Source organism: Streptomyces sp. NPDC044033 (assembly GCF_056434425.1).
Map to the genome: position 1 here is coordinate 56,636 of NZ_JBWKFF010000020.1, position 49,938 is coordinate 106,573.

General features: G+C 71.5%; 49 protein-coding genes and 1 pseudogene (1 of these 50 running past the window's edge). 14 read left to right on the forward strand and 36 right to left on the reverse strand.

Annotated elements, in window-relative coordinates:
• The 12 genes from AC07AB_RS30050 to AC07AB_RS30105 all read right to left on the reverse strand — a co-directional run.
• Positions 1-85, reverse strand: partial view of a histone-like nucleoid-structuring protein Lsr2 gene (locus AC07AB_RS30050; protein ID WP_478573311.1) — the beginning only. It extends 251 nt beyond the left edge of the window; the window shows 85 of its 336 coding nt (coding positions 1-85); its start codon is at positions 83-85; its stop codon lies beyond the left edge, outside the window.
• A 209-nt stretch (positions 86-294) separates the two neighbouring features.
• The gene (locus AC07AB_RS30055; RefSeq protein ID WP_478573313.1) at positions 295-879 is read right to left on the reverse strand and encodes an amino-acid N-acetyltransferase; all 585 of its coding nucleotides are present in this window, start codon (positions 877-879) and stop codon (positions 295-297) included.
• Positions 880-888: 9 nt separating this feature from the next.
• Positions 889-1,281, reverse strand: coding sequence for a BlaI/MecI/CopY family transcriptional regulator (locus tag AC07AB_RS30060; protein ID WP_478573315.1), 393 nt, complete (start codon positions 1,279-1,281; stop codon positions 889-891).
• Between the two features lie 216 nt (positions 1,282-1,497).
• The gene (locus AC07AB_RS30065; protein ID WP_478573317.1) at positions 1,498-1,677 is read right to left on the reverse strand and encodes a hypothetical protein; all 180 of its coding nucleotides are present in this window, start codon (positions 1,675-1,677) and stop codon (positions 1,498-1,500) included.
• A 141-nt stretch (positions 1,678-1,818) separates the two neighbouring features.
• On the reverse strand, positions 1,819-2,544 hold the full coding sequence (locus tag AC07AB_RS30070; RefSeq protein WP_478573583.1) for a hypothetical protein: 726 nt from the start codon (positions 2,542-2,544) through the stop codon (positions 1,819-1,821).
• A 569-nt stretch (positions 2,545-3,113) separates the two neighbouring features.
• Entirely contained in the window at positions 3,114-3,806 is a 693-nt protein-coding gene (locus AC07AB_RS30075) for a hypothetical protein (RefSeq protein ID WP_478573318.1), read from the reverse strand.
• 122 nt (positions 3,807-3,928) lie between these two features.
• Entirely contained in the window at positions 3,929-4,726 is a 798-nt protein-coding gene (locus AC07AB_RS30080; RefSeq protein ID WP_478573321.1) for a type III pantothenate kinase, read from the reverse strand.
• Entirely contained in the window at positions 4,726-5,781 is a 1,056-nt protein-coding gene (gene nadC / locus AC07AB_RS30085) for a carboxylating nicotinate-nucleotide diphosphorylase (protein WP_478573322.1), read from the reverse strand. Before nadC ends, AC07AB_RS30080 begins: the two co-directional genes overlap by 1 nt.
• A complete protein-coding gene (locus AC07AB_RS30090; RefSeq protein ID WP_478573325.1) occupies positions 5,778-7,559 on the reverse strand; it encodes an L-aspartate oxidase in 1,782 nt (593 codons plus the stop codon). The genes nadC and AC07AB_RS30090 overlap by 4 nt, the downstream gene beginning before the upstream one ends.
• A complete protein-coding gene (gene panC / locus AC07AB_RS30095; RefSeq protein ID WP_478573327.1) occupies positions 7,556-8,632 on the reverse strand; it encodes a pantoate--beta-alanine ligase in 1,077 nt (358 codons plus the stop codon). The genes AC07AB_RS30090 and panC overlap by 4 nt, the downstream gene beginning before the upstream one ends.
• Positions 8,629-9,588: a Rossmann-like and DUF2520 domain-containing protein gene (locus AC07AB_RS30100; RefSeq protein WP_478573330.1), complete on the reverse strand. Its 960-nt coding sequence runs from the start codon at positions 9,586-9,588 to the stop codon at positions 8,629-8,631. Before AC07AB_RS30100 ends, panC begins: the two co-directional genes overlap by 4 nt.
• 218 nt (positions 9,589-9,806) lie before the next feature.
• Positions 9,807-10,112, reverse strand: coding sequence for a hypothetical protein (locus tag AC07AB_RS30105; protein WP_478573332.1), 306 nt, complete (start codon positions 10,110-10,112; stop codon positions 9,807-9,809).
• A 145-nt stretch (positions 10,113-10,257) separates the two neighbouring features.
• On the opposite strand from AC07AB_RS30105, the gene AC07AB_RS30110 reads away from it, so the two are divergent.
• Positions 10,258-11,340, forward strand: a complete 1,083-nt coding sequence (locus tag AC07AB_RS30110; protein ID WP_478573335.1) for a DUF5937 family protein — start codon at positions 10,258-10,260, stop codon at positions 11,338-11,340.
• A gap of 329 nt (positions 11,341-11,669) precedes the next feature.
• On the opposite strand, the gene AC07AB_RS30115 is transcribed toward AC07AB_RS30110, so the two are convergent.
• Together AC07AB_RS30115 and AC07AB_RS30120 are read right to left on the reverse strand one after the other, a co-directional pair.
• On the reverse strand, positions 11,670-12,344 hold the full coding sequence (locus AC07AB_RS30115; RefSeq protein ID WP_478573339.1) for a response regulator transcription factor: 675 nt from the start codon (positions 12,342-12,344) through the stop codon (positions 11,670-11,672).
• Between the two features lie 76 nt (positions 12,345-12,420).
• Complete coding sequence (locus AC07AB_RS30120) at positions 12,421-13,617, reverse strand: sensor histidine kinase (protein ID WP_478573342.1); 1,197 nt, start codon at positions 13,615-13,617, stop codon at positions 12,421-12,423.
• Positions 13,618-13,990: 373 nt separating this feature from the next.
• Here AC07AB_RS30120 and AC07AB_RS30125 point away from each other — a divergent pair, with 373 nt between their 5' ends.
• Positions 13,991-15,031 carry an SAM-dependent methyltransferase gene (locus AC07AB_RS30125; RefSeq protein WP_478573345.1) on the forward strand — a complete coding sequence of 347 codons (1,041 nt, stop codon included), beginning with the start codon at positions 13,991-13,993 and terminating at the stop codon, positions 15,029-15,031.
• Between the two features lie 105 nt (positions 15,032-15,136).
• Positions 15,137-16,279 (forward strand): NADH-quinone oxidoreductase subunit D, encoded by a 1,143-nt coding sequence (locus AC07AB_RS30130; RefSeq protein WP_478573347.1) that lies wholly within the window; start codon positions 15,137-15,139, stop codon positions 16,277-16,279.
• A 77-nt stretch (positions 16,280-16,356) separates the two neighbouring features.
• On the opposite strand, the gene AC07AB_RS30135 is transcribed toward AC07AB_RS30130, so the two are convergent.
• From AC07AB_RS30135 to AC07AB_RS30150, 4 genes are all read right to left on the reverse strand, one after another.
• Positions 16,357-17,502, reverse strand: coding sequence for a coiled-coil domain-containing protein (locus AC07AB_RS30135; RefSeq protein WP_478573350.1), 1,146 nt, complete (start codon positions 17,500-17,502; stop codon positions 16,357-16,359).
• 74 nt (positions 17,503-17,576) lie between these two features.
• On the reverse strand, positions 17,577-18,539 hold the full coding sequence (locus AC07AB_RS30140) for an ABC transporter substrate-binding protein (RefSeq protein WP_478573585.1): 963 nt from the start codon (positions 18,537-18,539) through the stop codon (positions 17,577-17,579).
• Between the two features lie 107 nt (positions 18,540-18,646).
• Positions 18,647-19,390 carry an ABC transporter permease gene (locus AC07AB_RS30145; RefSeq protein WP_478573352.1) on the reverse strand — a complete coding sequence of 248 codons (744 nt, stop codon included), beginning with the start codon at positions 19,388-19,390 and terminating at the stop codon, positions 18,647-18,649.
• The gene (locus AC07AB_RS30150) at positions 19,390-20,073 is read right to left on the reverse strand and encodes an ABC transporter permease (protein ID WP_478573355.1); all 684 of its coding nucleotides are present in this window, start codon (positions 20,071-20,073) and stop codon (positions 19,390-19,392) included. The genes AC07AB_RS30145 and AC07AB_RS30150 overlap by 1 nt, the downstream gene beginning before the upstream one ends.
• Positions 20,074-20,203: 130 nt before the next feature.
• Here AC07AB_RS30150 and AC07AB_RS30155 point away from each other — a divergent pair, with 130 nt between their 5' ends.
• A complete protein-coding gene (locus tag AC07AB_RS30155; RefSeq protein ID WP_478573357.1) occupies positions 20,204-21,373 on the forward strand; it encodes a betaine/proline/choline family ABC transporter ATP-binding protein in 1,170 nt (389 codons plus the stop codon).
• A 219-nt stretch (positions 21,374-21,592) separates the two neighbouring features.
• On the opposite strand, the gene AC07AB_RS30160 is transcribed toward AC07AB_RS30155, so the two are convergent.
• The 6 genes from AC07AB_RS30160 to AC07AB_RS30185 all read right to left on the reverse strand — a co-directional run bounded on the left by AC07AB_RS30160 (position 21,593) and on the right by AC07AB_RS30185 (position 26,723).
• On the reverse strand, positions 21,593-22,081 hold the full coding sequence (locus tag AC07AB_RS30160) for a DUF3180 domain-containing protein (protein WP_478573360.1): 489 nt from the start codon (positions 22,079-22,081) through the stop codon (positions 21,593-21,595).
• 108 nt (positions 22,082-22,189) lie between these two features.
• Positions 22,190-22,783 (reverse strand): 2-amino-4-hydroxy-6-hydroxymethyldihydropteridine diphosphokinase, encoded by a 594-nt coding sequence (gene folK, locus AC07AB_RS30165; RefSeq protein ID WP_478573363.1) that lies wholly within the window; start codon positions 22,781-22,783, stop codon positions 22,190-22,192.
• Positions 22,780-23,139, reverse strand: a complete 360-nt coding sequence (folB, locus tag AC07AB_RS30170; protein WP_478573365.1) for a dihydroneopterin aldolase — start codon at positions 23,137-23,139, stop codon at positions 22,780-22,782. The genes folK and folB overlap by 4 nt, the downstream gene beginning before the upstream one ends.
• Positions 23,140-23,439: 300 nt before the next feature.
• Complete coding sequence (locus tag AC07AB_RS30175; protein ID WP_478573367.1) at positions 23,440-23,937, reverse strand: nuclear transport factor 2 family protein; 498 nt, start codon at positions 23,935-23,937, stop codon at positions 23,440-23,442.
• Positions 23,934-24,821 (reverse strand): dihydropteroate synthase, encoded by an 888-nt coding sequence (gene folP, locus AC07AB_RS30180; protein ID WP_478573369.1) that lies wholly within the window; start codon positions 24,819-24,821, stop codon positions 23,934-23,936. Before folP ends, AC07AB_RS30175 begins: the two co-directional genes overlap by 4 nt.
• 30 nt (positions 24,822-24,851) lie before the next feature.
• Complete coding sequence (locus AC07AB_RS30185; protein WP_478573371.1) at positions 24,852-26,723, reverse strand: phosphatidylglycerol lysyltransferase domain-containing protein; 1,872 nt, start codon at positions 26,721-26,723, stop codon at positions 24,852-24,854.
• 174 nt (positions 26,724-26,897) lie between these two features.
• Between AC07AB_RS30185 and AC07AB_RS30190 the strand changes: the two genes are divergently transcribed.
• A complete protein-coding gene (locus AC07AB_RS30190) occupies positions 26,898-28,013 on the forward strand; it encodes an alpha/beta hydrolase (RefSeq protein WP_478573374.1) in 1,116 nt (371 codons plus the stop codon).
• Between the two features lie 145 nt (positions 28,014-28,158).
• On the opposite strand, the gene folE is transcribed toward AC07AB_RS30190, so the two are convergent.
• From folE to dacB, 6 genes are all read right to left on the reverse strand, one after another.
• Complete coding sequence (gene folE, locus AC07AB_RS30195; RefSeq protein WP_478573376.1) at positions 28,159-28,764, reverse strand: GTP cyclohydrolase I FolE; 606 nt, start codon at positions 28,762-28,764, stop codon at positions 28,159-28,161.
• 113 nt (positions 28,765-28,877) lie between these two features.
• Positions 28,878-30,875, reverse strand: coding sequence for an ATP-dependent zinc metalloprotease FtsH (gene ftsH / locus AC07AB_RS30200; protein WP_478573588.1), 1,998 nt, complete (start codon positions 30,873-30,875; stop codon positions 28,878-28,880).
• A 254-nt stretch (positions 30,876-31,129) separates the two neighbouring features.
• Positions 31,130-31,669: a hypoxanthine phosphoribosyltransferase gene (gene hpt / locus AC07AB_RS30205; RefSeq protein ID WP_478573590.1), complete on the reverse strand. Its 540-nt coding sequence runs from the start codon at positions 31,667-31,669 to the stop codon at positions 31,130-31,132.
• A gap of 79 nt (positions 31,670-31,748) precedes the next feature.
• Positions 31,749-32,840, reverse strand: a complete 1,092-nt coding sequence (tilS, locus tag AC07AB_RS30210; RefSeq protein WP_478573379.1) for a tRNA lysidine(34) synthetase TilS — start codon at positions 32,838-32,840, stop codon at positions 31,749-31,751.
• Between the two features lie 184 nt (positions 32,841-33,024).
• Positions 33,025-34,155 carry a zinc-dependent metalloprotease gene (locus tag AC07AB_RS30215; RefSeq protein ID WP_478573382.1) on the reverse strand — a complete coding sequence of 377 codons (1,131 nt, stop codon included), beginning with the start codon at positions 34,153-34,155 and terminating at the stop codon, positions 33,025-33,027.
• Positions 34,156-34,245: 90 nt separating this feature from the next.
• Complete coding sequence (dacB, locus tag AC07AB_RS30220) at positions 34,246-35,715, reverse strand: D-alanyl-D-alanine carboxypeptidase/D-alanyl-D-alanine endopeptidase (protein ID WP_478573384.1); 1,470 nt, start codon at positions 35,713-35,715, stop codon at positions 34,246-34,248.
• An 86-nt stretch (positions 35,716-35,801) separates the two neighbouring features.
• Between dacB and AC07AB_RS30225 the strand changes: the two genes are divergently transcribed.
• Complete coding sequence (locus AC07AB_RS30225; protein WP_478573593.1) at positions 35,802-36,299, forward strand: inorganic diphosphatase; 498 nt, start codon at positions 35,802-35,804, stop codon at positions 36,297-36,299.
• A gap of 244 nt (positions 36,300-36,543) precedes the next feature.
• Here the strand turns inward: AC07AB_RS30225 and AC07AB_RS30230 are convergent, their stop codons facing one another.
• Positions 36,544-38,241, reverse strand: coding sequence for a threonine/serine exporter family protein (locus AC07AB_RS30230; RefSeq protein WP_478573387.1), 1,698 nt, complete (start codon positions 38,239-38,241; stop codon positions 36,544-36,546).
• Positions 38,242-38,410: 169 nt separating this feature from the next.
• On the reverse strand, positions 38,411-39,148 hold the full coding sequence (locus tag AC07AB_RS30235) for a DedA family protein (RefSeq protein ID WP_478573389.1): 738 nt from the start codon (positions 39,146-39,148) through the stop codon (positions 38,411-38,413).
• Positions 39,149-39,370: 222 nt separating this feature from the next.
• Here AC07AB_RS30235 and AC07AB_RS30240 point away from each other — a divergent pair, with 222 nt between their 5' ends.
• Together AC07AB_RS30240 and AC07AB_RS30245 are read left to right on the forward strand one after the other, a co-directional pair.
• Complete coding sequence (locus tag AC07AB_RS30240; RefSeq protein ID WP_478573390.1) at positions 39,371-39,739, forward strand: YbjQ family protein; 369 nt, start codon at positions 39,371-39,373, stop codon at positions 39,737-39,739.
• Positions 39,740-40,027: 288 nt separating this feature from the next.
• Positions 40,028-41,074 (forward strand): NAD(P)/FAD-dependent oxidoreductase, encoded by a 1,047-nt coding sequence (locus AC07AB_RS30245; protein ID WP_478573393.1) that lies wholly within the window; start codon positions 40,028-40,030, stop codon positions 41,072-41,074.
• Positions 41,075-41,356: 282 nt separating this feature from the next.
• On the opposite strand, the gene AC07AB_RS30250 is transcribed toward AC07AB_RS30245, so the two are convergent.
• The gene (locus tag AC07AB_RS30250; RefSeq protein ID WP_478573395.1) at positions 41,357-42,823 is read right to left on the reverse strand and encodes a M1 family metallopeptidase; all 1,467 of its coding nucleotides are present in this window, start codon (positions 42,821-42,823) and stop codon (positions 41,357-41,359) included.
• Positions 42,824-43,029: 206 nt separating this feature from the next.
• Here AC07AB_RS30250 and wrbA point away from each other — a divergent pair, with 206 nt between their 5' ends.
• Entirely contained in the window at positions 43,030-43,668 is a 639-nt protein-coding gene (gene wrbA, locus AC07AB_RS30255; protein ID WP_478573398.1) for an NAD(P)H:quinone oxidoreductase, read from the forward strand.
• Positions 43,669-43,684: 16 nt separating this feature from the next.
• Positions 43,685-45,106 carry a glutamate decarboxylase gene (gad, locus tag AC07AB_RS30260; RefSeq protein WP_478573401.1) on the forward strand — a complete coding sequence of 474 codons (1,422 nt, stop codon included), beginning with the start codon at positions 43,685-43,687 and terminating at the stop codon, positions 45,104-45,106.
• A 27-nt stretch (positions 45,107-45,133) separates the two neighbouring features.
• Here gad and AC07AB_RS30265 read toward each other — a convergent pair whose 3' ends face one another.
• The 3 genes and pseudogenes from AC07AB_RS30265 to AC07AB_RS30275 form a co-directional block, all read right to left on the reverse strand.
• Positions 45,134-45,607 carry a hypothetical protein gene (locus AC07AB_RS30265; RefSeq protein WP_478573404.1) on the reverse strand — a complete coding sequence of 158 codons (474 nt, stop codon included), beginning with the start codon at positions 45,605-45,607 and terminating at the stop codon, positions 45,134-45,136.
• A gap of 11 nt (positions 45,608-45,618) precedes the next feature.
• A complete protein-coding gene (locus AC07AB_RS30270; RefSeq protein ID WP_478573596.1) occupies positions 45,619-46,218 on the reverse strand; it encodes a DNA-binding protein in 600 nt (199 codons plus the stop codon).
• A 480-nt stretch (positions 46,219-46,698) separates the two neighbouring features.
• Positions 46,699-46,791: pseudogene (locus AC07AB_RS30275) on the reverse strand (helix-turn-helix domain-containing protein); the annotation flags it as partial.
• A gap of 220 nt (positions 46,792-47,011) precedes the next feature.
• On the opposite strand from AC07AB_RS30275, the gene AC07AB_RS30280 reads away from it, so the two are divergent.
• The 4 genes from AC07AB_RS30280 to AC07AB_RS30295 all read left to right on the forward strand — a co-directional run bounded on the left by AC07AB_RS30280 (position 47,012) and on the right by AC07AB_RS30295 (position 49,823).
• Positions 47,012-47,524, forward strand: a complete 513-nt coding sequence (locus AC07AB_RS30280; protein ID WP_478573406.1) for an ATP-binding protein — start codon at positions 47,012-47,014, stop codon at positions 47,522-47,524.
• Positions 47,524-47,979, forward strand: a complete 456-nt coding sequence (locus AC07AB_RS30285) for a DUF7848 domain-containing protein (RefSeq protein WP_478573409.1) — start codon at positions 47,524-47,526, stop codon at positions 47,977-47,979. Before AC07AB_RS30280 ends, AC07AB_RS30285 begins: the two co-directional genes overlap by 1 nt.
• Before the next feature lie 493 nt (positions 47,980-48,472).
• Positions 48,473-48,907, forward strand: a complete 435-nt coding sequence (locus AC07AB_RS30290) for a glycine-rich domain-containing protein (protein ID WP_478573412.1) — start codon at positions 48,473-48,475, stop codon at positions 48,905-48,907.
• A gap of 82 nt (positions 48,908-48,989) precedes the next feature.
• Entirely contained in the window at positions 48,990-49,823 is an 834-nt protein-coding gene (locus AC07AB_RS30295) for a protein kinase domain-containing protein (RefSeq protein ID WP_478573414.1), read from the forward strand.
• Positions 49,824-49,938: the final 115 nt, after the last annotated feature.

Consider the following 49,938-nt stretch of genomic DNA (forward strand, 5'->3'; position numbering starts at 1 on the left):
TGCCGTCCAGTGCGAACGTGACGGTCTCGTCGGCCTCGCCACCGTCGAGGTCATCGACAAGAAGGACCTGAACCTTCTGTGCCACGGGGGATTCCTTTCACAGAAAAGGGGATCTGGGGACCACGGCGATAGCAGCGCATGTCGCTGCCCCAGTAATTACACTACGAGGGAATAGCAAACCGCCTTTCCCGGAAAAACACAAACCCCCGGGGATGGATCGCCTCGGCTTCCGCGTGGGAACCACGCGTTCCAGAGCCATGTGATAGGGGCGCGATTCGGACATAGAGCCCGCGATCACAGATGCAGAAGCATCCGGCTGTTGCCAAGGGTGTTCGGCTTCACCCGTTCGAGACCCAGGAACTCGGCAACGCCCTCGTCATAGGAACGCAGCAGCTCACTGTAGACATCACCATCGACGGGTGTCTCGCCGATCTCCACGAAGCGGTGCTTGGCGAAGAAGTCCACTTCGAAGGTGAGGCAGAAAATACGGCGCACACCCAGCCACCGAGCCGTCTCCAACAGCTTGTCCAGAACCAGATGACCGACTCCGAGGCCCTTGACGCTCTTGTCGACCGCGAGAGTACGCACCTCGGCCAGGTCTTCCCACATCACATGCAGCGCGCCGCAGCCGATGACCTCGGCGTCCGCCATGTCTTCGGCGGCTTCGGCGGCTTCGGCGGCTTCAGCGACTTCAGCGGCTTCGACGGCTTCCCCGGCTCGCTCGGCGACCCAGAACTCCTGGATGTCCTCGTAAAGAGTCACCATGGCTTTGTCGAGGAGGATGCCGTCCGGTACGTACGAGTCGATGAGCCTGCGGAGCGCTGGTACATCGCTGGTCCTGGCCCGGCGGACGGTGACGACTTTTGATAGTGCGGCCATGGCCGGACGCTATCGCCCCGCCTCGCCGGAGCTGTCGCCGGGCCCGAGTTGCACCACCCGCATCGCATCCCGCAGGGCATCCCGCTCTTCGGCGGACATCATCCCGAAGAACGCGACCAGAGCGGCCGCCGGGTTGTCGCTGACGGACCAGGCATCGTTCATCAGTGCGGCCGAGTAGGCGGCCCGCGTCGAGACCGCGGCATATCTATAGGCGCGGCCTTCCACTTCCCGGCGTACCCAACCCTTCTGATACAGGTTGTCCATCACCGTTATGACCGTGGTGTAGGCGATGGAGCGTTCCCGCTGAAGGTCTTCCAGGACTTCTCGAACAGTGACGGGACGGTTCCACTCCCACACGCGCGTCATGACGGCGTCTTCCAGATCACCCAGTCGTCGAGGCACACGCGAATAATAGTGGGAGATGTCTCCAATGCCGGTTTATTTGCGCGACATAAAGGGGCGTGCGGGCCGCGATTTGTGATCGCGGTCCACACGCCCCTTCGTTACGGGCGGTGGCGGCATGCCGTTGCGGCGGCCGCCGACGGGGCCGGGCAGAACCCCGCGCAGAACGCGGGGGCGGAACCCTGGGGAGAACCCGGGGCGGAACGCTGGGTGAAATCAGGCCCCGGAGCCGTTGGGCGCCTGCTGGGCGGATTCGGCGCGCTTGAGTGCGGCGTCGACCGCCTCGTCTTCCTTACCCTTGTTCGCGCCACCCTGGCTCTTGACGATTACGACGATCAGCGCGGTGAAGGCCACCGCCATAATCAGGGGCGGGGTCAGCGCGGAGACGTAGTCCATGGCCGTCGGCCTCCTTCTGCGGCTGCCGCCGCGATTGCTGCGCGAGACATCCAGGTTAGCGACCCGCACCCGGCGCGCTCGGCCCGGGTGGCGGAACGGCACGACCGCCCGGCATGTCGCGCCGCACCCCGGCCGCGCGCGTCAGGCCGTACGGGCCTTCTCACCCGGCGCCGCGGCCGGTGCCGGTGCCGCGTCCGGGGCCGTGTCCGGGGCCGTGTCCGGGGCCGCCGCCGGGTCGGGGCGGCGGCGCGGCGGGAAGACCTCGGCCGGGGTGGGCGCGGGCCGTTTGGGCTGCGGCGTCCCGGGCTTCGCGGGGGCGGCGGGCCGGGGCGCCGGGTTGGGTGCGGGGCGGGGCGCGCCCTCGTCGGCGGCCTGCGCGCCGCGTCCCCCGGGCAGCGCGAGGAGCCGCGCGCGCCGCGACATCGGGAGGGCGGGCGGCGCCGGCTCGGCGGTACGTCCCGCGAGGCGGGCCCGTACGGACCGCTCGGCGATCCGCTCGCAGCGGTGCAGCAGGGCACGGCGGCGGTCGGCCTCGGCGTCGCCGGACGGATCGGAGCAGAGCGAGCGGAGGGCGGCGAGGTCGTCCGGGCGGGGCAGATAGCCGGCCGACAGAGCGTCCTCAAGCTGCTCCAGGTAGCCGGGGGCGGAGCCGGGGAGGGCGGCGCGGTAGCGGGCAAGGTCGGCGAGGAGGAAGGCTCGTAGCCGGCCTCCCTCACGGACCGCCTCGTCCACGGCCTCGGCGAGTCGGAGGCAGTCCTGGACCTCCTCGGCCCGTGCGGGGCCGATCGGGGCGGGGACGGGGTGGGGCTGAAGGGCGATGGCGAGGGCGCGTCGGAGCACACGCAGCTCGTCCGCGCTGAACGCCATTCCGCCGCGGGGTCCATAGGGCGTGGGCATGGAGCGACTTTAAGTGCTTAGCGGACAAAAATGGTTTAGGAGGTATTAGTCGGGCGTGGCCGGGTGCTTTCGGTAGGTTTGGGGGCCTTGGGGGGAGGTGGGGGCGCCGGGCCGTTCTTCGTGTGTGTCCTCAAGCGCCGGACGGGCTGAGTGGGTGGGCAGGTGCGGCCCGGGTTGGCCAAGCGTCCTCAATCGCCGGACGGGCTGAATTGGCGGCCGTACGGAGACTGAGCGGAGGCCGCCCTACCGGGCCCGGGTGTCCTCAATCGCCGGACGGGCTGGATTGGCCGGGCCTCGGGAGTTCTCACGCGGGTGGCTCGTGGAGGCGGGCGGGCTGCATTGGCCGGGTCCCGGGGATTCTCGCGCGGGTGCGTGGAGGCGGCCCGACTGGGCCTCGGGGTCCTGGCGGGCGGGCTGGACGGCCGGGCCCCGGGGATTCTCACGCGGGTCGGTGAAGGCGACCCGACTGGGCTTCGGTGTCCTGAAACTCCGGGCGGGCTGGATGGGCCGAACCCAGGGTTCTCGCGCGGCGGGTGGGGTTATTGGTGGTGGCGGCGTGGGGGTGTTGTTGTGGCTGTTATGCCTAGGGCCAGGGCTCCCGTCGCTATCGTCAGCAGGAGAGGCGCGTCGTGGGGGCCCGTGTCGGCCAGGGCCAAGGCCGCCGCCGGAGGTGACGGCATGGTGGTGACCGTCAGGGCCTCCGCGGCCCTCCCGTCCTCGATGTCCGTCAGGATCGGGGCCGTGTCGTTCTCCGGGTAGGGGTCGTGGGGCGCGTCCGCGCGGTCGAGCACGCGGATCTCCCCCTCCGCCCCCTCCACCTTCTTGTCGATACGGACGTCGAAGCGGAGCGTGTCCGTATCGCCGGGGCGCAGGGGCGCCCCGATCGCGCAGACGTACGTCCGCGAGCCCGTCGCCCCGCAGGAACCGGCACCCGAGGTGATGGTGGTGCCCTCCGGCGGTGTGACCGCGTACGTGCCCGCGCCCTGCCCCGTCCGGCCGTTGAGGTGCGCCACACCCGGGCCGCCGTTCCTGACGCCCAGTTCGATGGGGACGGTCTGCCCGATCCTGCCCTCCACCACGTGCCCGACGGCCTGGTAGTCGACGGTCGCGTACCTGCCGGAGCCCTGGGCCGGCGGCGCGGTGTCGGCGGCGTCGGCCTGCCCCGCCGCCAGGACCGCGCCGGCCGCCAGTGCGGCCACGGCCACCGCCGCACGGCATAACTTCCGCTTCACGCCCATACGCCCCATACCCCTCGCCCGCTCCCGCAACTCCGCCCGCCCACAGGACCGTTCGTGCGTCGGGTTGGTTGCCTCGGCCGGGCCCCGGAGGCCCGACCAAGATCGTCAGGGAGATGTTAAGCGCGCGAGACGTTGCGTTCGTAGACGAGGCGCAGCCCGATGAGCGTGAGCCACGGCTCGTGCTCGTCGATGACCGACGACTCGCCGAGGACCAGCGGCGAGAGGCCGCCCGTCGCGATGACGGTGACGTCCTCGGGGTCGTCGGCGAGTTCGGCGGCCATGCGGGTGACGACGCCGTCGACCTGGCCGGCGAAGCCGTAGAGGATGCCGGACTGCATGGCCTCGACGGTGTTCTTGCCGATGACGCTGCGCGGCCGGGCCAGCTCGATCTTGCGGAGCTGGGCGCCCTTGACGCCGAGCGCCTCGACGGAGATCTCGATGCCGGGGGCGATGACGCCGCCCGCGTACTCGCCGCGCGCGCTGACCGCGTCGAAGGTGGTGGCCGTGCCGAAGTCCACGACGACGCACGGCCCGCCGTACAGCTCGACGGCCGCGACCGCGTTGACGATGCGGTCGGCGCCGACCTCCTTCGGGTTGTCCATCAGGATCGGCACGCCCGTCTTGACGCCGGGCTCGACGAGAATCGCGGGCACGTCGCCGTAGTAGCGGCGGGTCACCTCGCGCAGTTCCTGGAGGACGGAGGGGACGGTGGAGCAGATGGCGATGCCCTCGATGCCGTCGCTCAGCTCTTCGCCGAGCAGCGGGTGCATGCCCATCAGCCCCTGGAGGAGGACGGCCAGTTCGTCGGCGGTGCGGCGGGCGTCCGTGGAGATCCGCCAGTGCTCGACGATGTCCTCGCCGTCGAAGAGGCCGAGGACGGTGTGGGTGTTTCCGACGTCGATGGTGAGCAGCATCAGACGCGCTCCTCCGTGGTGTCGGTGGCGCCCTGGTCGCTCTCCCGCAGATCCAGGCCGATGTCCAGGATCGGGGAGGAGTGCGTGAGGGCGCCGACGGCGAGGTAGTCGACGCCCGCGTCCGCGTAGGCGCGGGCGTTGTCGAGGGTGAGCCGGCCGGAGGATTCGAGCACGGCGCGGCCCGCGACGAGCTCGACGGCCTCGCGGGTCTGCTCGGGGGTGAAGTTGTCGAGCAGGATGAGGTCCGCGCCCTCGCCGAGGATCGGCGGGAGCTGTTCGAGGGTGTCCACCTCGACCTCGATGGGCACGTCCGGGAACTCGGCCCGTACCGCCTTGAACGCCTGGGCCACCCCGCCCGCCGCGATGACGTGGTTGTCCTTGATGAGCGCGGCGTCCGACAGCGACATGCGGTGGTTGACGCCGCCGCCGCAGCGGACCGCGTACTTCTCCAGGGCGCGCAGCCCGGGCGTGGTCTTGCGGGTGTCGCGGACCTCGGCCTTCGTGCCGTCCAGGACGTCGGCCCAGGCGCGGGTCGCGGTCGCGATGCCGGAGAGGCGGCACAGGAGGTTGAGCGCGCTGCGCTCGCCGGTGAGCAGGTCGCGGGTACGGGCCCGTACGGACAGCAGCTTCTGACCGGCCGTCACACGGTCGCCGTCCTCCGCGTGCCGCTCGACCTCGAACTCGTCCATGCAGACGACGGACAGGACCGCCTCGGCGATGCGGAGCCCGGCGACGGTGCCGCTCTCGCGCGCCGTGAAGTCGCCGGTGGCGACGGCGTCCTCGGGAACGGTCGCGATGGTCGTGACGTCCACGCCCTGGTCCAGGTCCTCCTCGATGGCCACCTGCGCGATGTCCTCGACCTGGACCGGGTCGAGGCCCGCGTCGGCGAGCAGCTGCGCGAGGCCGGGGTCGAGGCCGCATTCGAGCGGGTCGGCGTCGTACGGCTCACCGCCACCGCAGCCGCACGCGTCACCGCAGCCACCGCCGGCCCCCTCGTCGGCGGGGCTCTGGCCGAGGCGGCCGATCTGGAGCAGGGGAAGGTCGGGGGTGCTCACTGATACGACTCCGTCTCGGGGAGGGGGGCGATGGTCGCGGGGAAGGCGGGGGTCTGCGTCGTACGGACGGCGAGGGTGCGGTCCGGGCGCAGCGCCACGAGGAGGTGGCGGTGCCAGGCGGCGTCGTCGCGCTCCGGGTGGTCCTCGCGCCAGTGGCAGCCGCGGGTCTCCTCGCGGCGCCGGGCGGCGGCGACGAGGACGCGGGCGACGAGGAGGAGGTTGGTGGTCTCCCACGTCTCGACGGAGGGCTCGGCGGTCTTCCCCTCCCGGGCCAGCGCGTCGACGGCCCCGGTGTGCAGCCGCGTCAGTTGCTCCGCCGCCGCCGCGAGGCCGGCCGCGGAACGCAGGACTCCGGCTCCGGTGGTCATGATGCGCTGGATGGCGTAGCGCGCCTCGGGAGCGACGAGGGCCACTTCGGCGCCGGGGGCGGAGGCTGCGGGGGCAGCGGAGGCAGCGGAGGCTGCTGCTTCGGGGGCAGGGACGGTTTCGACGGCCGGGGCCGTTTCGGTAGGAGTACACGCCCCCGGCACCGCCGGAGCCGTCACATCCGCCGCGATGCGCTCCGCGAAGACCAGGCCCTCCAGGAGCGAGTTCGACGCCAGTCGGTTGGCTCCGTGGACGCCGGTGCAGGCGACCTCGCCGCACGCGTAGAGGCCGGGGACCGTGGTGCGGCCGCGCAGATCGGTGCGGACGCCGCCCGAGGCGTAGTGGGCGGCGGGGGCCACCGGTATCGGCTCGGTGACCGGGTCGATGCCGTGGGCGCGGCAGGCGGCGAGGATGGTGGGGAAGCGCGTCTCCCACATCCGGGCGCCGAAGTGCCGGGCGTCGAGGTACATGTGCTCGGCGTCCCGCTCACGCATCCGCCGCATGATCGCCTTGGCGACGATGTCGCGCGGCGCCAGCTCGGCGAGTTCGTGCTGCCCGAGCATGAAGCGGACGCCGTCCGCGTCGACGAGGTGGGCGCCCTCGCCCCGTACCGCCTCGGACACCAGCGGCTGCTGCCCCTCCACGTCCGGCCCCAGCCACAGCACCGTGGGGTGGAACTGGACGAATTCGAGGTCGGAGACCTCCGCCCCGGCGCGCAGCGCCAGCGCGACGCCATCGCCCGTGGAGACCGCCGGGTTGGTGGTGGCGGAGAAGACCTGGCCCATGCCGCCGGTGGCCAGCACGACGGCCGGGGCGTGCACGGCGCCGACGCCGTCGCGCCGGCCCTCCCCCATGACGTGCAGGGTGACGCCCGCGGCGCGCCCGTCGGCGTCCTTGATCAGGTCGAGGACGAGGGCGTTCTCGACGGTCTCGATGCGCGCCGCCCGTACCGCTTCGACGAGCGCGCGGGAGATCTCGGCGCCGGTCGCGTCGCCGCCCGCGTGGGCGATGCGGCGGCGGTGGTGGCCGCCCTCGCGGGTCAGCAGGATCTCGCCGGTCTCGGCCGAGGTGTCGAACTGCGCGCCGGTCGCGATGAGCCGCCGCACCGCGGCGGGGCCCTCGGTGACCAGGGGGCGTACGGCCGCCTCGTCGCAGAGCCCCGCGCCCGCGACGAGGGTGTCGTCGAGGTGCTGTCCCGGCGTGTCGCCGTCGCCGAGGGCGGCGGCTATGCCGCCCTGCGCCCAGCGGGTGGAGCCGTCGTCGAGACGCGCCTTGGTGACGACGGTGACCTTGGCCCCGGCGGCGGCGCAGCGCAGCGCGGCGGTGAGTCCCGCGACGCCGGAGCCGATGACGATGACATCGGCTTCGAGGGCCCAGCCGGGCGCGGGGGCGTGGAGGCGTATGCCGGTCATCGTTCCGCTCCGAACTCCAGGGGGATGTTGTCGATCAGGCGCGTGGTCCCGACCTTCGCGGCGACGGCGAGCACGGCGTCGCCGGTGTGGTCGTCGGGGACCTCGGTGAAGTCGGCGGGGTCGACGAGGGCGAGGTAGTCGAGGAACAGGACCGGTGGCCCGGCCTCCCCGTGCACCCCGTGCACCGCGTGCACCGCGCCGTCGTGAACGCCGCGATCACCGGCAGTACCGCCGCCGTCGTGAACATCGTGACCGCCGAGAACGCCGCGGGCGGCCTTCCGGGCGGCGGCCGGGCCGAGGGGCGCCGCGGCACGGGCGGCGGTCAGGGCCCTGGAGAGTCCGAGCGCGGCGGCGCGATCGGCGGCGGAGAGATAGCGGTTGCGGCTGGAGAGGGCGAGGCCGTCGGCCTCCCGGACGGTGTCCACACCGACGATCTCCACCGGGAAGTCGAGGTCCCGGACCATGCGGCGGATCAGCGCCAGTTGCTGGGCGTCCTTCTGCCCGTAGAGGGCGAGGTCCGGGGCGGTGAGGTGGAGGAGCTTGGCGACGACGGTGAGCATGCCGTCGAAGTGGCCGGGCCGGTGGGCGCCTTCGAGGCGCTCGCCCATGGGTCCCGCGGAGATGCGGACCTGCGGTTCACCGCCGGGGTAGACCTCGTCCGCGGCGGGGGCGAACACGGCGTCCGCGCCCGCCTCCCGGGCGATCCTCAGGTCCGCTTCGAGGGTGCGCGGGTAGCGGTCGAGGTCCTCGCCCGCGCCGAACTGGAGCGGATTGACGAAGACGGTGACGATGACCTGTCCGTACGGGCCGACGCGGCGGCGGGCGGCGCGGATCAGCGTCGCGTGCCCTTCGTGGAGCGCGCCCATGGTCATCACGACGGCGCGCCGCTCGTCCGGCGCCCGGGACAGGGCGCGCAGCTCGGCCGCCGTGCGGAGCGGCGCTTCGGCCGCACTGCGGAGCGGGGCCGCGGGAGCGTCGGCCGCAGGGACCTCGGCCGCGGGAGCGTCGGCCGCGGGGACCTCGGCCGCCGTGCGGAGCCGGGCTTCGGGGGCGGCGCCGGGCCGCCCGTTCATCGGTCCGCCTCCCCGTCCGGACGGGCTCCGCCCTCCGCGAGGACGCCGAGCAGGTCCTGCGCCAGCTCCGGTTTGAGCAGTCCGTGGGCGAGGGCGCGGTCGGCCGTCGTACGGGCCATCGCCAGGTATCCGGCGAGGGACTGGGGCGCGTGCGCGCGCAACTCGGCGACGTGGGCGGCGACGGTACCGGCGTCGCCGCGGGCCACCGGGCCGGTCAGCGCGTCGTCGCCGCCGCGCAGCGCGTTGTCGAGGGCCGCGCCGAGGAGCGGGCCGAGCATCCGGTCGGGGGCCTCGACCCCGGCGGCGCGGAGCAGTTCCAGGGACTGGGCGACCAGGGTGACGAGGTGGTTCGCGCCGATGGCCAGGGCCGCGTGGTAGAGCGGGCGGGCGGCCTCCTCGATCCATTCGGGCTCGCCGCCCATCTCGATGACCAGGGCCTGTGCGGCGAGCCGCAGTTCGTCGGGGGCGGTGACGCCGAAGGAGCAGCCCGCGAGGCGCTGCACGTCGACGGGCGTGCCGGTGAACGTCATCGCGGGGTGCAGGGCCAGCGGCAGGGCGCCGGCCCGGCGGGCGGGGTCCAGCACGGCCGTTCCGAACCGCCCGGAGGTGTGGACCAGGAGCTGCCCTGGCCGCACGGCGCCGGTCTCGACGATCCCCGCGACCAGGCCGGGCAGGGCGTCATCGGGGACGGTGAGGAGCACGAGGTCGGCGCGCGCCAGGACTTCGGCGGGCGACACCAGCGGTACGTCCGGGAGCAGGGCCGCGGCGCGCCGGACGGAGGCGTCGGAGACGCCGGAGACGGCTACAGGGCGGTGGCCGGCCAGGCTCAGCGCGGCGGCGAGCGCGGGGCCGACACGGCCCGCGCCGACGACGCCGACGGTGAGTCGGGCGGGGCGGTCCTGCGGGTTGGTCTGCTCTGAGGGGCCCGTGGGGTTCGGGGGGTGAGGTGCGTTCACGCGTCGACGGCCTTCCGTTCCAGTCCGCGGGGGGTACCGGACGATTTCCCCGTCATGCTACGCGAGTGTTTCCAAGCGGCGGCGGCCCCGTCCACCGCCTGTGGATAACTCCACGGGCGGGCCGCCGCCACCGCGCCGGGCCGCCCTCGACCGTACGTACCCGGGCAGCGCCCCGCCCGCACACCACCCCGCCGAAGACGCGCGGCACCCGCCCCGCTTCACTCCCCGCACCCCGCCCCCGGGCGCCCGGGGGAGAGCCGGGGGCGGGCCGCTCGCCCCGGCGCGCGGCCGACGGCCGCGGGCCGTCCGGCGCCGAGCCGCAGGAAGCGCACCAGCGCCGCGCGACGGGCACGCGCGCGGGTGCGCCGGGCAGCGGCCCGTTCGTCGACGACGGCCGCGAACTCCCGCCACCGGCGTACCTCCCGCACCGCGCGCAGGTCCCCGGCGCCGGGCGCGGGCGGAGCCGCCTCGCCGCGCCGGGCGGCCCGGTAGGTGTCGAGCATGTGCTGCTGTACGGCGTCCACGGTTCTCTCCTCATGAAGGGGGCTCCGCCGGTACGGGACCGGCTCGGAGACCACCGTGCGGCGCACCGGCCGCCCGCGGCGCGCCGATTGACGAGGACAGTCAATCGACGCGCCGACCCGCGCCGGCGACCGGCACGATGAGCCCATGAGCGTGGACATCGACATCACGGGGCTGCCCCTGGAGCGCATCGGTTTCAGCCCGTCGCCGCTGGCCGAACTGGGCGCGATGCTGCACGCCCTGTCCGAGCCGGGCCACCACCCGGGCCTGCACGGCTGGGCCACCGCGACCGCCGCCGCCCTCAAGCCGGACCTTGCCGACCGGCTGACCGAAGCGGACTTCCTGTGGCGGTCGGCGCGCTCGGACATCCTGCTGCCGTCCGTACCGGGGGCGACGCTCGCCGAGGAGCTGGACGCGCTCGACCGGATCGACGACGAGACGTTCGTGGCCGCGGCCTTCGAGATCACCTGCTCGGCCACGTACGACCGCGCGACGCCCTCCCCTCTCGTCGACGCCGCTCAGCGGGCCCGGGTCCGTGAGCTGTCGGCCGCGCGCGGCCCCAAGCAGGCGGACTTCACCGACCGGATGCTGGAAGAGCCGCGCGCGCTGCGGGCCTGGCTGCGGCGGCTGCTGGAGGACTGCGAGCAGGCGTTCTTCGCGGACACCTGGGAGCGCGTACGGATCCAGCTGGCGGCCGACGCGCGCCACAAGGCGGATCTGCTCCGGCGGAAGGGCCTGACCGAGGCGCTGGCCGCGGTCTCACCGGCGGTGACGCTCTCCGAGGACGGCTCGCGGATCGTGGTGGACAAGCTCGCCAGCTCCCGCACCAGCGCGTACGGGGGTTCCCTCACCTTCGTCCCGACCGCCTTCGGCTGGCCGCACCTCTTCGTGCTGCACCGCCCCGGCTGGGCCCCGGTCATCCAGTACCCGATCGCGTCCCCCGAGCTCCCCCAGGTCATGGCCCTCCAGGTGGTCCAGCGCCGCCTGGAGGCCCTCGCCCACCCGGTCCGCATGCGCCTGTGCCGCACGCTCGCCCGCGGCCCGCACACCACCGGCGAACTGGCGGCCGCGTACGGGCTGACGCCGCCGGAGGTCTCCCGCCACATCGCGGCCCTCAAGAAGGCCGGCCTGGTCTCCGCCCGCCGCCGCGGCCGGTACGTCCTCCACCAGCTCGACCTGACGGTCGTGGCCCGCCTCGGCAGCGACTTCCTGCAGAGCGTGCTGCGCTGAACACCGGGCAGCCGCGCCGGTCCGGGGCGGCTGTCAGCACCCGCGGCTAGCCTGAGACTCCCAGGCATGAGGAGGTTGCCGTGACAGCCGTGGACGACAGGCCGCAGGCACACGCCCAGATGCAGCCGGAGCAGTTCGAAGCCCTCGCCGCCGCGGCGGCGAGGTCACCGTCTACAGCGAACCCGCGGACGGCGCCTGCCAGGAGCGCCACTCCGCCGCCTTCGGAAAGACCGTCACACTGCCGCACCCGGTAGGCATCGCTCTCGACACCGAGCCGCTCAAGACCTGGAGCGCCACGGCCCAAGGCTCCGGCGCCTGGAACCAGCCCGCTACTGCGCGCCGCCCCCGGCCCGTACGAGGCCCGATTCGTACGCCATGACCACGACCTGCACCCGGTCCCGCAGCCCCAGCTTCGTGAGGATGCGGCCCACGTGGGTCTTCACGGTGGCCTCGGAGAGGACGAGGCGGGCGGCGATCTCGCCGTTCGACATGCCCTGGGCGACCAGCAGCATGACCTCGCGCTCGCGGCCCGTGAGGCGGTCCAGGTCGGAGTTGGAGGGGTCCTTGGACGTGCTCGGGAGCATCGGGGTGAAGCGGTCGAGCAGGCGGCGGGTGGTGCTGGGGGCCACCACGGCGTCGCCGCTGTGCACGGCGCGGATCGCGCCGAGGAGTTCACCGGGCGGTACGTCCTTGAGCATGAAGCCGCTGGCCCCGACCTTCAGCGCCGAGAAGGCGTACTCATCGAGGTCGAAGGTGGTCAGGATCAGCACCTTCGGCGGGTTCTGCTGCGCGCAGATGCGGCGCGTGGCCTCCACGCCGTCCAGCCTCGGCATGCGTACGTCCATCAGCACCACGTCCACGGCGCCGGCGCGCAGCACCTCCAGCGCCTCCACGCCGTCTCCGGCCTCGGCGACGACCTCCATGTCGGGCTGGGCCGCCAGCACCATGCGGAAGCCGGTACGGAGCAGGACCTGGTCGTCGACGAGCATGACCCGGATCGACATGCGGGGATACCTTTCCTCAGCGGTTTCGTGAGCGTACGCGCCGGATGCGTCCACCGGCCAACCCTGGGGCGGGCTTTCAGCGGCCGGCCTTCAGCGGCAGCAGCGCGCTGACCCGGAACCCGCCGCCCGGCCGCGGGCCCGCGTCCAGCGTCCCGCCGACCATGCCGACGCGTTCGCGCATCCCGATCAGGCCGTGCCCCATGCCGTCCGCGCCGCCCTCCTCGTACAGCTCGTGCTGCGCGCCCCGCCCGTCGTCCTCCACCAGCAGGCCCAGCCCGTCGTCGAAGAAGGTGAGCCGGACGCTGGCGCCGACGTCCGGGCCGCCGTGCTTGCGGGTGTTGGTGAGCGCCTCCTGCACGATGCGGTAGGCCGTCAGCTCGACGCCGCTCGGCAGCGGGCGCGGCGACCCCTCGACCCGGAAGTCGACGGGCATCCCGGCGGTACGCACCTGCTCCACGAGGTCGTTGATCTGCTCCACGTCGGGCTGCGGCACGTACTCGCCGCCCTCGCTGCCCTCCTCCGTGCGCAGCACGCCCAGCAGCCGCCGCATCTCCGCGAGCGCCTGCCGCCCGGTGCCGGAGATCGTCTCCAGCGCCTGCTTGGCCTGGTCCGGGGAGGCGTCCAGGACGTACGCGGCGCCGTCGGCCTGCACCACCATCACCGACACGTTGTGCGCGACCACGTCGTGCAGCTCGCGGGCGATCCGCGCCCGCTCGGCGGCCACGGCCATCCGCGACTGCGCCTCGCGCTCCTTCTCCAGCCGGTCGGCCCGCTCCTGGAGCTGCGCCCAGTACGCGCGGCGGGTGCGCACGGAGTCGCCCAGCACCCAGGCGAGCACGAAGGGCACCGTGACGAAGACGACCGCCACCACGCCCTGCCAGCCGCTCTGCGCACCGCCCGGCCAGCGCAGCTTGTTGATCGTCGGCGCGAGCAGGCCGCAGACCAGCGCCAGCCGGGACGCCCAGCGCTTCCCGTCCGCGGCCGCGGTGTAGATGATCACCAGCATGGCGAAGTCCGCTGGGTGGGTGTCCACGTTGCCCGCGACCTGGAGCACCCCGCACACCAGCGCCACGAGCAGCATGTACTCGGGCCACCGGCGGCGCAGCGCGACCACCGCGCAGAGCGAGAGGACGGTCACCGCGGCCACGATGAACTGGACCGTGCCGTTCGGGGCCTGCACGAGCCAGATACCGCTCACCCCGAACAGCAGGAGAGCCCAGAAGCTGTCCACACCGGTCGGGTGCCTGCGGAAGAAGTCGTAGAGGCGCTGCACGTAACCCAGCGTAGGTACCGCAAGCACGTGCCGGGGTCAGCCGGACGATCGATCCATGCACCTCCGGTCTACTCCCCAAGGTGGATACGGACTCGGTACGAAGGATCGACGGGCACCCCGAACCGGTCGCTCCGCCCGCCTTCCCGGCCCGCCCGCTCCCCGGACCGACGGCCCCTCCGACCTGCACGCGCTTCCGCTTCGGCCGCCTTCCGACCCGCCCGCGCTTCCGGTCCGGCCGCCCTTCCGCTTCAGCCGCCCTTCCGTCCCACCCGCGCTTCCGCTTCGGCCGCCCGCTCCGCCGATCCGGCCGCAGGCACCAGGGGTTATCCACAGGCCGAACCGCTCGGGCACCGCTCTCGCATACCGTTCTCGCATGACGCGCACAGCGAGCGGGACGCGGACCTGGCAGGCGGCGACCGAAGCCGCGCTGTACGGGCCGCACGGCTTCTACCGCCGGTCCGGGGGCCCCGGCCCGGCCGGGCACTTCCGTACGTCCGTACACGCCTCCCCCCGGTACGCGGCGGCCGTCGCCGAGCTGCTGCGCCGCGTCGACGAGGCCCTGGCGCACCCGCCGCGCCTGGCGTTCGTCGACGTCGGTGCGGGCCGCGGCGAGCTGGTGGCGGGCGTCCTCGCCCGGGTCCCGGCGGACATGGCCGCGCGGCTGCGCCCGTACGCCGTCGAGCGCGCCCCCCGGCCCGCCGGTCTCGACCCGCGCATCATGTGGCTCGCCGGACTCGACGAGGCCCCGGCCGGGCTGACGGGCCTGCTCTTCGCCAACGAGTGGCTCGACAACGTGCCGGTCGACGTCGCCGAGACCGACGCCGAGGGCACCGCCCGCCGGGTCCTCGTACGGGCCGACGGCGAGGAGGCGCCCGGCGGCCCCGTCGACGGCGAGGACGCCGCCTGGCTGGCCCGCTGGTGGCCGCTGGACGGCGCGCCGCCGGGCACCCGTGCCGAGATCGGGCGCCCGCGCGACCTGGCGTGGGCGCGCGCCGTCCGCGGCCTCGGCGCGGGCCTCGCCGTCGCCGTCGACTACGCCCACGAGCGCGGCGCGCGACCGCCGCTGGGCACCTTGACGGGCTTCAGGGACGGGAGGGAGGTGCGGCCGGTGCCGGACGGCTCGTGCGACATCACGGCGCATGTGGCCCTGGACGCGTGCGCCGCGGCCGGCTGCGACGACGGGCCGGCCCCGGTCCCGCGCACCCAGCGGGACGTCCTCCGGGCGCTCGGCGTCGACGGGCGACGGCCGCCGCTGTCCCTCGCTTCGAGCGATCCGGCCGGGTACGTACGGGCCCTCGGCGCGGCCGGAGAGGGCGCCGAGCTGACCGACCCGACGGGCCTGGGCGGCTTCGGCTGGCTCATACAGCCCGTCGGCCCGGCCTGCGCGGGGCTGCCCGCCGCCCTCGCCGGCTGACGGCCCCGGGCGGCCCCGGGCGGCTCCGCGCCCGTGCCACCGCTCTCACCGGCCGCCGGCCCCACGCCCGTACCGCCGCCCGCGCGAGCTGACAAACTACTCCCCATGACGGAGACGACAGTCGGCATCGGCGGCGCGGCGGAGAGCACCGACATGGTGCTCAACATCGGCCCGCAGCACCCGTCCACGCACGGGGTGCTGCGCCTGCGCCTGGTCCTGGACGGTGAGCGCATCCAGCAGGCCGAGCCCGTCATCGGCTATATGCACCGGGGCGCGGAGAAGCTGTTCGAGGCGCGCGACTACCGCCAGATCATCATGCTCGCCAACCGCCACGACTGGCTCTCCGCCTTCTCCAACGAGCTGGGCGTCGTCATGGCCGTGGAGCGGATGCTCGGGATGGAGGTCCCCGAGCGGGCCGTGTGGACGCGCACGCTCCTCGCCGAGCTGAACCGGGTCCTGAACCACCTGATGTTCCTCGGCTCGTACCCCCTGGAACTGGGCGGCATCACCCCCGTCTTCCACGCCTTCCGGGAGCGCGAGGAGCTCCAGGCCGTGATGGAGGAGGTCTCCGGCGGCCGGATGCACTACATGTTCAACCGGGTCGGCGGCCTCAAGGAAGACCTTCCGGCGGGCTGGCTCGGCCGGGCCCGGCTCGCGGTCGCCGACGTGCGGTCGCGCATGGACGTGTACGACCGGCTCGTGCTCGGCAACGAGATCTTCCGGGGCCGTACGCGCGGCGTCGGCGTGCTGTCCCCGGAGGCCGTGCACGGCTACGGCGTCTCGGGGCCGATCGCCCGCGCCTCCGGCGTCGACTTCGACCTGCGCCGCGACGAGCCGTACCTCGCCTACGGCGAGCTCCAGGACACCCTCAAGGTCGTCACCCGTACCGAGGGCGACTGCCTCGCCCGCTTCGAGTGCCTGCTGGAACAGACCAACAACGCGCTGGACCTGGCCGACGCCTGCCTCGATCGGATCGCGGACCTCGCGCCGGGGCCGATCAACCAGCGGCTGCCGAAGGTGCTCAAGGCGCCGGAGGGCGCCACCTACGCCTGGACCGAGAACCCGCTGGGCGTCAACGGCTACTACCTCGTCTCCAAGGGCGAGAAGACCCCGTACCGCCTCAAGCTCCGCTCGGCCTCGTTCAACAACATCCAGGCGCTGGCGGAGCTGCTGCCGGGGACGCTCGTCGCGGACATGGTCGCGATCCTGGGCTCGCTGTTCTTCGTCGTCGGCGACATCGACAAGTAGACCGACGGGCGGCCGACGGCCGGCCGACGAGGGGACCGGCGGGTGGGCCGACGCGCGGCGGGCCCCGCCGCCCGGTCCTAGGAGATCGCCGTACGCAGCTCCGCGACGTCGATCTGCTCGGTCTCGTCGTGCACGGTCAGGTCGATGACCTCGCCCGAGTCGCTCTTGCGGAGCTCCTGCTCGGCGACCGCCTCGTCGCCGACGACGTCCGCGAGGTCCGCCCCGGCCAGCTCGCCGTCGCCCGCTTCGCCGTCGCCCGGAGCCCCGGCCGACGGTGAAGCGGCTATGGCCTTCGGCGCGCTCGCGCCCGTACGCGCCTCCGAACCCGTGCCCGGTTCCGTATTCAGCTCCGTACCCGCCTCCGCGGCGCTGCCCGAGCCCGCGCCCGTACCGAAGAAGTCGAAGCCGCCCTGCGCGCGCGACGCGGCCCGGCGGGCGGCCGGATGCTGCGGCACGACGGCCGCGGCGGCGGGCACGGTGTGGTGCTCGCGGACCACGTCCCCGCCCCTGACAGCGGTACGGGCGTCAGTCGCCGCGTGCTTGCCCCGCTCCCCCGAACCGTCCGGGCCGTCCTGCTCCCGGCGCTCGGCGGCCTCCCGGCGGCGGGCTTCCTCGATGGTGCGCTTGATGTCCTGGCGGGCGGCGTTGCGCACGAGGTCGCGCAGGGCGGCGTCCGCCGTGCGGTACTCGGCGCGCGTGGGCGTCCGCCCGCCCGTACGGTCCTTCCGACCGGCAGCGGCGCCCGCAAAGGCCCTGGCGGCCGGGTCCGCGGACTCCAGGGCGAGCTTGCGGCGGCCCTCCAGGGCGCTGGCCCGCTCGGTCTCGGCGGTGGCGTAGCGGCGCAGCAGGTCGGCGTGTTCGGTGCGCAGCCGGGCCAGCTCGGCGCGCTTGGCGCGCAGCTTGGTGTCGAGGGCGGCGCGCATCTCGCGCGCTTCCTCGGCGTCGTTCTCCAGCTCGGCTATGCGCTCGTCGGTCTTCCACTCCTCACGGGTGAGGGCGGTGGTGAGCTCGGTGACCCGCTTCCCGGCGCCCCGGTCCCAGTGGCGCATAAGGAACGCGCCGACGACCGCGGCCGCCCCGGCCGCGGCGGCCAGCGAGCGGATCACCAGTGTTTCGCCCACCACCCAGGAACCGGCGGCGCACACGACCGATGTCGCGGCGACCGTCGTCGGAGCGAGCAGCTTGTGCAGGGGTTGCGAATGACGGTGGCGTCCACGTGGCATGGCCTGAAACTTACCGTGCGCCGAGTGCCGAGTGGGACCCCACCGCCCAAACTGTTCCGCCGCGGTTACTTCTCCTACTTCGCCAGCAAGCCCTTGTCCTTCAGGTACTGCTCCGCGACGTCCGCCGGCTTCAGGCGTTCGGCCTCCACCTTTTTGTTGAGTTCGGTCAGATCAGCGGTGGTCAGCACCCTGGTGATCTTGTCGAGCGCGTCCGTGATCTTCTTCGAGCCGGCCTTCTTCGCATTCACCACCGGCAGCACGTTGTCCGAGTTCTGGAGCTTCTTGTCGTCCTTGAGCAGCACCAGGCCGAACTGATCGAGCGTCGCGTCCGTGGTCGTGGTGAGGACCATCTGGTCCTTGCCGTCCTTGACCGCCTGCTTCGCCTGGACGCTGCCGACGTCGAGCGGGTCTATGCCCGTGATGTCGATGCCGTAGGTCTTCTCCAGACCGGGCTGGCAGAAGGGTCGGTCCGGGCATTCGTCGCCCGCCGCGAGCTTGACCTTCTGCTTCGACTTTCCAAGATCGGAAAGCGTCTTGAGGTGGTGCTTCTCGGCGAACTCCTTGGTCACCGCGAAGGCGTTCTGGTCCACCGCCTTGCCGGGGTCGAGGACCTTCAGGCCGCGCGGCTCGGCGAGCTTGCGCAGCGCCTTGACCGTGGCATCGGCGTCCGGCGAGGCCACCGGGCCCGCGTTCTTCCCGTTGGCCTTCTTGTTCAGGAATTCGGCGAGCGTCGCCGCGTACTCCGGGACGACGTCCATCTGACCCTGTTCGAGGGCGGGTTCATAAAGCTCACGGGCGTCGACCGTCTTGATCGACGTCGAATAGCCGGCGTCCCCCAGCAGCCGCGCGTACATCTCGGCGAGCACCTTGGACTCGGTGAAGGACGCGGATCCGACCACCAGCGAGCCCGCGCCCGGCTTGGCGGAGCTGTCGCCGCCCTTGGACTTCTCCAGGCTGTCGCCCCCGCAGGCGGCCAGGCTCGCCGCCAGCGCGACGGCGGCGGTCGCCGCGCCCGCCGCCCGGTAGATCCTGTTCATGGTGTCCCCATCCGTCGTCATACGTGCTTGTTCATCGCCGGCCGTCGGCCGGCTGAAAGTCCGGGAGAGGCCGTGCGCCGACGGCACACGGCCCGGGTCAGGTCGGGTCAGGTGAGTTCGAGGCTCTTCGGGGCCGTTGGCGCCTGGTCGGCCGGCGGCCGTTCGGCCGGGCCGCCGCTTCGCCCGGCGCGCCGCCGCATCGGGTCCAGGACCCTGGTCAGCAGCGCGAACCCGCCCTCCACCAGCAGCGCCAGCCCCGCCACCAGCACCGCGCCGGCCACCACCTGCGCGGTGTCGGTCAACCGGAAGCCGGCCGTGATGATCCGGCCCAGCCCGCCGCCGCCGGGCAGCGCGGCGAGCGTCGCCGTGGCCACGACCTGCACGGCGGCGGTCCGTACGCCCGTCATGATCAGCGGAAAGGCGAGCGGCAGCTCCACCCTCCCGACGAGCTGACGCCCCGACATGCCCATGCCGCGGGCCGCCTCGACCACGTCGCGGTCCACCTCGCGCATGCCCACGTACGCGTTGGTCAGCAGCGGCGGGATGGCGAACAGCACCAGCGCGATGATCGTCGGCCAGGAGCCGTGCGTGCCCAGCGGGCTGAGCAGCAGCAGGACCAGCACCGCGAAGGTGGGCACCGCGCGCCCCACGTTGGAGAGGTTCACCGCGACGGCACCGCCACGGCCCAGGTGCCCCAGCACCAGGGCGATGGGGAGCGCGATGGCGCACGAGATCACCAGGCAGGCCACGGTCAGAAAGAGATGCTCGCCGAGCCGGTGCCACACGCCGTCCACGCCGCTCCAGTGCGCCCCGGTGGCGAGCCAGGTCCACGCGTCCCCGATGACGCCCATCAGGTCTTCACCTTCCGCCGCTTACGCGTCCAGGGGGTCAGCAGCCGCTGCACTCCGAGCAGCGCGAGATCCGCGACGACCGCCAACGCCACGCACAGCACCGACGCGGTGAGCACCTGCGCCTTGAAGAAGCTGCGCATGCCCTCGTAAATGAGGTTTCCCAGACCGCCGTATCCGATGATGGCGCCGACCGTGGTCAGCGAGACGGTGGATACCGTGGTGATCCGCAGACCGGCCATCACCGCGGGCAGCGCCAGCGGCAGTTCCACCTCGAAGAGCAGCCGCAGCGGCCCGTACCCCATGCCGCGCGCGGCTTCCCGCGCCTCTTCCGGCACCGACGCCAGCCCGGCCAATATGTTCCGCACGAGAATCGTCAGGGAATACAGCACGAGGCCCGTCACCACGACCGCCACGGATACCCCGAAAACGGGCAACAGCAGCGAGAACATCGCCAACGACGGCAGCGTGTACAGAATCGTCGTCAGCCCGAGCACCGGCCCCGCCACCGCGCGCCAGCGGCGCGCCAGCAGCGCCAGCGGAAATGCCACGAGCAGCCCGATGGCCACCGATCCGAGCGTGATGCCGATGTGCTGGAGCGTGGCGTCCGTCAGCTCCGCCCCACGCGTCCGTACGTATTCACCGCAGATCCACTCATTGGCGATAAGGCAGTTCTGGTCGGCCATGCGCTCTCACCCCCCGTCTGACCCTCGGCCATCGATTCCTGGCGACCCTAACCCCGAGCACTGACAATCGCCTCCGGCCGCCACACAACGGCAACAATGTCCGCCAGGAGTACGGACACAATGGGGAGCCATGATCCGATTCGAGCACGTCACCAAGCGCTATGCCGACGGCACGACCGCCGTGGACGATCTGTCCTTCGAGGTCGCGGAGGGCGAGCTGGTCACGCTCGTCGGACCGTCCGGCTGCGGCAAGACCACCACCATGAAAATGGTCAACCGACTCATCGAGCCGACCAGCGGCCAGATCTTTCTGGACGGCAGCGACATCGCGACGGTCGACCCCGTCGAACTGCGCCGCCGCATCGGATATGTCATCCAGCAGGTCGGCCTCTTCCCCCACAAGACGGTCCTCGACAACACCGCGACCGTGCCGCACCTGCTGGGCTGGCAGCGCAAGAAGGCGCGCTCCCGCGCCGCCGAACTGCTGGACCTCGTCGGCCTCGACCCGTCCGTATTCGGCGACCGCTACCCGGACCAGCTCTCCGGCGGCCAGCGGCAGCGCGTCGGCGTGGCCCGCGCGCTCGCCGCCGACCCGCCCGTACTGCTGATGGACGAGCCCTTCGGCGCGGTCGACCCGGTCGTCCGCGAACACCTCCAGAACGAGTTCCTGCGCCTCCAGTCCCAGATGCACAAGACCGTGTTGTTCGTCACTCATGACATCGAGGAGGCGGTACGGCTCGGCGACCGCATCGCCGTGTACGGGGAGGGGCGCATCGAGCAGTTCGACCCGCCGACGACGGTGCTGGGGGCGCCCGCCACGCCGTACGTGGCCGACTTCGTCGGCGCCGACCGCGGCCTCAAGCGGCTGTCCGTCACGCCGATCGAGCCCGGCGACCTCGTCCAGCCGCCGGTCGTCCACCTCGACGATCCGCTGCCGGACGCCGCGGCCCGGCTCACGGCCACCGACCCGGGGGCCCGCTGGGCGGTGGTCCTGGACGACGCGGAGCACCTGCACGGCTGGGTCTCCGCCGACGCCCTCACCGGCGGCGGCTCGGTCCGCGACCGCTCCCGCCGCATGGCGGCATGGCTGCCGGTCGGCGCGTCCCTGAAGCAGGCGTTCAGCACGATGCTCCAGCACGACGCGGGCTGGATCGCCGTCCTCGACGGCGAGAACGCCGACCACTTCCTGGGCGTCCTCACCCCGGCCCGCCTCCATGAGGCGCTGCGCCGCTCCATCGACGCGGATGCCAAGGGGCGGGCGCGCGAGGACGTGGAGCTGGAGACGGTCTCGGAGGTGTAGGCCGCGGGGCGCGCCGACGGCCGGCTGTGCGGCGGCTCAGCGCCCCCGGCGGCCAAAGGCCGCGGCCGGGGGCCAAAGCCGCGGCCCGGGGGCCCGCCAACCGCCTGTACGGGCCTCCAGCCGCCCGTACAGGCGGGTACGGGCTCCAAAGCGCCGGGCGGCCTCCCGGCCCGCTCAGGACGCCGTCAGGCCCACGCGCTGCCGGCCGGACCCGCGCTCCTACGCGCGCGCCGCCCCGCTCCCGTCGTCATCATCGTCATCCGGCAGCCGGCACACGCGCTCCATGAAGAACGCCGCCGCCACCACGCAGATCCCCGCCACCACCGAAGCCCCGGCGTAGATGGCCTGATCACGCCGCGCCGGCACGTCCAGGCCGTCCATCCACAGGAAGACGCCCGTGCCGCCGTACATCCCCGCGGCCAGGGCCGCCACCAGCGCGCTCGCCTGGCCGAAGACGACCGCGCGGGCGGCCACCAGCGGATCGACGCCCTTGGCGCCGGGGCTCCGGTCGCGCTGGGCGCGCAGCCGCGCGCGGAGCGACAGGGCCGTCGCCGCCAGCGCCGCCGCGATCACCGCGAGCACGATCGGCGCCGCCACCGGCACCTTCGGCAGCGTCCCGACCGAATCCCACAACCGGGCGCCGGCCCACGACAGCACTCCGGCCGCGGCGAACAGCCCGACCAGCACACTCACCCGTAGTTGCTTCACCGAGCGGTCGACCCCTCACGTCCTCTTGCGTACGTACATCAGCGCGCGGAGACCCCGGAGCGCCCGCGCCCGCCGCCTTGGCCCCCCAGCCCCACAACCGGCCAACGCCTACTCCGGCAGCCTGAGTTCCAGGTCGGCCCGGTGCTCGACACCGGCACTGCCGGTCTCCGCCAACAGGTCCGCCACCGTGCCACGGCCCGGAACCACTGCCTCCGGGTCCACGTCGTACCACGGCACGAGCACGAAGGCCCGCTCATGCACCCGGGGATGCGGCAGCGTCAGCAGCGGATCGTCCGAGACGACCTCCTGATACGACACGATGTCCACATCGATCGTCCGCGGCCCCCACCGCTCGTCGCGCACCCGCTCGAACGCCTCCTCGATGGCGTGCCCGCGCTCCAGCAGCGACGAGGGCGGCAGCGTCGTCTTGATCAGCACGACCGCGTTGTAATACGAGGACTGCGTGCCCGGCTCGACGCCCCACGGCTCGGTCTCGTACACCGGGGAGACGGCCTTGACCCGCAGGCCCGGCGTATCCCCCAGCGCGTCGACGGCGCCCTGCAGCGTCTCCAGGCGGTTGCCCAGATTGCTGCCCAGCGAGACCACGGCCCATTTGGGGTTGCTCAACGTCACATCGGCGGCGTCCACCCGCTCCACCACCGAGGTGGGTACCGGCTGCACCGTCGGGTCGCTCTTGCTCATACTCGGCTCCGGGAGATCGTGATCGTCACGTCGTCGAACGGCACGGTGATCGGGGCGTCCGGCTTGTGGACGACTACCTCCACCTCCCGCACCACGTCGTGCTTGAGGCACTGCTGGGCGATGCGCTCGGCGAGCGTCTCGATGAGGTCGACCGGATCGCCCTCGACGACGGCCGCGACCTCCTCCGCCACCACGCCGTAATGCACGGTCTTCGTCAGGTCGTCGTCAGCCGCGGCGGGCCGGGTGTCCAGACTCATCACCAGGTCCACGATGAAGGTCTGGCCCTCCTCGCGCTCCCGAGGGAACACCCCATGGTGCCCGCGGGCCTTCAGGCCGCGCAGCGCGACACGATCCACACGAATCACTCCTGCTGATTGTCGGTATGCGGGCGGCGGATCGGCTGGTGCCGACCCGCTCCCGCCGTTCGAATCTACCTGCGAGCACTGTCAGCGCCCGCCCGCGGGTGCTATGGACAGCCGGCCCCGCGCTGCCAGGGCCTGACCTGGAAGGCTCCCGCCGCGACTACCCCAGTGCCTTGAGTCCCACCCCTACCCCGCCGCCAAGCACCTCGAACGAGTGGCCACAGCACCCTCACACTGACTCACCGCGCTGACCGGCCAGGGCAGCTCCCACCAGGCCGAAGACGGGAAACCGGATCAGGGAGACGGCTGGGCCGGGCCCTCGGGCCCACCGCCGTCGGCGCCGTCCTCTTCGTCGTCGTCACCGGTCCCCGCCAGCACCGGCGAGCCATGGTGCGACCAGACCTTCCAGCCGTCGGCGGAGCGCCGGAAGACATTGGTCGCCACGACCAGCTGGCCCACCAGCGGGCCCAGCGCGCCGTCCTCCTCCGCCGGGCCGCCGCTGAGGATGTTCTCCGTGCACGTCACCAGCGCCATGTCACCGGCCACCTGCACATCGACGTCCGTGAGGAAGAACTGGATGTACTCGGTGCTCGCCATGATCAGCGCGTACGAGCGGAGCACCTCGCCCCGCCCCCGCAGCACCGGCCACCCCGGGTGCACACACACCACGTCGAAGTACTCGTCGTCCAGCCACAGCCGGTCCATGGCCGCCTGGTCGCCACGCTCCATCGCCTCGTACAAGGCGGTGTTCGCCAGCTCGACCCGCTCGCTGTCCGTACGCGCGGAAGTCACACGGCCCCCTCGGCGCCGCGGGCCCCGGCGCTCTCCACCGCGCGCGCCACCCGTACCGCGTCCGAGCTCGCCCGTACCTCGTGCACGCGCACCGCCCAGGCGCCCTCGCGCGCCGCGAGCGCCGTGACGGCGGCCGTCGCCGCGTCCCGCTCCCGGGCCGGCGGCGGGCTGCCCTCGCCCCCGGCCAGTACGCGCCCCAGGAACCGCTTGCGGGAGGCGGCCACCAGCACCGGGCGGCCCAGCTCCGCGGAGAGCCGCGACAGGCCCGCCACCAGCTGGAGGTCGTGGTCGGCGGTCTTGGCGAAGCCCAGCCCCGGGTCGACCACGAGCCGATCCGGCGCGACGCCCCCCGCGACCACCGCGTCCATCCGCTCGCCCAACTCCGCGAGCACCTCGCCGACCACGTCCGCGTACACGGCCCGGCTGTTCATGTCCTTGCTGAAGCCGCGCCAGTGCATCACCACGAACGGCACCTCCGCCGCCGCGACCACCGGCACCATCGCCGGATCCGCGAGACCGCCGCTCACATCGTTGACGAGCACCGCCCCGGCGGCGATCGCGGCCTCCGCGACCGAGGCCCGCATGGTGTCCACGGACACCACCACGCCCTCGGCCGCCAGCCCGCGCACCACCGGGACGACCCGGCGCAGCTCCTCGTCCTCGGGCACCCGCGAGGCGCCCGGCCGGGTGGACTCGCCGCCCACGTCGACCAGGTCCGCGCCCTCCGCGGCCAGGTCCAGGCCGCGCTTGACCGCCGCATCCGTGTCGAACCAGCGGCCGCCGTCCGAGAACGAGTCGGGCGTCACATTCACCACGCCCATCACCGCACAGCGGTCCCACTGCGGCAGACCGACCGGACCGACTCGCCCTCGCAACGTACTCATGCCTCCCAGCCTAGGCCGGACGGCAGGGCGTCACGCCGCGCGTCGTGCCTCCGCGGGGCCCGCGACGGCCTCCAGCCCGTGCTCGCACGGCTTCCGCTTCGCCGCCACCGAGCCACCGCGCCGCCACGGCCGCGGCAGTGCCAGCGTCACGAACCCCTCCGCCTGCATCATCGCGAAACCGATGCGCGGCAGGTCCCGGTTGTTCGGGAAGACCACGAAGCGCGGCTCCCAGCGCGGCCGGAACTTCTCGTTGAACTTGTACAGCGACTCGATCTGGAACCAGCGCGAGAGGAACACCAGCACCCCGCGCTGCACCCGCGCCACCGGCCCCGCGCCCAGCTTCCCGCCGCGCTCCAGGGCGGCGCGGAAGAACGCGAAGTTCAGCGACACACGCTCGATCTCCAGCTCGGGCGCGGCCTGGAGGAAGGCGACGATGAGCAGCTCGTTCATGCCCGGGTCCGCGCTGCGGTCGCGGCGCATCAGCTCCAGCGACATGCCGTCCGGGCCCCACGGCACGAAGTGCTGCATGGCCTTGAGGTCCCCGTGCGGACCGGCCTCCTCGCCGTCGTCCGGGGCCTTGTGCGCGGTGGCGATGATCGCGTCGAGGTCCTTCGGGTCGCCGATCCGGCCCAGCGCCATGGAGAAGCCGCGCTCGGTCTCGGTGTCGCGCCACGCGTCGGCCGCCCGCTGTACGGTCGCCAGCTCGTCGGCGGACAGATCCCCGACCCGGCGCACCTTGGTGACGTAGCCGTTGCGCTCGATGCGCTTGACCATCTGGCGCACATTGCGCATGGAGCGGCCGGTCAGGGTGAAATCCGCCACATCGACGATCGCCTCGTCGCCCATCTCCAGGGCGTCCAGACCGGTCTCGCGGGTCCAGACCTCACCGCCGGTCTCGCTGCACCCGGCGACCGCGGGGGTCCAGGAGTGGCGCTTGGCCAGCTCCATGAACTGCTCGATGGCGCCGGGCCACGCCTCGACGTCGCCGATCGGGTCGCCGCTGGCGAGCATCACGCCGGAGACCACGCGGTAGGAGACGGCGGCCTTGCCGGTGGGCGAGAAGATCACGCTCTTGTCGCGGCGCAGCGCGAAGTGGCCGAGCGAGTCGCGCGCACCGTGCTTGGCGAGCAGCTCGCGCAGCCGGTCCTCGTCGTCCTCGGTGAGGTGGGCGGTGGGGCGCTCCGGCCGGAAGGCCAGATACGCGGTGGTGGCCGCGGTGAGCAGGCCGAGCGCGCCCAGCGAGTAGCCCACGGTGTAGTCGACGCCGCCGCCGTACTGGATGGGCCCCTCGAACCCGCACAGCCCCCAGAGCACGTGCTCCAGCTGGGCGGTCAGCGACGGCTCGCCGACGACCTGGTGGGGGTGCGAGCCGACGATCACGAAGCCGAGGAAGAGGCTGACGCCGCCGACGATGACGAAGTTGGCGAGCGCCTTCCAGCGGCTGCGCGGGTCCGGCAGCGCCTCGAAGGAGCCGCGGTGGCGTACGAGGTAGCCGAAGAGCAGCAGCGAGAGGACGGCGCCGCTCACCGAGTGGCGGTAGATCATCTGCGCGGCGGCACCGATGGGGAGCAGCACCACGGCGGCGACCCAGACCCGCCGCTTGGACCGCTTGAGGCCGTGCGCCAGCATCAGCAGCACCACGCCGACGACGATCGACGCGGCGGCGGCCAGCTGGTTCACCGCGCCGGGCAGCACCTCGGCGAGCGCGTGCATCCGGCTGTGCCGAAAGCGCGGGAAGACCCCCGCGGCGACATCCAGCAATCCGATGAGGGCCGCTATGGTGCCGACGACCGTCGGTACGCGCTCCGGGCTCGGACCTCTCACCAGCCTCTTCAGTCCCGTCAGCCGCTTCGGCTCCGACGGAACCTCACTGGACTTTTTGCCATCTACCCTGACAGACATCTCTTCCCGTCGCCCTGTCGAGAGGACCTGCGTCTGTACAGCCGCAGCGCCCGGACATTTTGCGCTCTGTAGGACGTCGGTTTCGGGGTCGAGGTTCCAGCGGTGGACCGGCCCCGGCAGAGAAGTAACCATTCCGCACCCGGGCGACCGGTGCGCTCGGCAGAAAGCACCTCGATGGGTCTCACCAGCAAGAAAGTTCTGCTGCTGGCCGTGATAGCGGCAGTAGTGCTCTTCGCCCTGACGATATGGCTGTGGCCGCGGCTCTCGAAGCGGAGTATCCCCTCCGTTTTCGCGCGCGTCGGCATGCTGCTGGCCACCCAGATCACGATGATCGCCGCCCTCGGGCTCTTCGCCAACTACTCCTTCGGCTTCTACGCCTCCTGGGCCGACCTCTTCGGACAGGAGCAGGAGCCGGGCGTGGTCGTCGACCACGACAACAAGGCGAGCGGCAAGTCGGTACAGGTCGTCGGCACCCAGCAGGTGAGCGTGCCGCGAGGCTCCGTGCCGCGCGTCGCCGGACGCATCGACAAGATCAGCGTCCAGGGGCCGAAGTCGAAGATCGCGAGCCCCGCGTACGTCTATCTGCCGCCGGAGTACTTTCAAACCCAGTACGCCAAGCGCGAGTTTCCCGCGTCCGTCGTCCTCACCGGATACCCCGGCACCGCCGAAGCGCTGATCAAGGGCCTGCACTACCCGCAGACCGCGCACAAGCTCTCCAAAGAGGGCAAGATGCAGCCCACGATCCTGGTCATGATGCGCCCGACCGTCTCCCCGCCGCGGGACACCGAGTGCATGGACATACCGCACGGCCCTCAGACCGAGACCTTCTTCACCAAGGATCTCCGCAAGGCCCTCAGCGATCAGTACCGCATCGGCACCAAGGGCGTGAACTGGGGCATCGTGGGCGACTCGACCGGCGGCTACTGCGCCCTCAAGATGGCCATGCGCCACCCCGAGGCGTACGGCACCGGCGCCGCCCTCTCCGGCTACTACAAGGCCCCCATCGACGCCACCACGGGCAGCCTCTTCGGCGGCAACAAGAAGCTGGCGAACGAGAACAACCTGCTGTGGCGCCTGAAGCACAAGCCCATGCCGAAGGCCAACCTGCTAGTCACCAGCAGCAAGCAGGGCGAGCACAACTACAAGGAGACCCTCAAGTTCATCGACGGGGCCAAGGAGCCGGCCCGGGTCTCCTCGATGATCCTGGACAGCGGCGGCCACAACTTCAACACCTGGCGCCGTGAGATCCCCGGCGTCCTCCAGTGGGTGGGCAGCCGCCTCAGCGCCTGAGAGCCCGCGTCATCTCCCGGGTCGGGCTCGTACACGTACAGCGTGTACGAGCCCGACCCGCACTCGTCCGGCGACCGGTTCCGCGCGGCGAAGGCCCCGCCGGACCGCACCGGCGCCCGCCCCTTCCAGCGTGTCCTAGCCCGTTCTAGCGCGCGAGTATCAGGCTCATCGCCTCAGCGCGCGTCGTGGCGTCGCGCAGCTGGCCGCGCACCGCGGAGGTCGTCGTCTTCGCGCCGGGCTTGCGGATGCCGCGCACCGACATGCACATGTGCTCGGCCTCGATGACGACGATCGCGCCGCGCGCTTCGAGGATGCGCGTCAGGGAGTCGGCGATCTGCGTGGTCAGCCGCTCCTGCACCTGGGGCCGGCGGGCGAAGACGTCGACCAGCCGCGCCAGCTTCGACAGGCCCGTGATCTTGCCGCTGACCGCGGGGATGTAGCCGACGTGGGCCACCCCGTGGAAGGGAAGAAGGTGGTGCTCGCACAGGCTCATGATCTCGATGTCCTTCACCAGGACCATCTCGTCGTGCCCCAGGTCGAAGGTCGTGGTCAGCACGTCCTCCGGCTCCTGCCTGAGCCCGGCCAGAATCTCCTTGTACGAACGCGCCACCCGCGCCGGCGTCTCCCGCAGCCCCTCCCGGTCCGGGTCCTCGCCGACCGCGATGAGCAGTTCTCGGACGGCGCTCTCCGCCCGTTTCACGTCGAATTCACCGACGGAGCGCTCGCCATCCAACGTCACCGGGTCGGTCATAGTGCTGCCTCGTTCCTAGTCCGTCAGCTCAGGGCACACAAGCGGGATGCCGCGCCCCCAGGCTAAAACCCTGGTGACGCGGCATCCATTCCGGGCCCCGTGGGGCTACCGGGTCAGCTGTCCGGACGGGTGTCCTCGACCGGGAGGTCGACGCTCTCCACCGGCTGTCCGCCGTTGGACGGCGCCAGCTCCTTCGGGGAGAGGACCGGCGGGCGGGTCGACGGCGTGCGGCGCGACGAACCGGTCCACGCGGGGCGGTTCGGGCGCTTCACGATGTGCTTGAAGACCTGGGCGAGCTCCTCCTTGTTCAGCGTCTCCTTCTCCAGGAGCGTCAGAACCAGGTTGTCGAGCACGTCGCGGTTCTCGACCAGGATCTCCCACGCCTCGTTGTGCGCGGTCTCGATGAGCTTCTTGACTTCCTCATCGACCAGCGCGGCGACCTCCTCGGAGTAGTCGCGCTGGTGTCCCATCTCACGGCCCAGGAAGGGCTCGGCGTTCTCGGAGCCGAACTTGATCGCGCCGAGCCGCTCGGTCATGCCGTACTGCGTGACCATCGCGCGCGCGGTGGCCGTGGCCTTCTCGATGTCGTTCGCGGCGCCCGTGGTCGGGTCGTGGAAGACGAGCTCCTCGGCGGCGCGCCCGCCCAGCATGTACGCCAGCTGGTCGAGCATCTCGTTGCGCGTGGTGGAGTACTTGTCCTCTTCCGGCAGGACCATGGTGTAGCCGAGCGCCCGCCCGCGCGACAAGATCGTGATCTTGTGCACCGGGTCGGAGTTGGGCGAAGCCGCCGCGACCAGGGCGTGTCCGCCCTCGTGGTATGCGGTGATCTTCTTTTCCTTCTCCGACATGATCCGGGTCCGCTTCTGCGGTCCGGCCACGACACGGTCGATCGCCTCGTCCAGCGCGTCGTTGTCGACCAGCTTCTTGTCACCGCGGGCCGTCAGCAGCGCGGCCTCGTTCAGCACGTTGGAGAGATCGGCGCCGGTGAAGCCGGGGGTACGCCGGGCGACGGCCGACAGGTCGACGTCCGGAGCGACCGGCTTGCCCTTCTGGTGAACCTTGAGGATCTCCAGACGGCCCTGCATGTCCGGGCGGTCGACCGCGATCTGCCGGTCGAAGCGGCCGGGGCGCAGCAGCGCCGGGTCGAGGATGTCCGGCCGGTTCGTGGCGGCGATCAGGATGACGCCGCCCTTCACGTCGAAGCCGTCCATCTCCACGAGCAGCTGGTTCAGCGTCTGCTCGCGCTCGTCGTGACCGCCGCCGAGGCCCGCGCCACGGTGCCGGCCGACGGCGTCGATCTCGTCGACGAAGACGATCGCCGGGGCGTTCGCCTTGGCCTGTTCGAACAGATCGCGGACGCGCGAGGCGCCGACGCCGACGAACATCTCGACGAAGTCGGAGCCCGAGATCGAGTAGAACGGAACGCCCGCCTCACCCGCGACAGCACGCGCGAGCAGGGTCTTGCCCGTACCGGGCGGGCCGTACAGCAGGACACCCTTGGGGATCTTGGCGCCGACGGCCTGGAACTTCGCCGGCTCCTGGAGGAACTCCTTGATCTCGTGGAGCTCCTCGACCGCCTCGTCCGACCCCGCGACATCCGAGAAGGTCGTCTTGGGGGTGTCCTTGGTGATGAGCTTCGCCTTCGACTTCCCGAAGTTCATGACCCGGGAGCCGCCGCCCTGCATCTGATTCATCAGGAACAGGAAGACGACGACGATGAGGACGAAGGGAAGCAGCGAGAGCAGCACGCCGATGAACGGGTTCTGCTTCGATGTCGAGATGTTGTAGCCGTCCGAGATGCTGTTCGCCTCGGACTTGGACTGCAGCGTTTTGGCGAGGTCGACGCCCTGGTCGCCGATGTAGTTCGCCTGGATCTTGTCGCTGCCCTTGACCTTCTGGCCGTCCTTGAGCTGGACCTTGATCTTGTTTTCGTCACCAGTGGTCAGCTCGGCCGATTTCACCTGGTCCTTGTCGATCGCTTGCACGACCTGACTGGTGTCCACCGACTTGTAGCCGCCGGACGAGCCGACGACCTGCATCAACACGACCACGGCGAGGACGGCCAGCACGATCCACATGACCGGCCCACGGAAGTAGCGCTTCACGTCCATCCATACGGGGCGCGAGCGCCCCGTCCCTCCTGCCACAGTGAGGCACGGCAGCCCCTACGCGGGGGCGCCAGTGCGTGCGGTGATAGCTCGACCTTAGAAAAAGCTCGACCTTTGGAAATGACTGACCTTCGGACGGTACCCCAGCATTGTCACCCGACGCCGCCTCAGCCAGTCAACAAACCCGCCTTCCCATGCTCCAACGGCGGGATGCCGCAATGCGTTCCCGCGCGCCGGAGTGGTCCGGCCGAGTGTGCTCAGCCGCCGTAGACGTGCGGCGCGAGCGTGCCGACGAACGGCAGGTTGCGGTACTTCTCGTCGAAGTCGAGGCCGTAGCCGACCACGAACTCGTTGGGGATGTCGAAGCCCACCCACTTCACGTCGATGGCGACCTTGGCCGCCTCCGGCTTGCGCAGCAGGGTGACGACGTTCAGCGAGGCGGGCTCGCGCGAGCCCAGGTTCGACAGCAGCCAGGACAGCGTCAGACCGGAGTCGATGATGTCCTCGACGATCAGAACGTGCTTGCCCTTGATGTCGGTGTCGAGGTCCTTGAGGATCCGCACGACACCGGAGGACTGGGTGCCCGCGCCGTACGAGGACACCGCCATCCAGTCCATCGTGATCGGGGTGGACAGCGTACGCGCCAGGTCCGCCATGACCATGACGGCTCCCTTGAGCACGCCGACGATCAGCACGTCCTTGCCCGCGTACTCCGCGTCGATCTTCGCGGCCAGCTCAGCCAGCTTCGCGGCGATCTCTTCTTCGGTGATGAGCACCGACTTGAGGTCGGTGCCCATGTCCTTGTCGTCCACCCGCGCCACTCTCGTTCGATTCAGGCTCGTCCGGCTTGCCGAGGCCCGTTCGCGCTCACGCGAATCAGCCCTGCCGGATTACCAGTCTGCCACCCTGCCTCCGGACCATGACGCGGCCGGGGAGGTTGATGGCCCCCTGACCCCGCCATCCGGTGATCAGCCGGTCGACTTCCTCGATGTGCCGGGCGAAGAGCGAGCCCGCCGGCGAGCCCGCCGAGATGGCCGCGCGGCGCAGCACCCGGCGGCGCACGGCGGCCGGCAGGCAGTAGAGGCGGGAGGTGTCGAGATCGCCGCCCTCGGTACGGACGGACGCCTCGGCGTCGGCGGCCCAGCCGTCCAGCGCGTCCGCGTCGTCGCGGGAGAGCTGCGCGGTACGGGCCAGCGCCTCGACGACGCCCTTGCCCAGCGCTTTCTCCAGGACCGGCAGCGCCTCGTGCCGGACGCGGGAGCGGGTGAAGGCCGGGTCCGCGTTCTGCGGGTCGTCCCAGACCGGCAGCGCCTGGACCAGGCAGGCGCGGCGGGCCGTCTGACGGTCCAGGCTCAGGAAGGGGCGGCGGTAGCGGCGGCCGACGCCGGAGGCCACGGCCATGCCGGAGAGCGAGCGGGTCCCGGAGCCGCGGGCGAGGCCGAGGAGGACCGTCTCGGCCTGGTCGTCGCGGGTGTGGCCGAGCAGGACCGCCACGGCGCCGTGGCGCTCCGCGGCGGCGTTCAGGGCGGCGTAGCGGGCGTCGCGGGCGGCGGCCTCGGGCCCGCCGTCCCGGCCGACGGTGACGGTGACGGACTCGACGGGCTCCAGTCCGATGGCGGTGAGGCGGGAGGCGACCTCGGCGGCGCGGATGTCGGAGCCGTGCTGGAGGCCGTGGTCGACGGTGACGCCGCCGGCCCGGATGCCGAGTTTGGGGGCCTCGAAGGCCAGGGCGGAGGCGAGTGCCATGGAGTCGGCGCCGCCGGAGCAGGCGACGAGGACGAGCGGTCGGCGGCCGGGGGCGGCCGCTGCCGGGCCGGCCGGTGCGGAGCCGGGGGCCTGGGGCGTCAGGGGCGCTCGGGGCGTCTGGGACGCTTGCGGCGCCGAGTGACCGGCGAGGTCGTTGAGGACGTCGTGGAGTACGCGGCGGACCGCCAGGCGTATCGCGGCGACCGCTGGATGGGGACCCATGTCCGTTTCCAATCGTTCAATTGGAGATGCCTCGGAGCAGATGAGCTTCGAGCCTCAGTCACGCTGAGTGTGTAGATGGTGACAGAGGCGAGCTGCTCTCCGAGCATCGCACGCCCGCCCAGCGCTCACGGTCCCTCGGACGGGTGATTACAGGGGGCGTTCTTCTGCCGGGGGCGTCCCCGGTTCACGACTCTGCTTTACGGTGCACCCTCGCGACCCAGTCCGCCGGTTTGGCGATCTCCGCCTTGGTCGGGAGTGTGTTCGGGGACGTCCATACCCGATTGAAGCCGTCCATACCGACCTCGTCCACGACGGCCCGTACGAACCGCTCCCCGTCCCGGTACTGCCGGAGCTTGGCATCCAGGCCCAGCAGCTTGCGCAGCGCCGCGTCGAGCCGGCCGGCCCCGCTGGCGCGCCGCCGCTGGAACTTCTCGCGGATCTCGGCGACCGAGGGGACCACGTCCGGGCCGACGCCGTCCATCACATAGTCCGCGTGGCCCTCCAGCAGGGACATCACCGCGGTGAGCCGGGCGAGGATCTCGCGCTGGGCCGGGGTCTGGACCAGCTCCACGATGGAGCGCCCGCCGCTCTCCTCGCCGTCGTCGGGCCGGTTGCCGGCCAGCGACTGGGCGGCCTCGCGGAACCGCTCCAGGAGCGTGGCCGGGTCGACCTCGGTCTCGCCGAGGAACGACTGGATCTCGCCCTCGATGTGGTCGCGCAGCCAGGGCACGGCCGTGAACTGCGTGCGGTGCGTCTCCTCGTGCAGGCAGACCCACAGCCGGAAGTCGTGCGGGTCCACGTCCAGCTCGCGCTCCACATGGACGATGTTCGGCGCGACGAGCAGCAGCCGCCCGCCGCCCGTGACCGACCCGGGCAGATCGCGGGTGGCCGGCGCGAAGGTCTCGTACTGGCCGAGCACCCGGGAGGCGAGGAAGGACAGCAGCATGCCCAGCTCCACACCGGTCACCTTGCCGCCGACCGCGCCGAGCACGGCCCCGCCGGGCACATTGCCGCGGCGGTCCTGCATCTTCTCCAGCAGCGGCTTGAGCACCGCGCGGAACCCGGCGACGTTGGCCCTGATCCAGCCCGCCCGGTCCACGACCAGCACCGGGGTGTCGGCCCCCTCCTCCCCCGCCGGCACCATCCGGGTGAACGCCCGGACGTGCTCCTCGGAGGACTTGGCGTGCCTGCGCAGCTCCGCCACGATCTCTCGCGCCTCGTCGCGGCTCACCTCGGGCCCCGGCCTCACCAGTCGGGTCGCGGTCGCCACCGCGAGGTTCCAGTCGACCATCTCCGCACCACCGATGCTCGTCATGACTTCACCGTACGTGGACCTCCGGCGGTGGGACAGCGAATGGGTGGGTTCGCCCCATCGGAACGGACCCGCGCGGCCTCGCCGCGAAGGTCAGCGGCAGCCGCAGTTGGCCACCGCCGACGCGAGGCGGTCCAGGGAGTGCTGGGCGGCGTCCCCGGAGGCCGCGCCGCGGGTCATGAAGGCGAAGGCCATGAGCCGCCCGTCGGCGTCCACGGCCATGCCGGCCAGCGTGTTCACGCCGGTCAGGGTGCCGGTCTTGGCCCGTACGACGCCCCGGCCGGGCGAATCCTGGTCGTAGCGGCCGCGCAGGGTGCCGCTGAATCCGGCGATGGGCAGGCCCGTCAGCACGGAGCGCAGCTCCGGGTGGCGCGGGTCGGCGGCCCGTACGAGCACCTGGGCGAGGAGCGCCGGGGAGACCTGGTCGTCGCGGTCGAGGCCGCTGCCGTCGGCGATGTGGATGCCCTTCAGCGGCAGCCCGAGCGTCCGCAGCTGCGCGGTGACGGCCTCGGAGGCGCCCGCGAAGCTCGCGGGGCGGCCCTTGGCGAGGGCGGTCTGCCGGGCGAGCGCCTCGGCGATGTCGTTGTCGCTGTTGGTCAGGGCCCGCTCGACGAGGGCGGACAGCGGCATGGAGTAGACGGCCGCCACCCGTTCGGCCTTCGCGTCGGCCTTGGCCGCGGACGGGTCGCCGTCGACGGCGATGCCCCGGTCGCGGAGCATCGAGGCGAAGGTGTCGGCGGCGACGCGGGCGGGCTCGGCGACGCGGTCGGCGGGGCCGTGGTCGGAGCCGTCCACCCGGCCCTCGTCGGCCATCAGAGCGGTGACGAGGGCGATGTTCTCGTTGAACCCTATGGGGTGCCGGGCGGGTCCGGAGTAGCGCGAGGTGTCGTAGCCGAGCCGGACCTTACGGGTGCCGTGGGCCTTGAGCGCGCGGGCCGTGTCGTCGGCCAGCGTCCGCAGGCTGGCGGGGGTCTGGCTGCCCAGGCCGGACGGGACGGCGTGCGCGGTCAGGGTCGGGTCGCCGCCCCCGACCAGCACGATGCCGTCCTTGCCGCGTACGACGGCCGTCGGGATGCGGTGGTCGGGGCCGAGCGCGGAGAGGGCGGCGACGGCGACGGCGGGCTTGATGGTGGAGGCCGGGGTGGACACGGCGCCCTCGCCGGAACCGAACAGCTGCTTCCCGGTGGCGACGTCCACGACCGAGGCCGACGGATTCGAACCCAGCGCGTCGTCCTTCAGCAGCGGTTCGAGGGTGTCGGCGAGGCCGGCGTCCGTGGGCGGCGGCACGGCGTCCGGGCCGCCGGCCGCGCCCAGCGCGGCGAGCACGGGGGGCACTGCGGCGGGGTGCTTGGAGTGATCCTCGCCACCCGCCGCCGGACCGGCGGCGGCGTGCGCGCGCTCGGCCGCGCGCTGCCCGGAGTCCCAGGGACCGGCGAGCGCCACCGCTCCGCCCGCGGCGACCAGGCCGATCACAGCCGCCGAACCCGCGTACCGCCATGTCGCCCGTTGGGCCTTGGTGGCGTCCTGCCACCACCTGACCTGCCACGATCTGGCATCGGCCACCTCGGACCAGCCCCTTTCGCCACCACACACCTGCGTGGGGGACACTTAATCACCAGACGTATGTGTTGATCATGGAGGAGCCACCCGTGGAGTTCGACGTCACCATCGAGATCCCGAAGGGTTCGCGGAACAAGTACGAGGTGGACCACGCGACCGGTCGCATCCGTCTCGACCGTCGACTCTTCACCTCGACCAGCTACCCGGCCGACTACGGCTTCGTGGAGAACACCCTCGGTGAGGACGGCGACCCGCTGGACGCGCTGGTCATCCTCGACGAGCCGACCTTCCCCGGCTGCCTCATCAAGTGCCGCGCCATCGGCATGTTCCGGATGACGGACGAGGCCGGCGGCGACGACAAGCTGCTCTGCGTCCCGGCGTCCGACCCGCGCGTGGAGCACCTGCGTGACATCCACCACGTCTCGGAGTTCGACCGCCTGGAGATCCAGCACTTCTTCGAGGTCTACAAGGACCTGGAGCCCGGCAAGTCCGTCGAGGGCGCCGACTGGGTCGGCCGCACGGAGGCCGAGGCGGAGATCGAGGCTTCCTACAAGCGCCTTGAGGCCGCGGGCGGCTCGCACCACTGAGTGGGTCTTTCTGACGGTACGGGCGGGGCGCGGCGCTTTCACGAGCGCCGCGCCCCGCGCGCGTCAGATGGGGGACGTACGCCCGTACGCGCCGGGGAGCGGGACGCGGCGCGGGACAGGTACGCCCGTACGCGCCGAGGCGCGGGACGGAGTGCGGCCAGCGGTCTGCGGTCGGCTGTCCGGCTGTCGGCTGTCCGGCTGTCGGGCGGCCAGCTGTCGACCGGTCGGCTGTCCGGCTGTCGGCTCAGAAGCCGCGGGTGCGTTTGGCGGCGCGGCGGCCCGCGCCGACCGCCTCCACGCCGGGCGCGCGCAGGAAGAGCCGGGCCACCTCGCCGCCGAGGTTGACGCCCACGGCGATGGCCAGGGCCAGCGAGGCGGCCTTGATCAGTGAGGCGACGCCGGGGCCCAGGTCGCCGCGGGCGAAGTTCAGCAGCCCGAAGTAGGTGGCGCTACCGGGCAGCAGGGGTCCGATGGCCGCGGTGACGTACGGCAGCGCGGACGCGTAGCGGTAGCGGGAGAGCAGCTGGCCGAATAGGCCGACGACGCCGGCCGCGATGGTGGTGGCGGCCACCGGGTTGAGCTTCGGGTCGGCGACGTTGGCGAGCGAGCCGTAGACGATCCAGGCGATGCCGCCGTTGAAGGTCGCGAACAGCACGGTGTGCCGCTCCTGCTGGAGCAGGACGCAGAAGGACAGGGCCAGCAGCATGGACGCCACGATCTGCACCAAGGGCACGTCGTACTGGCGCAGCGCCTGTTCGGGGTTGAGCCGCGGGCTGAACTGAAGCCCGCAGTAGAGCACGGTGAGCACTCCTATGACGATGCCGACGATCAGGTACATGACCTCCAGGAGGCGCGCCGACGCGGTGATGTAATAGCCCGTCAGGCCGTCCTGTACGCCCGCGACCAGCGCTCTTCCTGGGATCAGCGCGAAGAGCCCACCGGTGATGACGGCGGACACCTGCACGTCCGCGTGGGCGATGCTGAGCGTCATGCCCATCGCGGCCGGCGGCATGGCCGCGACCACGAACTGGTAGAACTCGGGCAGCCCGCGCCCCGATGCCAGCCACGCCAGCCGGTCGCCGAGCATCGCGCCGACGGCCGCCGCGACGAAGACGAGGGCGTCACCGCCGACGAGTATGCTCGCCGCGCCCGCCAGCGTCCCGGAGGCGGCGGTGAGCGCCCAGCCGGGGTACGGGTGGCGGTTGCGCCGTATCTCGGCGAGGCCCCGGTACGCCTCCTCCAGGGTGAGTCCCCGCGAGGTGATGGCGGCGACGAGGCGGTAGACGGCGGACAGCCGGGTGTAGTCCACGCCGCGCCGGCGCACGGTCCGGCTGGCGGTCAGCGGGTCGTCGACCAGCGAGGGCTGGTACGAGATCGACAGCAGCGTGAAGGTGACGGTGGGCTCGATGCGTTCGAGCCCGTAGGCGTGCGCGACGCCGAACATGGCCGCTTCCACGTCCTCGGCGCCCTCGCCGCCCGCGAGCAGGATCTCGCCGATGCGCAGAGTGAGGTCGAGGACGCGCGGGATGGCGGGCCCGGACTCGTCCTGCTTTTCGACGCGCTCGGGTACGGGCCGCTCGCTGACCGGCATCCGCAGCATGGTGCGCATCCGGTCCTGCCAGGGGACCTCCTTGGTCAGCTGGACCATGGGGATGCCGTGCGGCGGGGTGAAGGCGGGGAAGAGCGTGCCCTGGGTCGTACTGGCGCTGGGCGCGGTGCCGGCCGGGGCGATGAAGGCGGAGCCCTCGGGCTCGGGTTCCGGCTCGACGGCGAGGCCCTTGGGGAGGGCGAACTCGGAGGTGGGGTGCTCGTCCTCGGGCGGCGGCGGTATCGGGATGCCGAGCGGCGATGTGAACGCGCTGCCCGCTTCGTCCGACTGCGGCTTGCGGTCCTCGGGTCCGTCGACCTCCGAGCCGCTGTCGCCACGCTGCCGTTCCGCCACCACTCGCTCCTCGCCCGCCTCCTGACTGCTTTCAGGGACACGATGCCTGATCCCCGACCTGTTTTCCTCACTCGGGGGGCAATGGAACGGTAAGACAGGGGCGTACGGGGCGGGGGAGGTCGGTTGGTGAAGCGGGGGCGGAGCCGGGGCGGCGGCTCTCGGCCGAGCGTCAGCGCTTGGCGTGTCGCCCGCGCTGGGTGGACGGCGGAGCGGGCGGCGGCTGAGTGTCCGGGAGGCCCGGCGTCGACGAGGCCGTCGAGTCGGCGACGCCCGCGGCGGCGGCCTTCTTGGCCTTGGAGCGAGCCCGCAGGAACTCGATCGCGATCGGCACCACGGAGAGCAGCACGACGAGGACGAGCATCGCCTCGATGTTCTTGTGGACGAACTCGATGCCGCCGAGCGCGGCGCCGAGCAGCGTGATGCCCACGCCCCACAGCGTGCCGCCGATGATGTTGAAGGTGATGAAGGAGCGGTAGTTCATCCGGCTCACGCCCGCGATGATCGGGGTGAAGGTACGGACGATCGGCACGAAACGGGCGAGCACCAGCGACTTGGGCCCGTACTTCTCGAAGAATTCGTGGGCCTTCTCCACGTTCTCCTGTTTGAAGAGCTTGGAGTCGGGCCGCTTGAAGAGCGTCGGGCCGACCTTCCGGCCGAAGAGGTAGCCGGCCTGGTCGCCGAGGATGGCCGCGAGGGCGACCAGCAGGCAGACCACCCACAGCGGGGTGGAGAGCGCGCCCGTGGTCACCAGCAGCCCGGCGGTGAACAGCAGCGAGTCCCCCGGCAGGAAGAAGCCGATGAGCAGGCCGGACTCGGCGAAGACGATGACCAGGAGGCCGATCAGACCGACCTTGTCGATCAGAAAGTCCGGGTCCAGCCACTGAGGGCCGAGCGCGAGAGTCATCACGGGTGAAGGGCTCCTGGGTCGAGGGCTCAGGCTCATGCGAGGCCCGGCCGCAGGCGAAGGGGCATGACTGGTGAGCAGTGTGCGGCCCCAAGCTATCAACGCCCACCGCGCCCCCTTGGTTCCAGCCGGGCTCCCGCCCGCTCCCGGCCGGCTCGATCGGCCGCATGAGGGGGTGCGCGAACGGCGGGGTGCGGCGAGCATGGCCGGCAGGAGGTGGATGCGATGGGCATCGAGGAATACGGCGGCGGCCAGCAGCAGAAATCCGACGTGCTGGTGGTGACCACGAACGACGTCCCCGGCTACCACGTGGAGCGGGTCATCGGTGAGGTTTTCGGGCTGACGGTGCGCTCGCGCCACCTGGGCAGCCAGATCGGCGCGGGCCTCAAGTCGATGATCGGCGGCGAGCTGCGAGGGCTGACGAAGACGCTGGTCGAGACGCGTAACCAGGCGATGGACCGGTTGGTGGAACAGACGAAGGCGCGGGGCGGGAACGCGGTGCTGATGTTCCGGTTCGATGTGACGGACGCGACGGACGTCGGCACGGAGGTGTGCGCGTACGGCACGGCCGTGGTGATCACGCCGAAGGGCTGAGCGGGGGCAGGGCGAGTACGTCCGGGAGCCGGGCGCGGCCGAGGTTCGGGCGCGGTCGGCACCGGGCGGGTCCGCGCCCGGCCCTCGGGTCCGCACCGCACCGAGGGGCCGCCCGGACCGCTTTCCGGCTGGATACGCGCACGGATTCCGGGGTGGATACGCGCCCGAACGCGCCGCCGATCCCGGCTTGATCCCGTCGCCCCTGGCCGTAAACCGCCTCTCGGGGAGGCCCGCCCCTCCTGTTGCCGCAACAGCAACAGGGTTTGCCGCCAGTGCGGCGGTGGGCGCATGGTCCCCGTGAAGGAGGTGGTCACAGTGACCGATCAATTGCTGGACAGCTATGACGTAGTGGTGATCGGCGGGGGTGCCGCAGGGCTGAGCGGGGCGCTGACGCTGGCCCGGGCCCGGCGGTCGGTACTGGTGATCGACGGGGGCGCGCCGCGCAACGCGCCGGCCGCCGGTGTGCACGGGCTGCTCGCCCTGGACGGCATCCCGCCGGCCGAACTGCTGGAGCGCGGCCGGACGGACGCCCTCCGCTACGGCGCGCACATCGTGACCGGCGAGGTCGCCGACGCGAAGTGCGACGGCGACGGGCGGCGCGACGGCGACGGGCGGCGCGACGGCGACGGCGGCGGGTTCGAGGTGACGACGGCCGAGGGCCGTACGTTCCGTGCGCGCCGGCTGCTGGTGGGCACCGGGCTGGTCGACGAACTGCCGGACGTGGCGGGGCTGCCCGACCGGTGGGGCCGGGACGTGCTGCACTGCCCGTACTGCCACGGCTGGGAGGTCCGCGACCAGGCGATCGGCGTGCTGGCGAGCGGGCCGATGGCGATGCACCAGGTGCTGCTCGTCCGGCAGTGGAGCGACGACGTCACGTTCTTCTCCCACACCATGCCGGAGCCGTCCGGCGAGGAGGCGGAGCAACTGGCCGCCCGCGGCATCAGGGTGGTGATCGGCGAGGTGGCCGCCCTGGAGATCGCGGAGGACCGCCTCACGGGGGTGCGGCTGGCCGACGACACGGTCATCGGCCGCGAGGCGCTGGTGGTCGGGCCCCGGATGGCGGCGCGCGCCGGTTTCCTCGCCTCGCTGGGGCTGCGGACGGCGGAGCACCCCGCCGGGATCGGCACGTATCTGCCGACGGAGACGGGCGGCCGTACCGACGTGCCCGGGGTGTGGGCCGCGGGCAACGTCATCGATCCGTCCGCCCAGGTCGGCATGGCCGCGGCGGCGGGCGCGGGCGCGGCCGTGCAGATCAACGCCGAGCTGGTCGCCGAGGACACCCGGCTGGCCGTGGCCGCCCACCGGGCGGCGCTCCCGCCGAAGCCTGCGATCTAGTCGGCCGTGCCATCCCGCGGCGTCGGCGCCACGGCCGCGTGACGCCGGTGCCACAGCCGCGATCACCGGCCGGGCCCGCCTTCGAGGCCGCCGCACGGCTCGTACGGGAAGACGGCTGTCCCCCGACCGGACGCGCCGGCCCTCGCCGCTCTCCGGCAGATCACGGGCGGCTGGCGGACCCGACGGAATGTGTGAGTGAGGGCGCGCGCGTCGGGCGCGGCATCAGCCGTGGGATACGGCACTGCGACGACATGCCGTATCCCACGCTCCATCGATCCGAGATCAGGGGGCCAGTTTCGCCAGCGGGCCCGGGTAGAGGTATTTCTTCTCCGGGATCTTCGTGCTGTGCGCCCAGGCGTCGAAGAAGCCGGAGAGGTCCTTTCCGGAGACCTTCTGGGTGAGCGCCTCGAACTGCGGCCAGGTCGCGTTGGAGTAGCGGTGGTCGTGGGTCCACTGCTTGAGGGTCGCGAAGAACGCCTTGTCGCCGACGGTGCGGCGCAGGGCGTGCAGCATCAGCGAACCCTTTTCGTACAGCACCCCGTCCAGCTCCTTGCCCTTGCCGGGGTCGTAGAGCTTGAGGCCCCAGTACTTGGGGTCGTTCTTGTTCTCCTCCACCGTCTCGCGGTAGTACCCCTTGTCGAGGTCGGAGCCGAGGCTGTGTTCGTGCCACAGCTGGTTGGCGTACTGCGCGAAGCACTCGTGGATGCAGCCGTTGCGCCAGTCGGCGGCGGTGACGCTGGCGCCGAACCACTGGTGGGCGTTCTCGTGGACCATCGGCTCGTCGGCGTACTGCCCGACCATCCCGCCGCTGTACGTGGGGCGGGTCTGCGTCTCCAGGGCGTTGGGGCCGCGGCCATCGCCGCCGGTCACGGCGATGCCGCCGGCGGAGGAGAACGGGTACGGGCCGAACTTCGACGACAGGAAGTCCAGGATCTCCGGGAGCCGGTCCATCCACTCCTGGCTCGCCTCGTTGCCGGGGCTGTAGGCGTTGATGACGGGCGTGCCGTCCTTGAGCTTCAGGTTGTGCACCGTGAACTTGTCGACGGCGAAGGCGCTCAGGAACGTCGCCAGTGGCTTGTCCTCGTGCCAGCGGAAGGTCTTGACGGCCTTGCCGTCGGCGTTCTTGCCGGTGGTGGTCTTGCCCGGCAGCCCGCTGCCGATCGCGGTCCAGCCGTCCGGAACGGTCGCGGTGAGCTGGAAGGTCGCCTTGTCCGAGGGGTGGTCGTTCGACGGGAACCAGGAGGACGACGAGCGCGGCGAGCCCGAGACATAGGCGCCGCCGTCCTTGAGGGTGTGCCAGCCTTCGTTGTCCGGCTTGCCCGCGTAGCGGACGCGGACCGTGAACTTCTTGCCCTTGGCGAGCTGCTGGGCCGGGGTGATGACCAGCTTGTGGGCGCCGGAGCGCGAGAACGCCTTGGCGGGGGTGCCGTTGACGGCGACGGAGGCGACCGTGAAGCCCTTCAGATCCAGGCTGAAGCGGTCCAGTGCCTCGGTGGCCGAGGCGGTGACGGTGGTGTCCCCGTCCAGGCGGTCGGTGTGGGCCGGGTCGTAGCCGACGCGTACGTCGTAGTGGGAGACGTGGTAACCGGAGTTGCCGTCATCGGGGTAGTAGGGGTCGCCCGCGCCTCCGCCGCCGATGGCCGCCGAGGCAGGCCCGGTGGAGAGGGCGGACAGCGCCAGGCTGCCCGCCAGCGCGGCCACCAGTGCGGAGGAACGTTTCGTGCGTTCGCGGCGGCTGGGCAGATTCATTCGAGCTCTTTTCTCACGGATCCCGACCTCTGGCAGGCCCTTTCGACTACCAGACGTCCGGCCCCGCCCCGGGTTGCGCGGCGGACGCGCCGAACGCCGCCCATGCCCGTATTGTCGCGAGCGTGTACGAGCGCACGCGTCCTCGGTCGTGTAAGAGCGGGTACGGGCACACGCGCGCGGAACCGCAGGTCGCAGGAGGCAAGCACATGGCCACCCCCGTGAACGTCGCCGTCATCTACTACTCCGCCACCGGCACCGTCACCGCCCTCGCCCGGCAGATCGCGGACGACGCCGAGCAGGCGGGCGCCCAGGTCCGGCTGCGCCGGGCGGCCGAGCTGGCACCGCAGGCCGCCATCGACTCGAACCCGGCATGGGCCGAGAACATCGCCGCCACCACCGATATCCCCGAGGTCACCCCGGACGACATGCTCTGGGCGGACGCCGTGATCTTCGGCTCGCCCACCCGCTACGGCAATATCGCCTCGCAGCTCAAGCAGTTCATCGACACGCTCGGCGGGCTCTGGCAGCAGGGCAAGCTGGCCGACAAGGTCTACAGCGGCTTCACCGCCAGCGCCACGAAGCACGGCGGCCAGGAATCCACGCTGCTCGCCCTCTACAACACGGTCCACCACTTCGGCGGCATCCTCGTGACCCCCGGCTACACCGACCCGGCGAAGTTCGCCGACGGCAATCCGTACGGCACCTCGCATGTCGGCGGCCCGGACACGCCGGTGGACGACGACGCCCGTACCGCGGCCCGTATCCAGGCCGAACGGGTGGTGAAGTTCACCCGCGCCATCAAAGACGGGCTGGCCGGGTCCGCCGGGCTTGCCGCGCGCGGTTGACGGGTAGCCGCAGCGAATGGCACTTCACAAGGGACCGGACGGATCGGATGGCGCGGCCGAGAAGCGCGGCTACTCGGTCAACCCCTTCTACGGCGAGGCCGACCCGGTGGGCGGGATGGCGGCGACGCCGCCGAGGCACCACTTGCCGGACGGCCCGATGACGCCGTCCGCGGCGTATCAGTTCGTCCGCGACGAACTGATGCTCGACGGCAACTCCCGGCTGAACCTGGCGACGTTCGTCACCACGTGGATGGAGCCGCAGGCGGGCGTGCTGATGGCCGAGTGCCGCGACAAGAACATGATCGACAAGGACGAGTACCCGCGCACCGCCGAGTTGGAGCAGCGGTGTGTGACGATCCTCGCCGACCTGTGGCACGCGCCCGACCCGCTGTCGGCCGTCGGCTGTTCGACCACCGGTTCCAGCGAGGCGTGCATGCTGGCCGGGATGGCGTTCAAGCGCCGCTGGGCGCAGCGGAACGCCGACCGTTACCCGTCGAAGGCCCGCCCCAACCTGGTGATGGGCGCGAACGTCCAGGTCTGCTGGGAGAAGTTCTGCAACTTCTGGGAGGTCGAGGCGCGCCAGGTGCCGATGGAGGGCGACCGCTACCACCTCGACCCGGCCGCCGCGGCCGAGCTGTGCGACGAGAACACCATCGGGGTCGTCACCGTACTCGGCTCCACCTTCGACGGTTCGTACGAGCCGGTGGCCGACGTGTGCGCGGCGCTGGACGCGTTGCAGGAGCGTACGGGCCTCGATGTGCCGGTCCATGTGGACGGCGCGTCCGGCGCGATGATCGCGCCCTTCCTCGACGAGGAACTGACGTGGGACTTCCGGCTGCCGCGCGTCGCCTCCATCAACACCTCCGGACACAAGTACGGGCTGGTGTACCCGGGGGTGGGGTGGGCGCTGTGGCGGGACAAGGAGGCGCTCCCGGAGGAGTTGGTCTTCCGCGTCAACTACCTGGGCGGCGACATGCCGACCTTCGCCCTGAACTTCTCGCGCCCCGGCGCGCAGGTGGCGGCCCAGTACTACACCTTCCTGCGGCTGGGCCGGGACGGCTTCCGCGCGGTGCAGCAGGTGGCACGCGACGTCGCGACGACACTGGCCGGACAGATCGAGACACTGGGCGACTTCCGCCTCCTGACGCGCGGCGACGAGCTGCCGGTCTTCGCCTTCACGACGGCCGACGGCGTTGAGAACTTCGACGTCTTCGACGTCTCACGCCGCCTGCGCGAACGCGGCTGGCTGGTCCCCGCCTACACCTTCCCCGCCAACCGCGAGGACCTCTCCGTCCTCCGCATCGTGTGCCGCAACGGCTTCACCCACGACCTCGCCGACCTCTTCATCCAGGACCTCACCCAACTCCTCCCCGAACTCCACCGCCAGCCGGGCCCATTGGGCCGCCCGGAGGGGGCGGCGACGGCCTTCCACCACTGAACGCGTCGCGGGGGCCTTCACTCGTGGTCAGCGCCTTGCGCCCGCGGGCCACAGGACGCGAACCGGCACCCCGTTCCGCTCGGCGTGGGCCACGACATCCGCCGTCCCTCCGTGCCCCCGCGCGGGTTCGCCGTCCCACACGGCCAGCACCTCGTCCGCGAGCCCGACGAGGATTTCGCTCCCCGCCATGTGCGCCTGGGGGTCGGAGGTGGTCTTGCCCGTACGGTGGATTTCGACGGCCTGGTGCACGAGCCGGTCGTACAGCTGTCGATGCCCCTCGGGCAGGCCCTCGCGATAGCGCTTGGCGGGAACGACCACTTCGAGGCGTCCGCCGTGCGCCAGGACAGCCTCCGCGAACCAAGCGTCGGGGCCGTCAGCGATGCAGGAGACACCGACCAGATCCGCGGCCGAATACTGAGTGACCGCCTCCCCGAGCATTTTCCGAACCTGGGACTCAAGCTCTTGGCTCAGTCCGCGGTGACCGGTGATCCCCACACGCATGGGCTCCTCCTTCAGAGGTGAACGCCGTGAAAGCGCCCGTCGAATTCGCGCACGACCTTGGGAGGCGACGTGCAGGTCAGCGAGCGACGCATCGCGCGGGCGCACTCCACCACGCGGCTGGACTTGTATTGAAGCCCCGTGCTGACAGCCCGCGATGCCAGGGAAAAGGCCGCCTCCACTCTCCCGGCCGCAAGGTGGCCGGCGGCCAAATCCAGCATGGTGAGGGCCCGCTGTTTGTCGTTTCCATTGACCAGGGCTTCCGTGCCGGCCGCGAACACCCACTGAGGCAGGCCGAGCCTGGCACCACAAGCAGTGCGGCAAGCCGCGACTTTCGCGACGTCAAAAGGGAATACCCACGGCCACAGCGGCGGCTCCCCGGCGCTCAGTGTCTCCGCCAGACCCCGACTGCGGATGAGCGCCTGGTCCGCTCCCCGTTGATTCCCATTCACCGCGTACGCGAGAGCCTCGACGGAAGTCAGCCAAGCATCGGCCACAGCCGGGGGCGCGTCCCCCAAGTACCGCCGCGCGTCCCGTGAGAGGTTGAGCGCTTCGACGCCGTTGCCGACGTACGCTTCGAACTGCGCTTGGCTGCCTGCCTGGTAGGCCGTCAAGAGTGGGTCTCCGAAGGCGCGGGCGGCCCGTACCGCCGAGCCGTACCAACGCCGTGCGGAACCGTGGTCCCCCATGTCCAACGCCAGCCATCCTGCGAAGCTCGCAGCCTCACTGGCGACAGCTGCCAGCCGAACACGCGCATTCTGATGCGAAGCGTGCCGACTGATGCTCTGGATCAGCCGAATATGAGACTCGACGGCGTCCGCGAGATCCCGTGACGGAGTGGAACCGTCCAGCCTGCGGTATATCGCCGTGTTGAGCCGTAGGGCTGCTGCTTGGCTTACGGTTCCATCCGGCTCGGGTGCCGCGCCGAGCAGGGGCGAGGCCGCTGTGGCGGCGATGCTTCCTAGAAATCCGCGTCGTTCCACTGGGTCTGTCCCGCCTCGTAGCGCGTGCTTATCGGCGAGGCCAACAACCTGGGGCGGGATTTCCAAGTGCAGGGCGACGGCCGACAGGATGTCGGTCCCGTACGAACCTGGTCCGCGCTTTTCCAACCTTGAGATCGCTGACTGGGACAGGCCACATGCCTCGCCCAACTGTCGTTGTGTCATTCGAGCTTGTTTTCGAACCATCTCGATGACCTTGCCGTAGTCGCCAGCACTACTGGCGTCTCTGATGGCCGATGACTGCCAGTTCAACGGCGTCCCTCCCACGGTACGAGCTCACCCAACGGTGCCACGAATTCCGTACCCGCTGTGCGCATATCCACATGTGAGTGATGCATCGGCGATGTACTCGGACCGGCCGCCGAGCGTTCACTGCCTGTCAGCCGTCGGAGGGAACCGCATTCGCATGGGGTTCCTTGACCGGCGACCTGGAGGAGAGCCCGCACCGCGCCACCCCCGTCGTGGAGGCGGACGCCCCACCCGTGGAGGGAAGACCGTGAACTTGCCCGCGACCCGGCCGCACGCAGTTGGTGCCCCCGGCTATGACGAGACGCTGCTCTGCGAACCGGAGTCAGCGCATCGCGCTCGCCTACTCGTTTCCGCCGCCCTCAGCGCTTGGGGCGCAGACGAGTTGGTTGATGCCGGAAGGTGGATCGTCTCCGAGTTGGTGACGAACGCCATGGACCACACGCGGTGTCGCGTGGTCCGCGTGGCTGTTCGGCGGCCGACTGACCGCTTGATCCGAATCAGCGTCAGCGACAAATCTCGCGCCCTCCCGAAGGTGCTCCGTCCTGGCAGCGACTGCGAGGAGGGGCGCGGCCTGGTTCTGGTCGACGCTCTGAGCTGGCGTTGGGGCTGTGACCGAAGGCATTGGGGCAAGGTCGTATGGGCTGAGCTTCGCGCGGATGAGAGCGCCTGATGTCCAAGCACGCCAACCGGGCCGCCCTCGCTCCTCACGATGCCGACCGGCCCCCCGTACCGTTCGCCGTCGCATACGACGATGAACAGGGCTGCCCGCTGGACGAGTTGACCGTTGAGGCCACTTCTGGTGAGGAGAAGCCGATGAATCGCACCATCCGCTACATGCCGTGGAAGATCACGCCGGAACCTTCGGCACGACCCGACTACCGCGCCGACTGCATCACAGGCGAGGAGTCCGGCAAGGGGAAAGACTGCGGCGAGATGATCCGCTCCGGCGGCCCGGACTGGGTCGAGGAATGGATGCGCCGCCACACCCAGGCAACCGGCCACCCCCGCTACCGCCGGGCCAGCGCCGACTACGTGACACTGGAACCTCCGGGTGAGCCGGGCTTGGTGATCCCCGGCGAAGTCGCTCAGCCCCGCGCGCTGCCTGCTGGGGGCGACGCTTCATGAGAGGGATCGCCACGTTTCTCGTGCTCGCTGGCTGCCCGGCCATGGCGCTCCTGTACACGATCACCACGCGCAACCACCCCTGAACTCCCCTCCCCGCCGGTGACCCCACGAGGACCCGGCGGCGAGGCGGAACCACCCGACACGCGGACGAAGGGAGCTGCCTATGACACGCCCGTAGATGCCACCACGACCCGCCCTGTGGTGACGCACGGGGGGCAGGCCACCGAAAAACCGAGAACCCGAGGACGCATGGAAGTGCACGACCTCGTCGGCTGGCTGACTACCGACACCCAGACCGACGACCAGGACCAGACCGACACCAGCGACGCCGACACCAACGACGCGTCGTCATAGAGAATCCCGCCCCGGTCGCACGCCCGTGAAGCGAAGCCGGCCGGGGGCGGGGCGGCACAACCCCCGCACGATTACGGCAGAGGACAGCGGGAATCGGACGACAGCAAGTGCAGTGCACCTTTCGCAGAGAGGCACGCGCATGACCGCAACAGCGAACGATCTTCGGACGGGCCGCGCGCTCGTCTCCGAAGAACTGTTCGACAGCATCGCGCACTTCGTCTCTGTTCCCTCCGGGCAGACGCCGGAGCGGGCAGAGACGATCACGGACCAGGCGCTCGCCTTCGTCGCCACGGCGGCAACCGCCAACGTCCCTATGGTCCCCAGTGACGACGTGGATCACGGGCTCCACGCGTTCATCCTGCACACCAAGGACTATGCGCAGTTCTGTCACGCCCACGGCGGGCGGTTCATCCATCACCGCCCGCACACTGGCAACGGTGGGCGGAGCGTCGCAGCGGTCAACGCAACGGTGCGCTCCATGAAGGCAGCCGGGTTCCGGGTGTTCGATGCTCTGTGGACCGTGGACGGTACGTCCGTGGCGCAGTGCGACAGCGACGACGGCCGACCGTACTGACCTCGCGGCAGTAGCCTCCCGTCACCCATGGGGCCGTCCCTCAAAGCTTGGGGGCGGCCCTGTCGCCGAGAGGATCACTGTGGTGCCTGAACCATTCGACATCCCCAAGCACGTTGCAGACGCGGTAAAACCCCTGACCACAAGGCTCGTCGCCAACCGGCGGGGTTCTACTGTCTGGGATGTGGAGACACCCGCCGGCCGCCTTGCCGTCAAGCTCGGCTATCGCTGCCCCCCACACGACTGGACCGCACTGGCACCCGCGCGTGAATCGGTCATCCTTCGCCAGATCATTCCGGAGGAGGTTCAGTGCGGTGAATGGGCCGAGGGGACATGGAGTGCGCAGCCGTGGCGGGAAGGGGTGGACCTGTTCAGCCGATGGGAGCGCCATCGGGCCCATAGATCAGTCCCCAGCCTCGCCGAAGCGCGCTCGTGTGCTGCCGCACTGTCCGCCTTGCACGCGAAAGGCTGGGCGCACGGCGACGTACAGCCGAACCATCTTCTGATGGATACAGCCTGCACGTGGCTCATTGATCTTGGGCTGGCGAGCGGCGGCGGGCACGTCTCGGGCGCCTACGATTTCCCGTACCGCGGGTGCCTTGTCCACTACGAGGCACCGGAGATTTCGTGCAGCGTGCTGGAATCGGGCACGGCGGCCCCGTCGCGTGAGTCGGACGTGTACGCGCTCGGCGCTTCTCTTTTCATCAGTGCCACCGGGTGGCGGCACGTGGACTATCCGGACGACGCGCCCCGCGAAGGCCAGCGACGCGCCATCGTGAGCAAGCCGCACCGGCCCGTGGACATCCCCGGTCCTTTGGGGAGTCTGATCACAGCCATGATGCGCCGAGACCCAGCTGCACGGCCCACGGCTGCCCAAGTCGCGGACTCCCTGAACGAAGCGGCGTACCCCCGCCCCTAGCGACCCCGGCTCCGCGTTTGATGGGTTCCCCCACTGACGGCCGCGGGGGGGGGGGGGGGGGGGGGGGGGGGGAGGAAGGAATGATTGCGACCGAAAGATCCCTCAACTCTTGTAT

What these genes read in the sequence shown, in the direction of transcription:
- AC07AB_RS30055 (WP_478573313.1), bottom strand. Translation starts at nt 879, where the DNA reads ATGGCCGCACTATCAAAAGTCGTCACCGTCCGCCGGGCCAGGACCAGC.
- AC07AB_RS30065 (WP_478573317.1), bottom strand. Translation starts at nt 1,677, where the DNA reads ATGGACTACGTCTCCGCGCTGACCCCGCCCCTGATTATGGCGGTGGCC.
- AC07AB_RS30070 (WP_478573583.1), bottom strand. Translation starts at nt 2,544, where the DNA reads ATGGCGTTCAGCGCGGACGAGCTGCGTGTGCTCCGACGCGCCCTCGCC.
- AC07AB_RS30080 (WP_478573321.1), bottom strand. Translation starts at nt 4,726, where the DNA reads ATGCTGCTCACCATCGACGTCGGAAACACCCACACCGTCCTCGGCCTC.
- AC07AB_RS30090 (WP_478573325.1), bottom strand. Translation starts at nt 7,559, where the DNA reads ATGACCGGCATACGCCTCCACGCCCCCGCGCCCGGCTGGGCCCTCGAA.
- panC (WP_478573327.1), bottom strand. Translation starts at nt 8,632, where the DNA reads ATGAACGGGCGGCCCGGCGCCGCCCCCGAAGCCCGGCTCCGCACGGCG.
- AC07AB_RS30110 (WP_478573335.1), top strand. Translation starts at nt 10,258, where the DNA reads ATGAGCGTGGACATCGACATCACGGGGCTGCCCCTGGAGCGCATCGGT.
- AC07AB_RS30115 (WP_478573339.1), bottom strand. Translation starts at nt 12,344, where the DNA reads ATGTCGATCCGGGTCATGCTCGTCGACGACCAGGTCCTGCTCCGTACC.
- AC07AB_RS30125 (WP_478573345.1), top strand. Translation starts at nt 13,991, where the DNA reads ATGACGCGCACAGCGAGCGGGACGCGGACCTGGCAGGCGGCGACCGAA.
- AC07AB_RS30130 (WP_478573347.1), top strand. Translation starts at nt 15,137, where the DNA reads ATGACGGAGACGACAGTCGGCATCGGCGGCGCGGCGGAGAGCACCGAC.
- AC07AB_RS30135 (WP_478573350.1), bottom strand. Translation starts at nt 17,502, where the DNA reads ATGCCACGTGGACGCCACCGTCATTCGCAACCCCTGCACAAGCTGCTC.
- AC07AB_RS30140 (WP_478573585.1), bottom strand. Translation starts at nt 18,539, where the DNA reads ATGAACAGGATCTACCGGGCGGCGGGCGCGGCGACCGCCGCCGTCGCG.
- AC07AB_RS30145 (WP_478573352.1), bottom strand. Translation starts at nt 19,390, where the DNA reads ATGGGCGTCATCGGGGACGCGTGGACCTGGCTCGCCACCGGGGCGCAC.
- AC07AB_RS30150 (WP_478573355.1), bottom strand. Translation starts at nt 20,073, where the DNA reads ATGGCCGACCAGAACTGCCTTATCGCCAATGAGTGGATCTGCGGTGAA.
- AC07AB_RS30155 (WP_478573357.1), top strand. Translation starts at nt 20,204, where the DNA reads ATGATCCGATTCGAGCACGTCACCAAGCGCTATGCCGACGGCACGACC.
- folK (WP_478573363.1), bottom strand. Translation starts at nt 22,783, where the DNA reads ATGAGCAAGAGCGACCCGACGGTGCAGCCGGTACCCACCTCGGTGGTG.
- folP (WP_478573369.1), bottom strand. Translation starts at nt 24,821, where the DNA reads ATGAGTACGTTGCGAGGGCGAGTCGGTCCGGTCGGTCTGCCGCAGTGG.
- AC07AB_RS30185 (WP_478573371.1), bottom strand. Translation starts at nt 26,723, where the DNA reads ATGTCTGTCAGGGTAGATGGCAAAAAGTCCAGTGAGGTTCCGTCGGAG.
- AC07AB_RS30190 (WP_478573374.1), top strand. Translation starts at nt 26,898, where the DNA reads ATGGGTCTCACCAGCAAGAAAGTTCTGCTGCTGGCCGTGATAGCGGCA.
- folE (WP_478573376.1), bottom strand. Translation starts at nt 28,764, where the DNA reads ATGACCGACCCGGTGACGTTGGATGGCGAGCGCTCCGTCGGTGAATTC.
- ftsH (WP_478573588.1), bottom strand. Translation starts at nt 30,875, where the DNA reads ATGGACGTGAAGCGCTACTTCCGTGGGCCGGTCATGTGGATCGTGCTG.
- hpt (WP_478573590.1), bottom strand. Translation starts at nt 31,669, where the DNA reads ATGGGCACCGACCTCAAGTCGGTGCTCATCACCGAAGAAGAGATCGCC.
- tilS (WP_478573379.1), bottom strand. Translation starts at nt 32,840, where the DNA reads ATGGGTCCCCATCCAGCGGTCGCCGCGATACGCCTGGCGGTCCGCCGC.
- AC07AB_RS30215 (WP_478573382.1), bottom strand. Translation starts at nt 34,155, where the DNA reads ATGACGAGCATCGGTGGTGCGGAGATGGTCGACTGGAACCTCGCGGTG.
- AC07AB_RS30240 (WP_478573390.1), top strand. Translation starts at nt 39,371, where the DNA reads ATGGGCATCGAGGAATACGGCGGCGGCCAGCAGCAGAAATCCGACGTG.
- AC07AB_RS30245 (WP_478573393.1), top strand. Translation starts at nt 40,028, where the DNA reads ATGGTCCCCGTGAAGGAGGTGGTCACAGTGACCGATCAATTGCTGGAC.
- AC07AB_RS30250 (WP_478573395.1), bottom strand. Translation starts at nt 42,823, where the DNA reads ATGAATCTGCCCAGCCGCCGCGAACGCACGAAACGTTCCTCCGCACTG.
- wrbA (WP_478573398.1), top strand. Translation starts at nt 43,030, where the DNA reads ATGGCCACCCCCGTGAACGTCGCCGTCATCTACTACTCCGCCACCGGC.
- gad (WP_478573401.1), top strand. Translation starts at nt 43,685, where the DNA reads ATGGCACTTCACAAGGGACCGGACGGATCGGATGGCGCGGCCGAGAAG.
- AC07AB_RS30265 (WP_478573404.1), bottom strand. Translation starts at nt 45,607, where the DNA reads ATGCGTGTGGGGATCACCGGTCACCGCGGACTGAGCCAAGAGCTTGAG.
- AC07AB_RS30280 (WP_478573406.1), top strand. Translation starts at nt 47,012, where the DNA reads ATGGGGTTCCTTGACCGGCGACCTGGAGGAGAGCCCGCACCGCGCCAC.
- AC07AB_RS30285 (WP_478573409.1), top strand. Translation starts at nt 47,524, where the DNA reads ATGTCCAAGCACGCCAACCGGGCCGCCCTCGCTCCTCACGATGCCGAC.
- AC07AB_RS30290 (WP_478573412.1), top strand. Translation starts at nt 48,473, where the DNA reads ATGACCGCAACAGCGAACGATCTTCGGACGGGCCGCGCGCTCGTCTCC.